This window comes from Geodermatophilus sp. DSM 45219 (assembly GCF_900104025.1).
Lineage (GTDB): Bacteria > Actinomycetota > Actinomycetes > Mycobacteriales > Geodermatophilaceae > Geodermatophilus.
Window position 1 is genome coordinate 56,499 of record NZ_FNIQ01000009.1, and the last position, 57,072, is coordinate 113,570.

At 75.7% G+C, this 57,072-nt stretch carries 51 protein-coding genes and 1 pseudogene (2 of these 52 running past the window's edge); 28 read left to right on the plus strand and 24 right to left on the minus strand.

The features are described from left to right. Together BLR12_RS22810 and BLR12_RS22815 are read right to left on the minus strand one after the other, a co-directional pair. Positions 1–1,424, minus strand: the 5' portion of a protein-coding gene (locus BLR12_RS22810) for a methyl-accepting chemotaxis protein (RefSeq protein ID WP_255363718.1). The gene continues 607 nt to the left of window position 1, outside the view; only the first 1,424 of its 2,031 coding nucleotides appear in the window; its start codon is at positions 1,422–1,424; its stop codon lies off the left edge, out of view. 215 nt (positions 1,425–1,639) lie between these two features. Continuing rightward, positions 1,640–2,527, minus strand: coding sequence for an NAD(P)H-binding protein (locus BLR12_RS22815; RefSeq protein ID WP_091382795.1), 888 nt, complete (start codon positions 2,525–2,527; stop codon positions 1,640–1,642). Between the two features lie 79 nt (positions 2,528–2,606). Here BLR12_RS22815 and BLR12_RS22820 point away from each other — a divergent pair, with 79 nt between their 5' ends. The 4 genes from BLR12_RS22820 (at position 2,607) to BLR12_RS22835 (ending at position 7,193) form a co-directional block, all read left to right on the plus strand. Further along, the gene (locus BLR12_RS22820; RefSeq protein WP_091382797.1) at positions 2,607–3,629 is read left to right on the plus strand and encodes a 6-phosphofructokinase; all 1,023 of its coding nucleotides are present in this window, start codon (positions 2,607–2,609) and stop codon (positions 3,627–3,629) included. Positions 3,630–3,732: 103 nt separating this feature from the next. Further along, positions 3,733–5,070 (plus strand): class II 3-deoxy-7-phosphoheptulonate synthase, encoded by a 1,338-nt coding sequence (locus BLR12_RS22825; protein ID WP_091382799.1) that lies wholly within the window; start codon positions 3,733–3,735, stop codon positions 5,068–5,070. 4 nt (positions 5,071–5,074) lie between these two features. Then, complete coding sequence (locus BLR12_RS22830; protein WP_091382801.1) at positions 5,075–6,121, plus strand: threonine aldolase family protein; 1,047 nt, start codon at positions 5,075–5,077, stop codon at positions 6,119–6,121. A 151-nt stretch (positions 6,122–6,272) separates the two neighbouring features. Beyond that, the gene (locus BLR12_RS22835) at positions 6,273–7,193 is read left to right on the plus strand and encodes a DUF559 domain-containing protein (RefSeq protein ID WP_091382803.1); all 921 of its coding nucleotides are present in this window, start codon (positions 6,273–6,275) and stop codon (positions 7,191–7,193) included. A 54-nt stretch (positions 7,194–7,247) separates the two neighbouring features. Here BLR12_RS22835 and BLR12_RS22840 read toward each other — a convergent pair whose 3' ends face one another. The 4 genes from BLR12_RS22840 to BLR12_RS22855 form a co-directional block, all read right to left on the minus strand. Continuing rightward, entirely contained in the window at positions 7,248–8,426 is a 1,179-nt protein-coding gene (locus BLR12_RS22840; RefSeq protein WP_218120792.1) for a S8 family peptidase, read from the minus strand. A 120-nt stretch (positions 8,427–8,546) separates the two neighbouring features. Beyond that, on the minus strand, positions 8,547–9,422 hold the full coding sequence (locus BLR12_RS22845) for a deoxyribonuclease IV (protein WP_091382807.1): 876 nt from the start codon (positions 9,420–9,422) through the stop codon (positions 8,547–8,549). A 25-nt stretch (positions 9,423–9,447) separates the two neighbouring features. Continuing rightward, positions 9,448–11,448, minus strand: coding sequence for a Stk1 family PASTA domain-containing Ser/Thr kinase (gene pknB, locus BLR12_RS22850; RefSeq protein WP_176832651.1), 2,001 nt, complete (start codon positions 11,446–11,448; stop codon positions 9,448–9,450). Positions 11,449–11,631: 183 nt separating this feature from the next. Further along, positions 11,632–13,089, minus strand: a complete 1,458-nt coding sequence (locus tag BLR12_RS22855) for a glycine hydroxymethyltransferase (protein ID WP_091382809.1) — start codon at positions 13,087–13,089, stop codon at positions 11,632–11,634. Between the two features lie 162 nt (positions 13,090–13,251). Between BLR12_RS22855 and BLR12_RS22860 the strand changes: the two genes are divergently transcribed. The 3 genes and pseudogenes from BLR12_RS22860 to BLR12_RS25430 form a co-directional block, all read left to right on the plus strand. Next, positions 13,252–13,575 carry an Rv2175c family DNA-binding protein gene (locus tag BLR12_RS22860; protein ID WP_091382811.1) on the plus strand — a complete coding sequence of 108 codons (324 nt, stop codon included), beginning with the start codon at positions 13,252–13,254 and terminating at the stop codon, positions 13,573–13,575. A gap of 7 nt (positions 13,576–13,582) precedes the next feature. Then, a complete protein-coding gene (locus tag BLR12_RS22865) occupies positions 13,583–13,927 on the plus strand; it encodes a lycopene cyclase domain-containing protein (RefSeq protein WP_091382813.1) in 345 nt (114 codons plus the stop codon). Between the two features lie 26 nt (positions 13,928–13,953). Then, positions 13,954–14,133: pseudogene (locus BLR12_RS25430) on the plus strand (lycopene cyclase domain-containing protein); the annotation flags it as partial. Here the strand turns inward: BLR12_RS25430 and BLR12_RS22875 are convergent. The 3 genes from BLR12_RS22875 to BLR12_RS22885 are packed head-to-tail and all read right to left on the minus strand — an operon-like array spanning position 14,130 to position 17,691. Beyond that, positions 14,130–15,083 (minus strand): phytoene/squalene synthase family protein, encoded by a 954-nt coding sequence (locus BLR12_RS22875; RefSeq protein ID WP_218120793.1) that lies wholly within the window; start codon positions 15,081–15,083, stop codon positions 14,130–14,132. The pseudogene BLR12_RS25430 and the gene BLR12_RS22875 overlap by 4 nt on opposite strands. Then, positions 15,080–16,564, minus strand: coding sequence for a phytoene desaturase family protein (gene crtI, locus BLR12_RS22880; RefSeq protein ID WP_091382818.1), 1,485 nt, complete (start codon positions 16,562–16,564; stop codon positions 15,080–15,082). Before crtI ends, BLR12_RS22875 begins: the two co-directional genes overlap by 4 nt. Further along, positions 16,564–17,691: a polyprenyl synthetase family protein gene (locus BLR12_RS22885; RefSeq protein WP_091382820.1), complete on the minus strand. Its 1,128-nt coding sequence runs from the start codon at positions 17,689–17,691 to the stop codon at positions 16,564–16,566. Before BLR12_RS22885 ends, crtI begins: the two co-directional genes overlap by 1 nt. A gap of 170 nt (positions 17,692–17,861) precedes the next feature. Here BLR12_RS22885 and metF point away from each other — a divergent pair, with 170 nt between their 5' ends. Then, positions 17,862–18,764, plus strand: coding sequence for a methylenetetrahydrofolate reductase [NAD(P)H] (metF, locus tag BLR12_RS22890; RefSeq protein ID WP_091382822.1), 903 nt, complete (start codon positions 17,862–17,864; stop codon positions 18,762–18,764). On the opposite strand, the gene BLR12_RS22895 is transcribed toward metF, so the two are convergent. After that, entirely contained in the window at positions 18,758–19,417 is a 660-nt protein-coding gene (locus BLR12_RS22895) for a hypothetical protein (protein ID WP_091382824.1), read from the minus strand. The genes metF and BLR12_RS22895 overlap by 7 nt on opposite strands. A gap of 102 nt (positions 19,418–19,519) precedes the next feature. Next, the gene (locus tag BLR12_RS22900; protein WP_143018836.1) at positions 19,520–20,290 is read right to left on the minus strand and encodes a hypothetical protein; all 771 of its coding nucleotides are present in this window, start codon (positions 20,288–20,290) and stop codon (positions 19,520–19,522) included. Between the two features lie 185 nt (positions 20,291–20,475). Here BLR12_RS22900 and BLR12_RS22905 point away from each other — a divergent pair, with 185 nt between their 5' ends. The 5 genes from BLR12_RS22905 to BLR12_RS22925 are packed head-to-tail and all read left to right on the plus strand — an operon-like array spanning position 20,476 to position 26,407. After that, positions 20,476–21,525 (plus strand): DUF808 domain-containing protein, encoded by a 1,050-nt coding sequence (locus BLR12_RS22905; protein ID WP_091382826.1) that lies wholly within the window; start codon positions 20,476–20,478, stop codon positions 21,523–21,525. A 40-nt stretch (positions 21,526–21,565) separates the two neighbouring features. Further along, positions 21,566–22,678, plus strand: coding sequence for a LolA family protein (locus BLR12_RS22910; RefSeq protein ID WP_255363720.1), 1,113 nt, complete (start codon positions 21,566–21,568; stop codon positions 22,676–22,678). Beyond that, a complete protein-coding gene (locus BLR12_RS22915) occupies positions 22,675–23,595 on the plus strand; it encodes an ABC transporter ATP-binding protein (RefSeq protein ID WP_091382827.1) in 921 nt (306 codons plus the stop codon). The genes BLR12_RS22910 and BLR12_RS22915 overlap by 4 nt, the downstream gene beginning before the upstream one ends. Further along, on the plus strand, positions 23,592–24,401 hold the full coding sequence (locus BLR12_RS22920) for an ABC transporter permease (protein WP_091382829.1): 810 nt from the start codon (positions 23,592–23,594) through the stop codon (positions 24,399–24,401). The genes BLR12_RS22915 and BLR12_RS22920 overlap by 4 nt, the downstream gene beginning before the upstream one ends. 53 nt (positions 24,402–24,454) lie before the next feature. Continuing rightward, complete coding sequence (locus BLR12_RS22925) at positions 24,455–26,407, plus strand: alpha/beta hydrolase (RefSeq protein ID WP_176832652.1); 1,953 nt, start codon at positions 24,455–24,457, stop codon at positions 26,405–26,407. A 15-nt stretch (positions 26,408–26,422) separates the two neighbouring features. Here BLR12_RS22925 and BLR12_RS22930 read toward each other — a convergent pair whose 3' ends face one another. After that, on the minus strand, positions 26,423–27,232 hold the full coding sequence (locus tag BLR12_RS22930; protein ID WP_091382834.1) for a lipase family alpha/beta hydrolase: 810 nt from the start codon (positions 27,230–27,232) through the stop codon (positions 26,423–26,425). Between the two features lie 57 nt (positions 27,233–27,289). Here BLR12_RS22930 and BLR12_RS22935 point away from each other — a divergent pair, with 57 nt between their 5' ends. Both BLR12_RS22935 and BLR12_RS22940 read left to right on the plus strand, forming a co-directional pair. Beyond that, positions 27,290–27,946 (plus strand): CDP-alcohol phosphatidyltransferase family protein, encoded by a 657-nt coding sequence (locus tag BLR12_RS22935; protein ID WP_091382836.1) that lies wholly within the window; start codon positions 27,290–27,292, stop codon positions 27,944–27,946. A 100-nt stretch (positions 27,947–28,046) separates the two neighbouring features. Next, on the plus strand, positions 28,047–29,024 hold the full coding sequence (locus BLR12_RS22940) for a carbohydrate kinase family protein (RefSeq protein WP_091382838.1): 978 nt from the start codon (positions 28,047–28,049) through the stop codon (positions 29,022–29,024). Positions 29,025–29,102: 78 nt separating this feature from the next. Here BLR12_RS22940 and BLR12_RS22945 read toward each other — a convergent pair whose 3' ends face one another. From BLR12_RS22945 to BLR12_RS22970, 6 genes are read right to left on the minus strand one after another with little or no spacing between them, the layout of a single operon-like run. Further along, the gene (locus BLR12_RS22945; protein ID WP_218120794.1) at positions 29,103–29,753 is read right to left on the minus strand and encodes a flavin reductase family protein; all 651 of its coding nucleotides are present in this window, start codon (positions 29,751–29,753) and stop codon (positions 29,103–29,105) included. Continuing rightward, the gene (locus BLR12_RS22950; protein WP_091382840.1) at positions 29,750–30,889 is read right to left on the minus strand and encodes a glycosyltransferase family 2 protein; all 1,140 of its coding nucleotides are present in this window, start codon (positions 30,887–30,889) and stop codon (positions 29,750–29,752) included. The genes BLR12_RS22945 and BLR12_RS22950 overlap by 4 nt, the downstream gene beginning before the upstream one ends. Positions 30,890–30,945: 56 nt before the next feature. Continuing rightward, positions 30,946–31,755 carry a carotenoid biosynthesis protein gene (locus BLR12_RS22955; RefSeq protein ID WP_091382842.1) on the minus strand — a complete coding sequence of 270 codons (810 nt, stop codon included), beginning with the start codon at positions 31,753–31,755 and terminating at the stop codon, positions 30,946–30,948. Then, entirely contained in the window at positions 31,752–33,389 is a 1,638-nt protein-coding gene (locus BLR12_RS22960; RefSeq protein WP_091382844.1) for a phytoene desaturase family protein, read from the minus strand. Before BLR12_RS22960 ends, BLR12_RS22955 begins: the two co-directional genes overlap by 4 nt. Next, complete coding sequence (locus tag BLR12_RS22965) at positions 33,386–33,973, minus strand: GNAT family N-acetyltransferase (RefSeq protein WP_091382846.1); 588 nt, start codon at positions 33,971–33,973, stop codon at positions 33,386–33,388. The genes BLR12_RS22960 and BLR12_RS22965 overlap by 4 nt, the downstream gene beginning before the upstream one ends. Next, the gene (locus BLR12_RS22970; RefSeq protein WP_091382848.1) at positions 33,970–34,482 is read right to left on the minus strand and encodes a YbaK/EbsC family protein; all 513 of its coding nucleotides are present in this window, start codon (positions 34,480–34,482) and stop codon (positions 33,970–33,972) included. The genes BLR12_RS22965 and BLR12_RS22970 overlap by 4 nt, the downstream gene beginning before the upstream one ends. Before the next feature lie 197 nt (positions 34,483–34,679). Here BLR12_RS22970 and BLR12_RS22975 point away from each other — a divergent pair, with 197 nt between their 5' ends. The 5 genes from BLR12_RS22975 (at position 34,680) to BLR12_RS22995 (ending at position 43,752) form a co-directional block, all read left to right on the plus strand. After that, complete coding sequence (locus BLR12_RS22975; RefSeq protein WP_143018837.1) at positions 34,680–37,547, plus strand: helix-turn-helix transcriptional regulator; 2,868 nt, start codon at positions 34,680–34,682, stop codon at positions 37,545–37,547. A gap of 155 nt (positions 37,548–37,702) precedes the next feature. Further along, positions 37,703–38,869: a hypothetical protein gene (locus tag BLR12_RS22980; RefSeq protein WP_091382853.1), complete on the plus strand. Its 1,167-nt coding sequence runs from the start codon at positions 37,703–37,705 to the stop codon at positions 38,867–38,869. A 277-nt stretch (positions 38,870–39,146) separates the two neighbouring features. Further along, a complete protein-coding gene (locus BLR12_RS22985) occupies positions 39,147–39,473 on the plus strand; it encodes a DUF6504 family protein (protein ID WP_091382855.1) in 327 nt (108 codons plus the stop codon). Next, positions 39,473–39,958 carry an SAV_6107 family HEPN domain-containing protein gene (locus tag BLR12_RS22990; protein ID WP_091382857.1) on the plus strand — a complete coding sequence of 162 codons (486 nt, stop codon included), beginning with the start codon at positions 39,473–39,475 and terminating at the stop codon, positions 39,956–39,958. The genes BLR12_RS22985 and BLR12_RS22990 overlap by 1 nt, the downstream gene beginning before the upstream one ends. Next, positions 39,955–43,752 (plus strand): DNA polymerase III subunit alpha, encoded by a 3,798-nt coding sequence (locus BLR12_RS22995; RefSeq protein ID WP_091382859.1) that lies wholly within the window; start codon positions 39,955–39,957, stop codon positions 43,750–43,752. Before BLR12_RS22990 ends, BLR12_RS22995 begins: the two co-directional genes overlap by 4 nt. A gap of 23 nt (positions 43,753–43,775) precedes the next feature. Here BLR12_RS22995 and BLR12_RS23000 read toward each other — a convergent pair whose 3' ends face one another. Beyond that, the gene (locus tag BLR12_RS23000) at positions 43,776–44,909 is read right to left on the minus strand and encodes a TIR domain-containing protein (RefSeq protein WP_143018838.1); all 1,134 of its coding nucleotides are present in this window, start codon (positions 44,907–44,909) and stop codon (positions 43,776–43,778) included. Positions 44,910–45,273: 364 nt separating this feature from the next. Between BLR12_RS23000 and BLR12_RS23005 the strand changes: the two genes are divergently transcribed. The 5 genes from BLR12_RS23005 to BLR12_RS23020 all read left to right on the plus strand — a co-directional run bounded on the left by BLR12_RS23005 (position 45,274) and on the right by BLR12_RS23020 (position 49,198). Next, entirely contained in the window at positions 45,274–45,753 is a 480-nt protein-coding gene (locus BLR12_RS23005; protein WP_091382863.1) for a VOC family protein, read from the plus strand. Between the two features lie 136 nt (positions 45,754–45,889). After that, entirely contained in the window at positions 45,890–46,645 is a 756-nt protein-coding gene (locus tag BLR12_RS23010) for a class I SAM-dependent methyltransferase (protein ID WP_091382864.1), read from the plus strand. Then, positions 46,642–47,826 carry an alkaline phosphatase family protein gene (locus BLR12_RS23015; protein ID WP_091382866.1) on the plus strand — a complete coding sequence of 395 codons (1,185 nt, stop codon included), beginning with the start codon at positions 46,642–46,644 and terminating at the stop codon, positions 47,824–47,826. Before BLR12_RS23010 ends, BLR12_RS23015 begins: the two co-directional genes overlap by 4 nt. A gap of 101 nt (positions 47,827–47,927) precedes the next feature. Beyond that, positions 47,928–48,395: a serine hydrolase gene (locus BLR12_RS25435; protein ID WP_255363721.1), complete on the plus strand. Its 468-nt coding sequence runs from the start codon at positions 47,928–47,930 to the stop codon at positions 48,393–48,395. Next, positions 48,344–49,198 (plus strand): serine hydrolase domain-containing protein, encoded by an 855-nt coding sequence (locus tag BLR12_RS23020; protein ID WP_255363722.1) that lies wholly within the window; start codon positions 48,344–48,346, stop codon positions 49,196–49,198. Before BLR12_RS25435 ends, BLR12_RS23020 begins: the two co-directional genes overlap by 52 nt. Before the next feature lie 15 nt (positions 49,199–49,213). On the opposite strand, the gene BLR12_RS23025 is transcribed toward BLR12_RS23020, so the two are convergent. The 3 genes from BLR12_RS23025 to BLR12_RS23035 form a co-directional block, all read right to left on the minus strand. Continuing rightward, positions 49,214–50,212: a sucrase ferredoxin gene (locus BLR12_RS23025; protein ID WP_255363723.1), complete on the minus strand. Its 999-nt coding sequence runs from the start codon at positions 50,210–50,212 to the stop codon at positions 49,214–49,216. After that, on the minus strand, positions 50,175–51,200 hold the full coding sequence (locus tag BLR12_RS23030; protein WP_369803489.1) for a cupin domain-containing protein: 1,026 nt from the start codon (positions 51,198–51,200) through the stop codon (positions 50,175–50,177). The genes BLR12_RS23025 and BLR12_RS23030 overlap by 38 nt, the downstream gene beginning before the upstream one ends. Positions 51,201–51,484: 284 nt before the next feature. After that, the gene (locus tag BLR12_RS23035; protein WP_091382872.1) at positions 51,485–51,775 is read right to left on the minus strand and encodes a BatC protein; all 291 of its coding nucleotides are present in this window, start codon (positions 51,773–51,775) and stop codon (positions 51,485–51,487) included. Between the two features lie 214 nt (positions 51,776–51,989). Here BLR12_RS23035 and dinB point away from each other — a divergent pair, with 214 nt between their 5' ends. The 3 genes from dinB to BLR12_RS23050 all read left to right on the plus strand — a co-directional run bounded on the left by dinB (position 51,990) and on the right by BLR12_RS23050 (position 54,238). Then, complete coding sequence (gene dinB, locus BLR12_RS23040; protein ID WP_091382874.1) at positions 51,990–53,189, plus strand: DNA polymerase IV; 1,200 nt, start codon at positions 51,990–51,992, stop codon at positions 53,187–53,189. 217 nt (positions 53,190–53,406) lie between these two features. Beyond that, positions 53,407–53,817, plus strand: coding sequence for a DUF3040 domain-containing protein (locus BLR12_RS23045; RefSeq protein ID WP_091382959.1), 411 nt, complete (start codon positions 53,407–53,409; stop codon positions 53,815–53,817). Positions 53,818–53,899: 82 nt separating this feature from the next. Beyond that, a complete protein-coding gene (locus BLR12_RS23050) occupies positions 53,900–54,238 on the plus strand; it encodes a hypothetical protein (RefSeq protein WP_091382876.1) in 339 nt (112 codons plus the stop codon). Positions 54,239–54,422: 184 nt separating this feature from the next. On the opposite strand, the gene BLR12_RS23055 is transcribed toward BLR12_RS23050, so the two are convergent. Together BLR12_RS23055 and BLR12_RS23060 are read right to left on the minus strand one after the other, a co-directional pair. Beyond that, a complete protein-coding gene (locus BLR12_RS23055; RefSeq protein WP_091382960.1) occupies positions 54,423–56,774 on the minus strand; it encodes a transglutaminase-like domain-containing protein in 2,352 nt (783 codons plus the stop codon). Continuing rightward, positions 56,771–57,072, minus strand: the final stretch of a protein-coding gene (locus BLR12_RS23060; RefSeq protein ID WP_091382878.1) for a DUF58 domain-containing protein. The gene runs 1,054 nt beyond the window's last position; 302 of the gene's 1,356 nt are visible here — the last part of the coding sequence; the start codon falls outside the window, past its right edge; the stop codon is at positions 56,771–56,773. Before BLR12_RS23060 ends, BLR12_RS23055 begins: the two co-directional genes overlap by 4 nt.

Sequence of the window (57,072 nt, forward strand, 5' to 3'; positions counted from 1 at the left end):
ATGGAGGCGCCCATCTGCTCGGCGCCGGCCGCCGCGGAGGTGACCCCCGCGCTGATCTCGCCGGCGGCCTCCTGGGCGGAACGTGCCTGGTCGCGGCTGCGCGCCGCCCGGTCGCCGAGGCCGTCGGCCACCGTGGACACGGTGCGGGCCGAGCCGGCCAGCGTGCGGGCGCACTCGCCGATGTCCCGGACGGTGCCCGAGACCTTCTCGACGAACCGGTTGAACGCCCGGGACAGGTCGCCCACCTCGTCGCGGCCGGACTCGTCCATGCGCTGGGTCAGGTCGCCCTCGCCGTCGGCGATCTCGGCCATCCGCGCCCGCAGCCGCTCCAGCGGCGCGGTCAGCCGGCGGCCGACCAGCCAGGCCAGCAGGCCACCGGCGGCGGCGACCAGCAGGACGGCGACGACGACACCGCTGAGCATCGCCGAGCGGCCGGCGGCGAGGTGCTGCACCGGTCCGGCGAAGTCGCTGTCGCGGGCGATGGTCGCGATCACCCAGTTCCACGGCTGGTGGTAGGTGAGGCGCACGGTGTGCGGCCCGGTCTCGGCGTCGACGTAGCGGACGGTGGCCTGCTCGCCCGGCTGCAGCTCGACGGCGGCGTCGACGGCCTGCTCGACCCAGCGGGTGCCCTCGGCGTCGGTCGCATCGAGCACCGACTCCCCGTCGCGGACGCCGCCCTGGCTGACCAGCACCGTGCCGCGCAGGTCACCGGTACCGCCGAAGACCTCGACCCGGCCGTGCTCGCCGACGGTGGTCCCCTCGAGGCTCTCCCGCAGGGCCGGCAGGTTCTGCTGCTTCTGGCCGACGTAGACCATGCCGATCACCTGGCCGGCGCCGTCGAACAGCGGCGCGTAGGCCGAGACGTACCAGGAGTCGACGACCAGGGCGTTGCCGCGGTAGGTCTCGCCGGCGAGGACGGCGGCCAGCACCGGGTTGGGCGCGCCGTCGGGCTTGGTCGCCGGGATGTAGGTGCCGATCGCCCGCGAGCCCGTCGCCCCCACGACGTTGGTGGCCACGCGCAGCATGTCGCCGGCCGGGCCGGTGCGCTGGAAGACCGTCGCGGTGCCGCCGACCAGGGCCTGCACCTCGTCGACGAACGGCGTGGGCACGGCCGGGTCGGTGTTCTGCCCGAGCGGGGCCTCGCCGATCGACACGCGGGGCAGCTCCACCGGTGTCACCTCGCCGCTGAGCTGGTTCTTGGCCTCCCAGGTCACGGTGCCCCGGTCGACCTGGAAGCCGCCGGACCGGGCCAGCAGGTGCTGGGCGACCGCGAGGTCGGCGTCCACCTTGGCCGCGGTCGAGGCGCCCTGGGTCGCCACCACGTCGTACACGCCGGCGGCGGTCCGGGTGAGGTCGGCGGCGACGAGCTCCTCGACGTCGGTCCTGGCGTCGTCGGCGAACGCGCCGCTCTGCCAGGCGCTCATCCCGCCGACCGTGATGCCGGTGGCCGCGACGCATGCCGTCGCGAGCGCCACCACCTTGGTCCTGATGTCCCAGCGCAAGGCTCTGCTCCCGTTCCTCCTGGCGGCTCGGGGTCGACCGCCAGGTGGCACATCGGCAGGTTGCGGCCGGTTGTGAACCGGAACGTCGCAACGCGGGTTACGGACCCCACGGTTCACGTTCCCGCAGGTCACGTGCCTCAGGAGCGCAGGTGTGCCCAGTCCTCCGGGTGCGCGCGCAGGTGCTCGGCGACCGTCCGCGCGGGGTGCCCGGTCAGCCGGGGGACGACGTCGGTGACGCGGCCCAGCTGGCCTGCGGCGATCGCCCGGTAGCTGCTCACCCAGCCCTCGATCTCCCAGTCGGGGTGCCCGGACGGGCGCCGGGTGGCCCACGCCTCCTCGGTCGTCTGGCGCCGGTAGACCGCGGGCCGGCCGGTGACCTCGGCGAGCACGGCGGCGGCGTCGTCCAGGGTGAGCGCCTCCGGGCCGGTCACGTCCAGCGTGGCCCCGTCGAGCGCGGGGGAGCCGTCGAGCAGCACGGCGGCGGCCACGTCGGCGAGGTCGTCGCGGGAGACGAACGACGCCCGCCCGTCGCCGGCCGGCGCCGCGATCACCGACCGCCCGTCCTCGGGGTCGGCGAAGAACGGGACGAGGTCGGCGTACATCGCGTGCCGCAGCACCGTCGTCCGCAGGCCGGTGGCGGCCAGCGCCTCCTCGGTGGCGGCGTGCTGGCGGGCCAGGGTGAAGACCGCGTCCGGCGCGGCGCCCAGGAACGAGGTGTAGACGACCCGCCCGACGCCGGCGTCGGCGGCCGCGGCGACGGCGGTGAGGTGCTGCTGCAACCGGTCGGGGGCCTCCGCCGCGGACACCAGGTAGACGGTGTCCGCCCCGGCGAGGGCCGCGGTCAGGCCGGGACCGTCGGCGTAGCCGCCCGGGTTCTCCGTCACCTCGGCACCCGGCACCCGCGGCGCGCGGGCGGCGTCCCGGACCACCAGCCGCAGCCGGACGTCGTCCCGCCCGGCGAGCCGGTCCACGACACGACGGCCGAGCGCGCCGGTCGCCCCTGTGACGGCGATCACCCGCGGCATACGATTCCGGCCCTGACCTGCGTCACCATGACACCCGCCAACCACCGGCAGCGCCCACACCTTCCCGAGGACGAACACCATGCGCATCGGCATCCTGACCGGCGGCGGCGACTGCCCGGGCCTGAACGCGGTGATCCGCGCGATCGTCCGCAAGAGCGTCCGGTCCGGCGACGAGGTGGTCGGCTTCCGGGACGGCTGGCGCGGCGTGCTCGAGGCCGACACCGTGCTCATGGACCTGGCCGCCGTCCGCGGCATCCTGCCCCGCGGCGGCACGGTGCTCGGCACCTCGCGGACCAACCCCTACGCGCTCGAGGGCGGCGCCGACCGGGTGCTGGCCACCCTCGAGCGGCTCGGTGTGGACGCGCTGATCCCGATCGGGGGGGAGGACACCCTCGGGGTGGCCACGAAGCTCGCCGAGGCCGGTGTGCGGGTGGTCGGCGTCCCGAAGACCATCGACAACGACCTCGACGCCACCGACTACACCTTCGGCTTCGACACCGCCCTCGGCGTGGCCACCGAGGCGATCGACCGGCTGCACACCACAGGGGACAGCCACCACCGCACGCTCGTCGTCGAGGTGATGGGCCGGCACGCCGGGTGGATCGCGCTGCACGCCGGGATGGCCGGCGGCGCCACCGTCGTGCTCATCCCCGAGCAGCCCTTCGACGTCGACGCCGTCGTCGCGCACTGCCAGCGCCGGTTCGACTCCGGGTACTCGCCGATCGTGGTGGTGTCCGAGGGCGCCAAGCCCAGGGACGGCGACCTGGTGACGGCCACGGGGGAACTCGACGCGTTCGGCCACGTCCGGCTCGGCGGCATCGGCACCGCACTCGCCTCGCTGATCGAGCAGCGCACCGGCCGGGAAGCGCGGGCCGTCGTCCTCGGGCACATCCAGCGCGGCGGCACGCCCTCGCCGTTCGACCGGGTGCTGGCCACCCGCTTCGGGCTGGCCGCGCTCGACGCGGTGCACGAGGGCGACAGCGGCGTCATGGTGGCGCTGCGCGGCACCGACATCGTGCGGGTGCCGCTGGCCGAGGCCACCGCGCAGCTGAAGCTGGTGCCCGTCGAGCGCTACGCGGAGGTGGAGGTCTTCTTCGGTTGAACAAGGACCCCCCTGCCCCCCGCCCCTCGCACGCTCGCGGCGGGACCCTGCAGGGGGGCCGTTCCAGAGGGCGGCGACCGGGCCGCCGGTACCCTCTGGAGGCGTGACGCTCTCCGACCCCGCCGCGCTGGTCCCCGAGCTGGACCGGTGGCGGGAGCTGCCCGCCGCCCAGCAACCGGAGTGGCCCGACCGCGCCGCGCTGGACGCCGTCCTGTCCACCCTCTCCTCGGTGCCGCCGATCGTGGCGCCCACCGAGGTCGACGAGCTGCGCACGCGGCTGGCCGAGGTGGCCCAGGGCCGCGCGTTCCTGCTCCAGGGCGGCGACTGCGCGGAGACCTTCGATCTCAACACCGACGCGCACCTGCAGAGCACCACGCGCACGCTGCTGCAGATGGCCGTCGTCCTGACCTACGGCGCCAGCGTGCCGGTGGTGAAGGTGGGCCGGGTCGCCGGGCAGTACGCCAAGCCGCGCTCGTCGAACACCGACGCCCTGGGCCTGCCCTCCTACCGCGGCGACATGGTCAACGACCTGGAGCCGGTGCTCGAGAAGCGCATCCCCGACCCCCACCGGCTGGTGCGCGCGTACGCCAACTCCGCGGCCGCGATGAACATGATCCGGGCCTACGCCCGCGGGGGGCTCGCCGACCTGCACGCGGTGCACGACTGGAACAAGGACTTCGTCGCGAGCTCCCCGGCCGGCGTGCGCTACGAGGTGATCGCCCGGGAGATCGACCGGGCGCTGGCGTTCATGAAGGCCTGCGGCGTCGACGACACCGCGCTGCGCGGGGTCGAGCTGTACAACAGCCACGAGGCGCTGATCCTCGACTACGAGCGGGCGCTGACGCGGGTGCACGAGGGCCGGCCCTACGCCGCCTCGGCGCACTTCGTGTGGATCGGCGAGCGCACCCGCCAGCTCGACGGCGCGCACGTGGAGTTCATGTCGCGGATCGCCAACCCGATCGGCGTCAAGATCGGCCCGACGACGACGCCCGAGCAGGCCACCGAGCTGGTCGAGCGGCTCGACCCCGAGGGCGTGCCCGGACGGTTGACGCTGATCAGCCGGATGGGCAACGGGAAGATCCGCGACGTGCTGCCGGCGATCGTGGAGAAGGTCACCGCCAGCGGCCACCAGGTCGTGTGGCAGTGCGACCCGATGCACGGCAACACCCACGAGTCCTCCACCGGCTACAAGACCCGGCACTTCGACCGGGTCGTCGACGAGGTGCTCGGTTTCTTCGACGTCCACCGGGGCTTGGGCACCTGGCCCGGCGGCATCCACGTCGAGCTCACCGGTGAGGACGTCACCGAGTGCCTCGGCGGGGCGATGGAGATCAGCGACGAGGACCTCAACAGCCGCTACGAGACCGCCTGCGACCCGCGCCTGAACACCGGGCAGTCGCTGGAGCTGGCCTTCCTCGTCGCCGAGATGTTGCGGGGCTGAGCGGGTGTACGGCATCGACACCGACCGGCCCGCGGCCGCGCTCGACGGCGCGGTCGACCTGCGCTCGGACACCGTGACCCGGCCGACCGCGGGGATGCGCCGCGCCATGGCCGAGGCCGAGGTGGGCGACGACGTCTACCGCGAGGACCCGACGGTCCGGGCGCTCGAGGAGCGGGTCGCCGCGCTGCTGGGCCACGAGGACGCCTTGTTCGTGCCGACGGGGTCCATGGGCAACCAGATTGGCATGCGGCTGGTCTGCGAGCCGGGCGAGGAGGTGCTCGCGGACGCCGACGCGCACGTGTTCACCTACGAGCTGGGCGCGGCCGCGGCGCTGTTCGGGCTGTCCAGCCGGACGGTGGAGTCGCCGGGTGGGCGGCTGTCCGCCGACCGGTTCGTGGCGCAGGTGCGCCCCCGCGGCGATTGGCACGTCGTCCCGACGGCGGCGGTGGCGGTGGAGAACACCCACAACCGGGGCGGCGGGCTCGTCCAGCCGCTGGACGAGCTGCAGCGGCTGTGGGACTGGTCGCGCACGGCCGGCGTCGCGGTCCACCTCGACGGCGCCCGCATCTGGAACGCCGCGGTCGCCACCGGCAAGGACCTCGCCACCTACGGCCGGCTCGCCGACACCGCGTCGGTCTGCCTGTCCAAGGGCCTCGGCGCCCCGGTCGGCTCGGTGCTGGTGGCCTCGGCCGAGCGCATCGCCGCGGCCCGGCTGTGGCGCAAGCGGCTCGGCGGCGGGATGCGCCAGGTCGGCGTGCTCGCCGCGGCCGGGCTGTACGCCCTCGACCACCACTACGACCGGCTGGCCGAGGACCACGAGCACGCGCAGGCGCTGGCCGGCCGGCTGGGCCTGGACCCGGCGGCGGTGGAGACCAACATCGTGGTCGTCGACGGGGTGAACGCGCCGCTGGTCGCCGAGGCGGCGAAGGCGCAGGGCGTGCTGGTCGGTCAGGTCGGTGCCTCGCGGCTGCGGCTGGTCACCCACCTGGACGTCGACCGCGCCGGCATCGACCGCGCCGCCGCCGTCCTCGCCGGGCTGCTCGACCGCTGAGCCGCCGGCGGCGGGTCGGCCGGTGAGCCGACGGTGTGCGCTGACGCGCAGCTCCTGACCGCCGACGTGCGCATCCGCGCACAGCGTCGGCAGCTGTCCACAGTTCCCGCGGACCCCGGCCGCAGGGTCCGTCCCCGTCGCGACTGCGGGCGTGGCGCGGAACCCCCGACGACTCGTCGACGAGCGCGGGTGGATCCCCGCATCCGAGCTGCTCGAGGAGGTCAGCCGGAGCACCGTCCGCACCTGGGTGGCCACGGGCCGGCTGGTCCGTCTCGCGCCCGGCGTCCTCGCCCTGCCGGACGCCGCGGGCAACTGGCGGGTCCGGGTGGCGGCGGCGCTGCACGGGCGCGAGGCCGTCGCCAGTCACACGACCGCCCTGGCCCTGTGGGAGCTGGCCGACCCCGTGCCCGGGCCGGTCCACATCACCGCCGAGTCCGGCCGGAGCGGACGGGGCTCGCCCGGGGTGGTGGTGCACCGGGCGCCCGGAGCGTGGGCGGACCGGCGCCGGGTCGAGGGGCTGGCGGTGAGCGCCGTGGAGCGTGCGGTGGTCGACACCTGGGGGCGGCCGGCACTCCTCCCGCGGGCGCAGGTCAGGGCCGCGGCCATCACGGCTGTTCGTCGCCGGCTGTGCTCGCCCCGCCAGCTGCGCCACGAACTCGCGCGGAACACCCGGCTGCCCGGTCGGGCGGATCTGGGGGAGCTGGTCGATCTGCTGGCCGACGGCTGCCGGAGCGAGCTGGAGATCTGGGGGTGCCTGCACGTGCTGCGGGCCCCGGGCATGCCCGCGTTCGTCCAGCAGCGTCCGGTGACCGTCGGCGCGGAGACCTTCGTGCTGGATGCCGCGTGCGAGGAGTCGATGCTGGCCGTGGAGATGGACGGTGCCGCCTGGCACGGGTCGCGGGCCCAGCGGGAGTCCGACATCCGGCGTGACGCACTGGTCGCGACGGTCGGCTGGCAGACCCTGCGGTTCGGCTACAGCCGGATGACCGGCTCGCCCGAGGCCTGCCGGCGGGACATCCGAGCGGTGCACGCCGGACGTCTGCGGATGCTGCGCGGCGACGGTGTGCGCTGACGCGCAGCTCCTGGCGGGGAGACCGCGCATCCGCGCACACCGTCGCCTCGTCGATCAGTAGGCGCTGAACAGCAGCCGGTTGGGTGTGCCGGCCCGGGAGGCCGTGCGCGTGAGGGTCACGTGGTCGGCAGTGGCCGTGCTGTTCACCTGCGTGGCGACCGCGGCGGGCGTCGCGGCCCGGTCGACCGACAGGTACAGCGCGGCGGCACCCGCGACGTGCGGGGTGGCCATCGACGTGCCGCTGATCGTGCTCGTCGCCGTGGTCCCCGTGTGCCAGGCGCTGGTGATGCCCACCCCGGGGGCGAACAGGTCGACGCAGGAGCCGTGGTTGCTGAACGACGCCGCCCGGTCGGTCCGGTCGGTGGCCCCGACGGTGAGCGCGGCGGGCACCCGCGCGGGGGAGGAGGCGCAGGCGTCCTGGGCCACGCCTGCGGAGTTGCCGTTGCCCGCCGCCACCGCGTAGGTGACTCCGTCGGCGATGGAGTTGCGGACCGCGGTGTCGATCGCGGTGCTGGCCCCGCCGCCGAGGCTCATGTTGGCCACCGCGGGGGCGCCGGCCGCGTGGTCCGCCGTCACCCAGTCGATGCCGGCGACGACGCCCGAGGTGGTGCCGCTGCCGTCGCAGCCGAGCACGCGGACGCCGACCAGCCGCACGGACTTGGCCACGCCGTACGTCGTCCCGCCGACGGTGCCCGCGACGTGCGTGCCGTGGCCGTTGCAGTCGTCCGGGGCGCCGCCGTCCACCGCGTCGTAGCCGGTGCCCAGGCGTCCGGTGAACTCCGCGTGGCCGGCGGCGATGCCAGTGTCGACGACGTAGGCGGTGACCCCCTGGCCCGTCGCGGTGTAGCCGTAGGTGCTGTCCAGCGGCAGGTCGCGCTGGTCGGTGCGGTCCAGCCCCCAGGTCGCACCGGACTGGCTCGCGTCGATGCCGAACACCTGGTCGCGCTCGACGGCGACGACGCCGGGGATGGCCGACAGCCGGGTCGCGGCGGCCTCGGGCAGCGTCACGGCGAAGCCGGTCAGCGCCGCCGTGTAGACGTGGTCGACCCGCCCGCCGAGCCCGCGGGCCCGGTCGGCCGCCTGGGCGGGGAGCGTCGAGCGGTCGACGGTGACGACGTAGGTGGCGCGCGGACCGTCGGGCGGTGCGGCGGCCGCGGGTGCGGCGGTGGCGCCGAGGCCGGCGGTGGCCAGGGCGGCGACGACGCCGGCGGCCAGGGTGCGACGAGTGGGCAACGGACGGCTCCTCGGGATGGTCGGCCGCGGACGGGCGACCGCGGTGACCTGCAGCCAACGTGGTGGCGGAGATCACCGCAAGTGACCGCGCGGATGCTTGCGGTCAGGTCCGCGTGTCGCTCAGGCGGCGGAGGCGTCGATCCCGGCGGTGCCGTCGCGCAGCGAGCACAGCAGCGCGATGTCCCTCGCGTGCCCGTCGTCGGCGCTGGGCGTCTCCACGACGACCGGGACGCCGGCCATCGACCGGTGGGTGAGCAGCTCGGCGAACGGGGCGACCCCGATCGAGCCCTGCCCGATGGTGGTGTGCCGGTCGCGCTTGGAGCCGCACTCGTCGAGGGAGTCGTTGGCGTGCACCAGGCCCAGCCGGCCGGGGCCGACGGTGGCCTCGAGCGTGTCGAGGGTCGCGGCCGTCCCGCCGGGCACGGTCAGCGCGTGGCCGGCCGCCCAGGCGTGGCAGGTGTCGAAGCAGACGCCGAGCAGCGGGTGGTGCTCGAGCGCGGCGAAGTAGGGGCCGAGGTCCTCGACGGTGGCGGCCAGCGACCTCCCGCCGCCGGCGGTCGGTTCGACGAGCAGCCGCGGGCCGTCGTCCGGCGCGGCGTCGAGCACCGGCAGCAGCCGCTCGTGCAGCTGGCGCAGCGCGTCCTCGTACCTGTCCTCACCGACCGCCGAGCCGGCGTGCACGACGACGCCCCGGCAGCCGAGCTTGGCCCCGCGCCGCAGGTTGTGGGCGATCGAGGCGATCGACCGCTCGACCGTCGCCTCGGTGGGGGAGCCGACGTTGACCAGGAACGGGGTGTGGACGAACGACGGCACCCCGCGCTCGGCGCAGCCCTCGACGAACCGGGCGTCCTGCTCCGGGTCGCCGTCGGTGAGCCGCCAGCCGCGCGGGTTGCCCACGAACACCTGCACGGCCCGGGCACCGACGGCGTCGGTGTAGGCCAGCCCGCCGGTGGCCAGCCCACCCTTGACCTGGATGTGGGCGCCGATCGGCGGCACCCCTCGCGGAGTGTGCAGCGTGTCCTCAGTCCTGCCCGAACGTGACCAGGATGGTCACCGGTGTGCCGATCTCGACCGTCTCGCCCGCGGCCGGGCTCTGCCGGAAGACCTTGTCCCCGAAGAACTGGCTCACCTGCACCTGCAGGCCCGCCTGCTGGAGCACGGTGCTGGCCTCCGCCTGGCTGCGACCCACGACGTCGGGCACCTGCACCTGCGGCAGCCCGGCCGACACCTGCAGCGTCACCGTGCTGTCGTAGGGCGCCTGCTCGCCGGCCCCCGGGGTGACCGCCATGACCTCGCCGGGGTCGACGTCGGCGCTGCGGCCCTCGGTGCGCTCCACGGTGAAGCCCAGCGCCTCCAGGTTCGCCGTCGCCTCCTCGGGCGAGAGCCCGACCACGGCCGGGACGGCGACCGGCTCGTGCCCGCGGCTGACGTAGACGGTCAGCTCCTGCTCCCGCTTGAGCTCGGTGCCGGGGTCGGGGTCGAAGCCGGTGACGTGCCCGACCGGGACGTCGTTGTCGTAGTCCTGCACCTCGGTGAGGACCACCGGGACGTCGTCCAGCTCGGCGCGCACGGCGTCCAGAGGCTGGCCGACCAGCTCGGGCTCGACCTCGAACCGCTCGGGCCCCTTGGACACGACCAGCCGGACGTCGGTGCCGCGGATCACCTCGCCGCCCGCGGGGTCCGCCGCGATGACCACGCCCTCGGGCACGTCCTCGCTCCACTGCTCCTCGCAGCAGTCGGGGTCGAGCCCGGCCTCCTGCAGCAGGTCGATGGCCGCGGCCTGCTCCGAGCCGGCCAGCTGCGGCACCGCCGTCCACCGGCCCGAGCCCAGCCACCAGCCGACCGCGCCGATGGTGATCGCGGTGAGCAGCACGAGGGCGAGCGCCAGCCGGGCGCGGCGCCGGCGGATGTGCGGCGGGACGCCGGGCCGCAGCCGTGCGGGCACGGGCGCGGGGCGCCGTCCGCCGGTGTCGGGGGCCGGGCCGGGGCCGGTGCCGGGCAGCATCGAGGTGCGCGCCCCGCGGCCGGGGCGGGTGCCGCCCGGGCCGAGCACCTCGGTTCCCGGGTCGCCGGGCTCGCTGGGGTGGCGGGGCCGGCTGGGCCGGTTGGTCGGCCGCAGCGTGCCGGGGCCGGCGGTGCTGCGCCCGGTGGGCACCGGCACCCGCTCGATGCCCAGGTCGGTGCGGACGTCCTCGAGGTCGGCGAGGAAGGCGCCGGCGTCCAGCGGCCGGACGGTGGGGTCGCGCCGGGTGGTCCGGGCGACCAGGTCGTCGACCTCCCACGGCAGGCCCGGCACCTCGTCGGAGGGAACCGGCATGTCGTGGTGCACGTGCTGGTAGGCCACGGCCAGCGGGGTGTCGCCGCCGTACGGCGGGTGGCCGGTGAGCATCTCGTAGAGCACGACCCCGGCGGCGTAGACGTCGCTGCGGGCGTCGGCCCTCCCGCGCTCGAGCTGCTCGGGCGAGAGGTAGGCGACGGTGCCGATGAGGACCCCGCCGGTGTGGCTGGTCTGCCCGGTGCCGGTGAGCGCGCGGGCCAGCCCGAAGTCGGCGACCTTGACCACGCCGTCGGCGCCGATGAGCACGTTCTCGGGCTTGATGTCGCGGTGCACGATGCCGGCGCGGTGGGCCGCGGTCAGCCCGGCGAGCACCGGCTCCAGCACGGCGAAGGCCTCGCCGACGGTGAGCCGGCCGCGGGCCTGCAGCAGGTCGCGCAGCGTGCGGCCGCGGACCAGCTCCATGACCAGGAACACCAGGCCCTGGTCGCTGCCCTGGTCGCTCACCGACACGACGTTGGGGTGGCTGAGCATCGCCGCGGCGCGTGCCTCGCGGGTGAACCGGTCGACGAACGTCGGGTCGTGGGCGAGGTGCTCGGCCATGACCTTCACCGCGACCGTGCGGTGCAGCCGCAGGTCGGTGGCGGCGTAGACGGTGGACATCCCGCCGCGGGCCAGGCGCTCCTCGAGCAGGTATCGCCCCTCGAGGACGAGGCCGACCACGGGGTCGGTCACGGCGGTGTCCACGGGCCCGAGTCTAGGAAGAGATCCGCGATGCGCCGGGCGTACACGCGGAGCGCCGGCCGGTGTGACGAGTTCACCCGTCACACCGGCCCCCGGCGCTGCAGGCCCTCCGCGAGATCGGCGGTCTCGCGGCCGTCAGCGGCTGATCGCCACGAGACCGCCGATCTCGTCGGTGGAGGAGGCGGCTCAGGAGAGCTCGAGGCCCGGGTACAGCGGGTGGCGGTCCAGCAGCTCGGCGGCCGCGGCGCGGGTCCGGTCGGCCAGCCCCTCGGCCGTGACGTACTTCGCCTTGGACGGCGACCCGTCGCGGGTGGCGGTCGGCCGGGTGTCCGACAGGACGTCGACGATCAGCTCGGCGGTGCGGTCGAACTCGTCCGCCCCGAAGCCGCGGGTGGTCAGCGCCGGGGTGCCCAGCCGGATGCCGGAGGTGTACCAGGCGCCGTTCGGGTCGGCCGGGACGGCGTTGCGGTTGGTGACGACCCCGGCGTCCAGCAGCGCGGACTCCGCCTGCCGGCCGGTGAGGCCGAAACCGGAGACGTCGACGAGCACCAGGTGGTTGTCGGTGCCGCCGGTGACCAGCCGCGCGCCACGGCGGGTGAGGCCCTCGCCCAGCGCGACGGCGTTGTCGACGACCCGCTGGGCGTACCCGGCGAAGGCCGGCTGGCGGGCCTCGGCCAGGGCCACGGCCTTGGCGGCCATGACGTGCGGCAGCGGACCGCCCAGCACCATCGGGCAGCCGCGGTCGACGGCCTCGGCGTACTCCGGCTGGGCCAGCACCATGCCGCCGCGCGGGCCGCGCAGCGACTTGTGCGTGGTGGTGGTGACGACGTGCGCGTGCGGCACCGGGTCGAAGTCGCCGGTGAGCACCTTGCCGGCCACCAGGCCGGCGAAGTGCGCCATGTCGACGACCAGGGTGGCGCCCACCTCGTCGGCGATCTCGCGCATCCGGGCGAAGTCGACGCGGCGCGGGTAGGCGGAGTAGCCGGCCATGAGGATGAGCGGCCGGAACTCCCGGGCCCGGGCGCGGACGGCGTCGTAGTCCAGCAGCCCCGTCGCGGGGTCCGTGCCGTAGGAGGACTGCTCGAACATCTTGCCGCTGATGTTCGGGCGGAAGCCGTGGGTGAGGTGGCCGCCGGCGTCCAGGGACATGCCGAGCATCCGCTGGTCGCCGAGCTGGCGGCGCAGCGCCGACCAGTCGTCGGCGGTCAGCTCGTTGACGTGCCGCACGCCGGCCTTCTCCAGCGCGGGGGACTCCACCCGGGAGGCCAGCACCGCCCAGAAGGCGACCAGGTTGGCGTCGATGCCCGAGTGCGGCTGCACGTAGGCGTACGGGGCGCCGAACAGCTCGCGGGCGTGCTCGGCGGCCAGCGCCTCCACGGTGTCGACGTTCTGGCAGCCGGCGTAGAAGCGGTGCCCGACGGTGCCCTCGGCGTACTTGTCGGAGAACCAGTTGCCCATGGTCAGCAGCACCGCGGGGCTGGCGTAGTTCTCGCTGGCGATCAGCTTCAGCGAGGCCCGCTGGTCGGCGAGCTCGGCGCCGATGGCGTCGGCGACGCGGGGCTCGACGGCCCCGATGACCTGCAGGGCGCTGCGGTAGGCGGCCGACGCGGCGGCGGCGTCGAAGGCGGGGGTGACGTCGGTCATGGCGGGCTCCAGCGCGAGGGGACGACGGGTGGGTGCCCAGGCGCCCGGCGGGGTGGTGCGGGCCGCTCCCCGGTGGTGGTCCACCTCAGCAGCGCCAGTCACGGCCCCGCGCCATCGTATCCGGCGGCCGGGCGGGAGAACGGCGTCATAGGCTCGGACGTCATGGAGACGCTCACCCCCGCTGAGGTCGCCGGTGTACTGGGGGTCTCGCCGAACCGGGTCCGCCAGCTGCTGCGCGAGCACCGGCTCATGGCCGTCCCCGGCAGCGGCAACAGCAGGATCCCGGCCGACTTCCTCCAGGAGGGCGCCGTCCTCAAGCACCTGCCCGGGCTGATCACCGTGCTCAAGGACGGCGGGTACACCGACGAGGAGGTGTTCGACTGGCTGTTCCGCGCCGACGAGACGCTGCCCGGCACCCCCGTCGAGGCGCTCCGCGGCGACCGGCACACCGAGGTCACCCGCCGCGCCCAGGCGCTGGCGTTCTGATCCGCTCGTGGGCTCCCTGACGTACCTGGCGCTGCTGGTCGGCTGCCTGGTGGTCACCGCGCCGCTGGAGCTGCTGCTGCGGGTGCGGGTGTACGCCCGCTGGCGGCGGCTGCTGGCCGCGGTGGCGCCGGAGTTCACCGTCTTCGTCGTCTGGGTGCTGTACGCGATCGCGCAGGGCCACTGGGACTACTCCGACGAGCTCACCCTCGGCGTCCGGCTGCCCGGGGGGATCCCGGTGGAGGAGGTGCTGTTCTTCCTCGTCGTGCCGCTGTGCTCGGTGCTGGCGCTGGAGGCGGTGCGCAGGGTGACGGGGTGGGACGCCGGCTACCCGGCCGAGGAGGCCGACGCGTGAGCTACTCCACGATCGCGGTGCTCGCGGTGGTCGCCGTCCTCGTCGTCGACCTGGCCGTCTACCGCACCCGGATGGTGACGCGGCCGGTGTTCTGGGTGGCCTACGCGATCATCATCACGTTCCAGCTGCTGATGAACGGCGTGCTCACCGGACTGGAGGTCGTCACCTACGACCCGGACACGATCTGGGGCCCGCGGATCGCCTACGCGCCGGTCGAGGACCTGCTGTTCGGCTTCGCCATGGTGACCCTGACCCTGGCCAGCTGGGCGGCGGTCAACCGGCGGGCGAACACCGCCAGGCGCCGCGGCTTGGACACCCGCACGCGGCGGTCGAGCACCCGGTAGTCGGCGCGCTCGATCTCGGTGAGGATGCCGCCGTAGAGGTCGGTGGCCGCGCGCACGCAGTCGCGGGACTCCGGCGCGAGCATCGGCGTCCCGGGGGCGGCGTCGTCGTAGCGGCGGCGCACGATCGCGACCATCTCCCGCATCAGCGCCGCGAACCGGGCGTCGTGGCGCTTCTCGGCGAGCTGCTCGCGGGTGACGCCGTGCGCGGCCATGACGTCGGCGGGCAGGTAGACCCGGCCGCGGTCGACGTCCTCGGCGACGTCGCGCAGGAAGTTGGTCAGCTGGAACGCCTCGCCCAGCGCGATCGCGTGCGGTGCGGCCTCCTCCCGGGCCACGCCGGGGGCGGTGCCCAGCACCGGGAGCACCTGCAGCCCGATGACCGCCGCCGAGCCCCACGTGTAGCGGTCGAGGGCGTCCATGTCCGCGTAGCCGGTGACGTCGAGGTCGCTGGTCATCGCGGCGAGGAAGTCGACCAGGTGCTCGACGGGGATGGCGTACCGGCGGTAGGTGTGCACGGTCGCCAGCCGCACCGGGTCGTCCGACCAGCCGGCCTCCAGCTCGGTCAGCAACGCGCGCGACCAGTCGGCGAGGTCGCCGGCCGGGTCGGCGCCGGGGTGGTCGACCAGGTCGTCGGCGGTGCGGGCGGCGGCGTACAGCGCGTGCACCGCCGGGCGCCTGTCCGGGGTGAGCAGCCGGGTCGCCAGGTGGTAGCTCTTGCCGTGCTCGGCGTTGATCGCGGCACAGTGCCGATAGGCGGCGTCGAGCAGCGCCTGCCGCTCGGCCTGCGTCCGCGGGGGGTCGACGAGCGTCATCCGGTGATCCTCTCGGCGGCCAACCGGCCGCTGATCACGACCATCGGCACCCCGACGCCGGGCTGCACCGACGAGCCGGCGAGGACGACGTTCTCCGGGCCGCGCCGGGGCAGCGTCGGCGTCCGGAAGGGGCCGGTCTGGCCGAAGGTGTGCGCGAGCGCGAACGGCGTCCCGGCGGCCATGCCCTGCGCCGCCCAGGTCTGCGGGGTGTCGAGGTGCTCGACCTCGATGGCGCCGGTGAGGCCGGTCCAGCCGCGGGCCTCCATCACGGCGAGCACCTCGTCGCGGTAGCGGGGGCCCAGCGTCGTCCAGTCCAGGTCGGGGTTGCCGCCGCTGTGCCGGTCGAGGTTGGGGGTCGGGGCGACGATGCTGAGCACCTGGCCGCCCTCGGGGGCGAGGCTGCGGTCGGTGCGCGAGGGCATGCTGACCAGCAGGCTCGGGTCGGTCATGGGCCGCCCGTCGCGGGTCAGCTCGGCGAACACCTCCCGCCACGCCTCGCCGAAGCTGATGGTGTGGTGCGCCTGGCCGGGCAGCTCGCTGCGCACGCCGACGTGCACGGCCACGCAGGACGGCGAGTAGACCGGCCGGCGCAGCCGCCGGAACCCGGGCACCAGCGTCTCCGGCCGGTCGACGGTGACGACGACGGCGTCGGCGGGCAGCCGATCGCCGTCGTCGAGCAGGACGCCGGTGACCCGGGACCCGCTGAGCTCCAGCTCCCGCACCCCGGCGTCGTAGCGCAGGGTCACCCCGGCGTCGGCGGCCGCGGCGGCCATCGCGCGGGGGACGGCGGCGATCCCGCCGACCGGGTGCCAGACGCCGGCGCCGATGTCGAGCTGGGCGATGACCGCGTAGGCGGCGATGGCGCGGTACGGGCTGACCCCGGCGTAGAGCGCCTGGAAGCTGAACAGCCGGCGCAGCCGCTCGTCGGTGAAGTGCCGCTCGACGTGCCGCGACAGCCGGCCGAAGCCGCCGCGGCGGGCCAGCTGCACCAGCTGGGGGCCGAGCAGGTCCAGCGGGGTGTCGAGGTTGCGGTCGATGAAGGTGGACAGCTGCAGCCGGTACAGCTCGGCCAGGTCTGCGAGGTAGCCGCGCAGCGCCGTGGCCTCGCCCGGCCCGCACAGCGCCTCGACCTCGGCGGCGAACGCGTCGGGGTCGGCGTGCACGTCCAGGTGCGAGCCGTCGGCGAACTGGGCGCGGTAGGTCGTCTCCAGCGGGACCATCGGGACCCGGTCCTCGAGCTTCTCGCCGACCGCGGCGAGGGTGTCGGCGACCAGCTCCGGGGCGGTGAACACCGACGGGCCGGTGTCGAGGGCGTAGCCGCGCTCCTCGATCCGGCCGGCGCGCCCGCCCGGACCGGAGCCGCGCTCGACGACGGTGACCTCGCGGCCGGCGCCCCGCAGCCGCAGCGCGGCCGACAGACCGGCGAGGCCGGCGCCGACGACGACGACGCGGTCGGTGCGTCCGGGGACGGTGCGGACCATCAGGCGGTACGGGTGGTCGCGGCGACGGCCAGCGCGTCCAGCGCCGCCCGGGCGTCGGCGGCCAGCGGCGCCTCGGCGATGGCGGTGCGGGCCAGCGCGGTGCGCTCGGCGATCCGCTGCTCGACCTGTGCCCGGGCGCCGGTGGACTCCAGCAGGGCCCGCAGCGCGTCGAACTCGGCCGGCCCGGCGGTGGGGTCGCCCAGGGTCTCGGCGAGCAGCCGGCGCCCGTCGGCGTCCGCGGCCTCCTCGGCGAGGGCGACCAGCAGCGTCTGCTTGCCCTCGCGCAGGTCGTCGTCGGCGGACTTGCCGGTGACCGAGGGGTCGCCGAACACCCCGAGGACGTCGTCGCGCAGCTGGAACGCCTCGCCCAGCGGCAGGCCGATCGCGGTGTAGACCTCCGCGGCCCGCTCGCCGGCGCCGGCGATGGCCGCCCCCAGCTGCAGCGGGCGCTGCACGGTGTAGCCGGCGCTCTTGTAGCGGGCCACGGTGAGCGCGCCCTGGGCGCCCGGCAGGCCACCGGCGGCGCGCAGCAGGTCCAGGTACTGCCCGGCGGTGACCTCGGTGCGCATGGTGTCCCAGACCGCGCGGGCCCGGGTCAGCGCGGCGGTCGAGATGCCCGAGCAGCGCAGCAGCTCGTCGGACCAGACCAGCGCGAGGTCGCCGACGAGGATCGCCGCACCCACGCCGAACGCGTCGCCGTCCCCGGCCAGGGCGCCGTCCCCGTGCCGGGACGCGAAGCCGACGTGGGTGGCCGGGCGGCCGCGGCGGGTCAGCGCGCCGTCCATGACGTCGTCGTGCACGAGGGCGCTGGCGTGCACGAACTCCAGCGCGGCGACCGCCCGCAGCACGGCGGCGTCGGACTCGCCCGGGCCCTCGCCCCGCACGCCGCGCCAGCCCCAGTAGGCGAACAGCGGGCGCAGCCGCTTGCCGCCGTCGGCCAGTGCGCAGACCTCGTCGACCACCGGCGTCAGCGACTCGTCCATCGCGGCCAGGGTCCGCCGCTGGACCTCGAGGAACTCGGAGAGGGCGTCGGAGACCGCCGCGCGGACGCGGTCGAGCTCGGCCACGGCCGGCGGGGGAGCCGGGGTGCGGTCGGTGGTCTGGCGCTGCTGCGCCCCGGCGATCACGTCCCGAGTATCGCGCGCCACCGGATGTGGCGCGGCCGGGCTGCGGCGGGAGTCGGTCAGGGCCAAGGACTCAGCCTCCTGGGGTGCGTGGGTGCAACGGTGCGGGGGTTCCTTCGCCGGCGGCCCGCCGCCCGGATGCAGTGCCGCCCCGATCCGTATCCTCGCTGTCCATGACACGGACCGTGCGTGAGCTGCTCGCCGGGGGCCGGCCGACGTGGTCCTTCGAGTTCTTCCCGCCGAAGAGCCCCGAGGGCGCCGCCCAGCTCTGGACCGCGCTGCGCGAGCTGGAGCGGCTGCAGCCCTCGTTCGTGTCGGTGACCTACGGCGCCGGCGGGTCGACGCGCGAGGGCACGGTGTCGGTCACCGAGCGCATCGCGACCGAGACGACGATGACCCCGCTGGCGCACCTGACCGCCGTGGACCACAGCGTCGCCGAGCTCCGGAACGTGGTGAGCCGGCTGGCCGCCGCGGGGGTGCGCAACCTGCTGGCGCTGCGCGGTGACCCCCCCGGTGCCGACCCGCAGGCCGAGTGGGTGGCCCACCCCGAGGGGCTGCGGTACGCGGGGGAGCTGGTCGAGCTGATCCGCTCGATGGGCGACTTCTCCGTGGGCGTGGCGGCGTTCCCCGAGCGGCACCCGCGCTCGCCGGACTTCGACACCGACGTCGAGATGTTCGTGCGCAAGTGCCGCGCCGGGGCGGACTTCGCGATCACCCAGATGTTCTTCCGCGCGGAGGACTACCTGCGGATGCGCGACCGGGTGGCCGGCACCGGCTGCGACGTGCCGATCATCGCCGGCGTCATGCCGGTGACCAACGCCCGGCAGATCACCCGGATCGTGCAGCTGTCCGGCCAGGCCTTCCCCGAGCAGCTGGCCGCCCGGTTCGCCGAGCTGGACGGCGACGGCCCCGAGGAGAAGGCGGCGGTGCGGGCCTACGGCGTCGAGGTGGCCACCGAGCTGTGCCGGACGCTCCTCGCCGAGGGCGTCCCCGGCATCCACTTCATCACCATGAACCGGTCGACGGCGACCCGCGAGGTCTACGCCAACCTGGCGGCGGTGGGCGCGCCTCACTGAGCCGGGTCGGCCGGCCGCCCGCCGGCCCGGGCCGACCGGGTGTCGGCGGCGAGCAGGGCCGCGGTCTCCGCCGCCGCCCGGCGCAGGCCCTCGCGCTCGGCGGCGTAGCCGCCGATCGTGCCGACGACCGGCAGGTTCGACAGCGCGCGGTGGTAGAGCCTGCCCTTGGGCCGGGCGTCGAGCGTGTCGTCGATGCGGCCGAGCAGCCGGGCGACCCGCCACACGGTGCGGGCGACGCCCCGGTCGTCCCTGTCGCCGAGCACCTCGTCGGCGTAGGCGCCGGGGGCCCGCGCCAGCAGCGGCCGCACCCGCTCGGGGGGCAGCTCGCGGTCCAGCAGCACCTGCGCGAGCAGCGCCACCCGCTCGGCCTCGTCCTCGACGCCGTACTCCGACGCCACCCCGCCGACCACGAGCGCCTGCACCGCGGAGCCGACGGTGTTCTGCAGCGGCAGCAGGTCGGCGAGCTTCCCGGCGAGGCGGGGGACGGCGCTGACGCCGGCGGCCACGCCGGTGACCCGGTCGGCCCACCAGCGGTCGCGCTCGGCCTGCGGCAGCTCCGGTGGGCGGCCCAGCCGGCGGACCAGCGGTGCCGTCAGCCGGTCGACCCGGCGGAGGACGTCGACGACGACCGCGTCACTGATGGGAGGCGCCATGGACCCGCCCTACCCGGTGGAGCGGTTCCACCATGCCTCGGCTTCCCGGCTGATGTGCGGCTGCGGTGCACACCCGCCCGCGCCGTGCGCCAGGAGTGCACGTCACCCGCGCTGCTCGCGGGGCGGCTCCGGCGGCTCGGCCAGCGGCGCACGGGTGCGGGTCATCAGGTCGACCAGCTCGGTGACCGCCGTCCGCACGGCCGCGATCTCCTCGGCCACGGCGGCGGGGCCGCCGTCCGCCGGGGCCGGCGCGTAGGCCGTCTCGACGGTGATGCCGTCGATCTCCGCGGCGCTGCGCTCCAGCCGCTCCAGGTCGGCCAGCTGGCGCAGCTCGGCGGACAGCAGCGCGGCCTGGTCGCGGTGCCGGATCAGCGCGTCGGCCCGCTCGCCCAGCCGCAGCGCCGCGGCCTCCAGCGCCGCGGACTGGCGGTCCCAGTACTCCGCGGCGGGCCCGGCCGGGCGCAGGCCGAGGGCGGCGCGGGCGTCCCGGATGCGCATCGCCAGGTCGACGATGCGGTCGACCTCGGCCTGCCCGTCGAAGGCCGCCCGGTTCGCCGCGAGGAACGGCGAGTGCCAGGCCGGCTCGCGCAGCGTCTCCGCCCAGGCGCGGGACGCCGCCGCGGCGACCCGGGCCTCGGTGGTGTCCCACGCGGCGAGCGCCGCCTCGGGCGGCAGCGCCGGCGGCTCCGCCTCGGTGGGCGGCGGGCGCCGTCGCAGCCGGGCGCGGGCGGCCCGGTCCAGGCGCAGGACGGCCTCCCGGAGCCGGGACCACCGCGGCACGGGCGCGCGCCGGGGCGACCGGACGACGACCAGCCGGCCGTCGGTGAGGTACCGGGACGGCCAGAGCGCCGCGCCGTCGTCCGCCGTCCCCATGGTCCTGCCCTCCTGCTGCGCTCGGTGACCGGCTGGTCGCCCCAGGGTGCCGGTCGCGGCCGCCGGAGCGCGCACCCGAGCCGGGGACCAGGGGCACGTGGGACGGGTGCCCGCGCGGGGTAGGCCCGGACGGACCACCATGACCCAGACAGCACACCGGTGCTGACCGACCGGAAGGACGTCCCGTGGCGGGTGGACTCGTAGCCCTGTTCGACGATGTGGCGGTGCTGGCGCGCGCCGCCGCCGCCTCGGTGGACGACATCGGGGCCGCTGCCGGACGGGCCAGCATGAAGGCTGCCGGCGTCGTGGTCGACGACACCGCCGTCACCCCGCAGTACGTGCACGGCCTGGCCGCCGAGCGCGAGATCCCGATCATCCGGCGCATCGCCCTGGGCTCGCTGCGCAACAAGTTCGTGTTCATCCTGCCCGCGATCCTGCTGCTCAGCCAGTTCCTGCCCTGGCTGCTCACCCCGATCCTCATGATCGGCGGTGCCTACCTGTGCTACGAGGGCGCGGAGAAGGTGTGGCACAAGATCAGCGGCCACCACGAGTCCCACACATCCGTGGAGGAGGCGCTCCCGGACGAGAAGACCATCGTGTCCGGGGCCGTGCGCACCGACTTCATCCTGTCGGCCGAGATCATGGTGATCTCGCTCAACGAGGTGGCGAGCGAGGGCTTCTGGTCCCGGGCGATCATCCTCGCGGTCGTCGCGCTGGGCATCACCGTGCTGGTGTACGGCGTCGTCGGCGTCATCGTGAAGATGGACGACATCGGGCTGTCCCTGTCCCAGCGCCCCGGGAAGGGTGTGGCCCGGTTGGGTCGAGGCCTGGTGAAGGGGATGCCGAAGCTGCTCACCGCCCTGACCGTGGTCGGGACCGCCGCGATGCTCTGGGTCGGCGGCCACATCCTGCTGGTGGGCACCGACGAGCTGGGTTTCCACGTCCTGTACGACGCCCTGCACCACGTGGAGGAGGCGGTGGCAGCGGCCACCGGCGCCCTCGGCGGGGTCCTGGCCTGGCTCGTCGACACGCTGGCCAGCGCGCTCGTCGGGCTCCTCGTCGGCGGGCTGATCGTGCTGGTGCTGAGCCTCACGCTCCACCGCCGCAAGGCCCACGCCTCGGGTGGCACCGGCTCGCACGGGCCGGACCGGCACGTCGGCGGAACCGGGTCGCAGCAGCCGGACCGGTACGCCGGCGGGAGCGGGGCGCACCGGTCGGACCAGCACCCCGGCTGAGCCCCGGGCCGGGGTGCTGGCCGCACGTACCGTGGACCGCATGGCGGCGCGCGGGCACGGGGCGCCCGCCCGCTGGGCCGCGGTGGGGCTGCTGGTGGCGGTGCTCGTCGCGCTGCCCTCGCTCGTCGCAGCGCTGCCGGCGGACGACGCCGACGTGCCCGCCGCGGAGCTGCGCGCCGCGGTGCTGGCCAGCGCGGACGTCGGCTTCTCCGGCTACGCGGTGTCGGCCGGCGGGCTGGCGCTGCCGGTCTCGGAGCGGCTGACCGACGTGGCCGACCTGTTCAGCGACCGGACGCTCGTGCGGGTGTGGTGGCGCGGTCCGGCCGAGCACCGGGTCGACGTGGTCACCGCCGCGGGGGAGACCGGCGTGCACCGCGACCCCGGTGGCACCTGGACGTGGGACTTCGAGTCCCGCACCGCCACCCGCGGCACCGCGGCCTCTCTCGCGCTGCCCACCCCGCCGGACCTGCTGCCCGCCGCGCTGGGCCGGCGGCTGCTGTCCGAGGCCGCCGACGGGGAGGTCACCCGCACCCGCACCGGCGCCCGGCGGGTGGCCGGCCGGGACGCGCTGGGCCTGCGGCTGGTGCCGGCCGAGCCCGCCGCGTCGGTGGGCCGGGTCGACGTGTGGGTCGACCCGGCCAGCGGCCTGCCGCTGCAGGTCGAGGTGTTCGCCGAGGGCGCGGACCGGCCCGCGCTGGACACCCGGTTCCTCGACCTCGACCTCGCCGTCCCCCCGGCCGAGGTGGTGGCCTTCGCCCCGCCACCGGACGCCACCCTGCTGACCGCGCCGGACACCGACGAGCTGATCGCCGACGCCGGGGAGCGGGCGCCGGACGTCGAGCTGCCGGGCGGGCTGGCCGGCCTGCCCCGGCGGACGTTCGGGGGCGTGCCCGACGCGGTCGGCGTCTACGGCCGCGGGGTGACGCTGCTGGCCGCCGCGCCGGTGCCGGGCCGGCTGGCCGGCGGGCTGCGCGAGGCGCTGACCGCGAGCCCGGACGCCGTCACCGACGAGCTGGGCACGCGGGTGGCCGCCGGCCCGCTCGGGCTGATGCTGGTCGAGCCCGCCGACGGCCCGGCCTACGTCCTCACCGGCACCGTCACCCTCGACGCGCTCGCCGATGCCGCCCGCCGGCTCTCCGGGGTGGTGGCGTGAGCGCGGTGATCCGCACCACCGGGCTGGTGAAGCGCTACGGCCGGTTGCGCGCCGTCGACGGCATCGACCTCGACGTCCGCGCCGGCGACGTCTACGGCTTCCTCGGCGCCAACGGGTCGGGCAAGACGACGACGGTGCGGATGCTGCTCGGCCTGGTGCTGCCGACCGCCGGCGAGGTGGAGCTGCTCGGCGAGCGGATGCCCCGCGCCGGGCGCCGCGTGCTGCCGCGGGTGGGCGCGCTGGTCGAGGGGCCGGCGCACCACGGGCACCTGTCCGGCCGGGCCAACCTGTCGCTGATCGACGCGGCCGGGCCGGGCGGTTCCGGGCGCACCCGCCGGGCGCGGATCGAGGAGGTGCTCGACCAGGTCGGCCTGGGCGGCATCGACCGGCGGCCCGTGCGCGCCTACTCCCTGGGCATGCGGCAGCGGCTGGGGCTGGCCGCCGCGCTGCTCCGCCGTCCCGAGCTGCTGGTGCTCGACGAGCCCACCAACGGCCTGGACCCGCAGGGCATCACCGAGATCCGCGAGCTGCTGCTCGAGCTCAACCGCCGCGGGACGACGGTCTTCCTCTCCAGCCACCTGCTGGCCGAGGTCGAGCAGCTGTGCACCCGCGTCGGCGTGCTCGACCGGGGCCGGCTGGTGCTGCAGGACGAGCTGGTCCGGCTCACCGCTCCGACCGGGGCCACCGTCGTCTCCACGCCCGAGGCCGGGCGGGTGCGCGCGGTGCTCGACGGCCGGGTCCTGGGCGTGGACGGCGACCGCGTCGTGGTGCGCGGCGCCGACCCGGCCGAGGTCAACGCGCGGCTGGTCGCCGCCGGCGTGCCGGTGAGCGCGCTGGCGCTGCAGCGGCCGACGCTGGAGGAGGTCGTGCTCGCCGCGGCCGGCACCAGCGCCGACCGGGTCGAGGCTCCCCGGTGATCGGCGTCGAGCTGCGCAAGCTGTTCCGCCGGCCGCGCACCTGGGCCACCATCGCCGTCCTCAACGCGCTCCCGGTGCTGGTCGCCGTCCTGCTGCAGCTGACCGACCTCGCGCCGCGGCCGGGGGAGGGCCCGCCGTTCCTGTCCGCCGTGCTGACCAACGGGGCGCTGTTCCCGCTGGCCGCGCTGGCGATCGTGCTGCCGCTGTTCCTGCCGATCGCGGTCGCCGTCGTGGCCGGGGACGCCGTCGCGGGCGAGGCCCAGGCCGGCACGCTGCGCTACCTGCTGGTCCGGCCGGCCGGCCGGACCCGGCTGCTGGTGGCCAAGCTGCTCGCCGTCGTGGCGTTCGTGCTGGTCACCGTGCTGGTCGTGGCCGCGGTCGGCTACGTCGTCGGCGCGACGCTCTTCGAGGCCCAGCCGACCGGCGGCACGTCGGTGTCGGGCACCTCGCTCAGCCAGGAGGAGCTGGCCGGCCGCAGCCTGCTGGCCATCGGCTACGTGACGGTGTCGATGCTCGGCGTCGCGGCCTTCGGGCTGTTCTTCTCCACGCTCACCGACTCACCCCTGGCCGCGGCGCTCGGTGCGCTGGCCGTCCTCGTCACGTCGTCCCTGCTGTTCACCCTGGACGCCGCCTCGCCGATCGCGCCCTACCTGCCGACCCGGTACTGGCTGGCGTTCGTCGACCTGTTCCGCGACCCCGTCCTGTGGCGTGACGTCGTCCGCGGGCTGGCGCTGCAGGGCGTGTACGTCGGCGTGCTGCTGGCCGCGGCCTGGGCCAACTTCACCACCAAGGACGTCACCAGTTGACGGACCCCCTGCAGAGTGCTGCCGGGCTCCCGTCCACGACCGGCGTCCGCCGGGTGCGTGCGCTCGCGGTCCTCCTGCTGCTCACCGGCGTGCTCCTGGGCTGCGCGCCGGTCGCCCCGACCGAGCCGCCCCGGCGCTCACCGATCGCGGCCTCGTCGCTGGAGCCCACTGCGTGCCCGGTGCCGGCGCCGGACGGCACGCGGGTCGAGTGCGGCCGGCTGACCGTGCCGGAGTCCCGACAGCGTCCCGACGGCCGGTCGCTCCGGCTGCTGGTCGCGGTGGCGCCCAGCCTGACGCCGCCGTCGCTGCCCCCGCTGCTGGTCACGGCCGGCGGCCCCGGCACGAGCAGCACGGGCCTGCTGGGGCTGGCCGGGTCGGGCTACGCGCAGGGTCGTGACGTCGTCGTCCTCGAACAGCGCGGCACCCGGGAGTCGGAGCCGTCCCTGGACTGCCCCGAGGTCGAGCAGGCCCTCCTCGCCAGCGTGACGACGGCCGACCCGGTGGCCGAGGAGACCGCGCGGGAGGTCACGGCCGCGCGGGCCTGCGCCGACCGGCTGCGGGCGGAGGGGGTCGACCTGGCCGCCTACACCACCACCGAGAACGCGGCCGACGTCGCCGACCTGCGGCGGGCACTCGGGTACGCGGAGTGGGACCTGTGGGGGCTCTCCTACAGCACGCGGCTCGTGCTGACCGTGCTCCGCGACCACCCCGAGGGCGTCCGCCGTGTCGTCCTGGACTCCGTGGTGCCGCCCGACGTCGCCCGGTACGACGGCCAGGTCTCCTCCCTCCGCGCGGCCTACGAGCGGCTGGTCGACGACTGCGCGGCCCGGCCGGCCTGTGCGCGCGGCTGGCCGGGCCTCGATACGGCCCTCGTCGACGCGGCGGCGCGGCTGGACGCCCGGCCGCTGGACGTCGACGCCGTCTCACCGGACACCGGGGAGCCGGTGCGGCTGCGGATGACCGGCGACGACCTGGTGTCGGTGGTGTTCGACGCGCTGTACGACCCGTCGACGATCCGGTACGTCCCGCTGCTGGTGGACCGGCTCGGTGCGGGCGACGCCGCGGCCGCCGCGCCCGTCGCCGACGCCGCGCTGGAGGAGCTGAGCCGCCGCTCGCTGGGGCTGTACTACTCGGTGCAGTGCGCCGAGGAGGCGCCGTTCACCACGCCGGGCGCCGCCGGAGAGGACGCCGGTGCGCTGCCCGGTCGCGCGGCGACCCACCTGCTGTGGCTGGGCTCGGACCTCGACGTCTGCCGGGGCTGGCCGGTGCCGCCGCGCCCGGAGGCGGCCGTCCCGGTGGTGACCGACGTCCCGGTCCTGGTGCTCGCCGGGCGCTACGACCCGGTGACCCCGCCGGCCTGGGGCCGGCAGCTGGCCGCCTCGCTGCCGACGGCGACCTTCGTCGAGGTCCCCGGCCAGGGGCACACGCCGTCCCTGCAGGGGGACTGCGCGCCCGGCATCGTCATCGACTTCCTCGCCGACCCCCGCGGGGAGCCCGACACCTCGTGCCTGGCCGGGCTGGCGCCACCCGACGTGGTCGTCCCCGACGACGTCCACCTCACCGGTGCGGTGTACCGGCTGGCCGGCGAGGCCGAGCGCGGGCCGGGGCCGGGCCTGGTCCTGCTGGGGACGGCGTCGGCCGGCCTGCTGCTCGGGACGGCAGGCCTGGCGTGGCAGCTGCTCCGCCGCCGCCCGGGCCGGCGGGCGGCGCCGGTGCTGGCCCTGGCCGCGGGCGTCGTGGACCTGGCTGCGGTCGGCGTCCTGGTCGCCCTCGTCCTCGACACCGCCGCGCGCGACGCGCTCCTGCTGGGCTTCGGTCTCCCGTCGGTGGCCGGAGGCGTGCTGCTCCTCCCGGTGCTCGCTGCCCTGCTGGCCGCGGGCGCACTCGTGCTGCTCGCGCGCCGGCCCACCGGGCAGCGCCGGGCGGAGCGGGTGCCCGCCGCCGTCGTGGCGATCTCGGCGCTGGGGCTGCTCGGGGTCCTCGCCGGTGTGGGCCTGCTGCCCTGACCCCGTGCCCTGCGATCAGCCGCTGAGCCGGGCGCAGTCGTCCCGGTCCAGGGGAGCCGGCGGCGCGGTGCCCAGCTGCTCGAGCACCATCGCCTGCACCAGCGGGTCGCGGGGCAGCTCGCCGTGGGAGACGCGGGCGTCGGCGCACACCGACTGCACCGGGAGCTCCAGCGCACCCGCCAGCCGGGCGGACTCCGGCGGGGTCACCGTCTCGTCCTGCGTCGTCCAGATCGACACCCAGGCCGGCCCCTCCGGCGTCTCGTCGCCGGCGTTGAGCTCGGCCAGCAGCGCGCTGCCGGTGGTCAGCTGACGGCAGGCGTCGGGGCACTGCCCGGGGGCGAGCGAGCCGGCCAGGTCGGCCAGCGTGGTGCCGTGGTGCGGCGAGCCGAGGGTGACGACCCGCCGGGCGACGTCCGCGCCGCGGTCCGCCGCCCACAGCCGGGCGACCACCCCGCCGGCGGAGTAGCCGACGACGTCCACGCTGCCGGCGCCGGTGCGCTCCAGCGCCGCACCGGCCGCCTCACCGAGCGCGTCGGCGGCGGCGCCGAGGTCGCCGGTGCCGTCGCCGGGGACGGCGACCACCGTGGCGTCCCGCCCCTCGGCGGCCAGCCGGTCGGCCAGCGGCCGCAGCGAGGCGACCGACCCGCCGTAGCCGGGCACCAGCAGCACCGGGCCGGGCTCCTCCTGGGACACCGGCTCGCGGACGGCCGCGTCCGACGTCCGCCCCAGCAGCAGCGCCGCGCCGGCCCCGAGGACGGCGACGACGGCGAGGACCAGGACGCCCACGACCAGGCGGCGGCGGGCGGGCGAGAGACCGGCGAGCACCCCTCCACTGTCCCCGTCGCGCGCAGCCTGGTGGACTGCCCCGGTGGAGCGGGTGCCGTGCTGAGCCGCGACGAGTACCTGGCCGCCTGGTCGACCTGGCACGGCGGGGCCGACCCCGCGCAGAGCCGGCTGGTGCACGGCTGGCTCTCCGGGGCCTACGCGCTGGCCCGCCGCCTGCACCGGGTCCCGCCCGTCGCGGTGACCGCCGCGGGCTTCCTCGTCGCCGCGGCCGCCGTCCCCCCGGCCGCGGCCGGCGGGGCCTGGCTGGGGCTGGCCGGGGTGCTGGTCGGGCTGTCCGCCGTCCTCGACGGCCTCGACGGCGCGCTGGCGATCGCCACCGGCCGGGCGTCGCGCCGCGGCTTCGTCCTCGACTCCGCCGCCGACCGGCTCAGCGAGGCCGCCTTCGCCGCCGCGTTGTGGGTGGCCGGCGCGCCGGGCTGGCTGGCCGCGGCCTACGGCGCGCTGTGCTGGCTGCCGGACTACCTGCGGGCCCGCGCCGGCCAGGCCGGGGTCACCGAGACCGGCGAGCTGTCGGTGTGGGAGCGCCCCACGCGGGTGGCGATGACCGGGTTCACCCTCGGCGGGGCCGGGGTGGTGGCGGGCCTGGGCTGGTCCGGTGCCGTCGTCACCTGCGGGACGGCGGTCGGCTGCCTGCTCGGCGTCGTGGGTGTCGCCCAGCTGGGGACGGCGTTGCGGCGGTCGCTCGCCCCCTGAGGCGCTGCGCGCGGGACCCCGGTGACTCCTAAGGTGTGGGTGCCCGTCGTCCGACGTCCACCGTGCGTCTCACCGAACGCCACCCCGAGGGAGCGCCCCCGTGCCCGTCGCCGTCACCGGCTCCATCGCCACCGACCACCTGATGACCTTCCCGGGCAAGTTCACCGAGCAGTTCGTCGAGGGCCAGATGGAGAACGTCTCGCTGTCGTTCCTGGTCGACGACCTCGTGCAGCACCGCGGCGGCGCCGGCGCCAACATGGCCTACGGGCTGGGCCTGCTCGGGCTCGCGCCGGTGCTGGTCGGCGCGGTGGGCAGCGACTTCGCCGACTACGACGCCTGGCTGTCCCGGCACGGCGTGGACACCGGCAGCGTGCACTGGTCCGAGCTCAAGCACACCGCCCGCTTCGTGTGCACGACCGACGCGGTGAACAACCAGATCGCGTCGTTCTACTCGGGCGCGATGAGCGAGGCGTCCGCCATCGAGCTGGCCCCGGTCGCCGCGCGCGTGGGCGGGCTGGACCTGGTCGTCATCGGCCCCAACGACCCGACGGCGATGGTGCGGCACACCGAGGAGTGCCGGACGCGGGGCTACGCCTTCGTCGCCGACCCCAGCCAGCAGATGGCCTGGGCCGACGGCGGGATGATCCGCGACCTGGTCGACGGCGCGGACCTGCTGTTCACCAACGAGTACGAGGCCGCGCTGCTGCTGCAGAAGACCGGGTGGAGCGACGCGGAGGTGCTCGACCGGGTCGGCACCTGGGTGACCACGCGGGCGGCCAACGGCGTGCTGGTGCGGCAGGCCGGCGCCGGGCCGATCGAGGTGATCGCGGTCCCGGAGACCAAGCCGGTGGAGCCGACCGGTGGCGGGGACGCGCTGCGCGCCGGGTTCATCGCCGGCCGGATGTGGGGCCTCGGCCTGGAGCGGGCCACCCAGCTGGGGTCCGCGGTCGCCACCGAGGCGGTCGAGGTCATCGGCACGCAGGAGTACACGCTGCAGCGCGAGCCCTTCCTCGCGCGCTTCGCCGACGCCTTCGGCAGCGACGCCGCCGACGAGATCGCCGTCCACCTGCCCGGCTGAGCTCGCGCGACTGCGGGGAACCCGGGCTCCGAACTGCCGACGGGAGCCCGACTTCCCCCGCGGTCGTCACCCGGCCGGTCAGGCGTCGCGCAGACGCTCGCCGATGGTGGGGTCGTCGGACCAGCGGCGGTAGGGGATCCGCCTGATCTCGCGGACCTCGCCGAGCGCCGTCCACTCGTTGCCGCCGAGCCGGGCCAGCGGCTGGAGGCGCTCGATGCGCGGCCGGCCGTCCTCGACCGCGCTCTCCCACACGCTGATCAGCTGCACCCGGCCGAACACCACCGTGCTGTCGCCCAGCCGGACCGTCGAGTGCAGGGTGCACTCCACCGCGACCGGCGACTCCGCGACCCGGGGGACGCCGACCCGCTCGCTCGGCTCCAGCGCGATGCCGACCTCCTCGGCCTCGCTGACGCCGTGCGGGAAGTCGGTGCCCGTGGCGTTGACCTGCTCGAACAGCCACTCCGGGGTGAGGCTCACGGTGAACTCACCGGTCGCCTCGACGTTGTCCAGGGTGTCCTTGCGGCCGACCGAGGTGAACTGCACGACCGGCGGGGACACGCACGCCACCGTGTAGAAGGAGTGCGGCGCCAGGTTCACCACGCCCTCGGCGGAGCGGCTGGCCACCCAGGCGATCGGGCGGGGCACCACGACCGAGTTGAGCACCCGGTAGAAGGCGCCGGCGTCCATGGCCGTGGGGTCGAAGTGCACGCGCGCGTTCGGGCTGGTCACCCGGCCATCGTCTCCCGGGCCGCCGGGACGCCGCCGACCGGGCGACCGCGCCAGGCCAGCGTGCCCCGCCGCCGCCCGGCCACCGACCCGGCCAGCAGGACGTCGAACAGCAGCATCGACACCGGGTGCGCCAGCGAGTCGGGCCAGACGCGGCTGCCGGTCGCCGCGGCCGACACCGCCCGCCCGGCCACCCCGGCGGCGTAGCCCAGCAGCCCCGCCCGCGAGCCGCGCAGTGCGGCCACGGCGGGCAGCACCCAGACGGCGGTCAGCCCGGCCGCCACCGCGACGCTCGCCCCCGGCGACCCGCCGACCGAGGCCCACAGCGACTTGGCGTAGCCGGCCCGCAGCGCCTGCCAGCCGTCGTACATCCGGCAGGCGGCCAGCCGGGACCCGTCGACCGGCACCGCCCGCCCACCGGCCCGCTTCACCGCCCGCGCCAGCGCGACGTCCTCGATGACCTCGCCGCGCACCGCGCGGTGCCCGCCGGCCCGCGCGTACGCCGAGCGGCGGACGAGGAGGAACTGCCCGTTCGCGGCGGTCAGCGACGGCCGCGCCGACCGCTCGGCCAGCCGCACCGGCAGCGTGGTGACCCACAGCCAGGGCCCGAGCGGCTGCACGAGGCGCTCGGCCGCGGTGGCGGTGACCGGCCGCGGCCAGGGGGAGACCAGGTCCAGGCCGTGCGCGTCGAGGACGGCGACCGCACCGGCCACCGCGTCGGGGAACAGCCGGACGTCGGCGTCGAGGAACACCAGCACGCCGTCGTCGCCGGGGTCGCCCGCGTCCGCCCCGGTCGCGCAGGCGTGCGGCTTGCCCAGCCAGCCCGGCGGCGGCTCGTCGGCGGCGACCAGCCGCACCCGCGGGTCGGGGACCGCGCGCACGACCGCGGCAGTGCCGTCGGTGGAGCCGTCGTCCACCACGACCACACGCAGGCCCGGCACGCCCTGCTGGGCCAGCACCGCGGCCAGGCAGCCGGCGACCTGCGCCTCCTCGTCGCGGACCGGCAGCACGACGGTGACCGGCCGGCGCACCTCCGGCGGCCGCGCGGGGGGACGGCGCAGCAGCGCCACGTTGACCGCCGCGTGCAGGGCCCCGGCGACCGCCGCGCCGGACAGCACCCGCAGCAGCCGGCCGCTCACGGGTCCTCCCCGCGGTACCCGTCGGCCGCTGCTGCTTCCAGAGCTCGCCAGCGCGCTCACCTCCGGCGGGCCTGCACCGCCAGCGCCACCAGCACCGGGACGGCCAGCAGCACCCCCCACGCCGCCGATCCGGGCAGCCCCAGCCAGCCGGCGTGCGCCAGCGCACCGCCGAGGGTCATCCACGCCAGCACCAGCAGCGGTGCGCCGTCGCCGGTGCGCGGCGGCTCCACGGCGGTGCGCTCGACCAGCACGTCGAGGAGGGTCATGAGGACGAGCCCGGCCAGCAGCCAGCCGGCCAGGTTGGTCAGCGGGACCGTGTCGATGCCCGGCAGCGACGGTTGCGGGTGCGCCCAGGTCCAGTAGCCGGCCTGCACCAGCTGCGGGTCCAGCACCACGTCCCAGGCGGCGAACACCGCGGCCGCCACGGCCACCCGGGCGACCCGCTGCCGGCCGGGCCGCACCCCGCCGGTGAGCCGGCGGGCCAGCAGCCAGCTCGGCCAGGCCATCATCAGCCAGGCCAGCGGCACCAGGAACGGGACGCCGAGCAGCGTGGGGCCGAGGTCGTCGCTGTAGGTGTACTCGCCGTAGGGGAAGCCGGTGGCCAGGCCGACCGACTCGAACACCACCGCGGTCGCCGCGGTGACCAGCAGGACACCGGCGCCGGTGCGCGCGCCCCGGCTCACGGCCGCGTGCGCCACCGACACCGTCGAGCCGAGCAGCACGATCGTCCAGCTGATGACGTCGCGGACGGCGGCGCCGTCCTCGGTCAGCGGGTAGGCGATCGCGGTGAGCACCAGCAGCACCGCGGGTACCCAGGGGAGCGCGGCCGGCCGGCTGTCCGCACGGACCGCGACGGGTCCGCTCACCGGCGCACCCGGGCCAGCCCCCGCACGAGCGCCTCGCGGACGCGCGCGGTGACGCCGCGGTCGGCGAGGACGGTGCGGGCCGCCGTCCGCCCGGAGTTGCCCGAGACCCCGCCGCCGGGGTGGGTGGACGCACCGGCCAGGTAGAGGCCGGCCAGGCCGGGCACCCGGTAGCCCGACAGCGCCGGCGTCGGCCGGAAGCCGAACATGCTGGCCAGCCCCATCTCCACGTGCATGACGTTGCCACGCAGCAGCGACAGTTCCCGTTCGAGCAGCAGCGGGGTCTGCACGTACGTCCGCCGCACCGAGGCGGAGAAGCCGGGCGCGAAGCGGTCGACCGCGGCGATCAGCCGGTCGGCCTCGGCCTGCGCGAGGGCGTCCCAGTCGGCGCCGTCGGCGAGCGCGTAGGGGTACCACTGGCCCCACACGGTGACCACGTGCCGGCCGGGCGGGGCGAGGGTGTCGTCGGTGGCGGAGAAGCACATCGCCAGCGGCACCGGCTCGCGGGGCAGCCGGCCGGCCAGCCAGTCGCCGTGGGCGGCGGCCAGCTGCGCGCGGTCGGTGCACAGCAGCTGCAGCCCGCCCAGCGCGGCCGCGGGGTCGGCCCCCGGGTAGGACGGCGGGGCGTCGGTCAGCGCCCGGACGACCAGGCCGAAGCCGTTGCCCACCGGCGGGGCGGCGTCGGCCAGCGCCGGCGGGGCGTGCTCCCCGGCCAGGTCGCGGGTGGCCAGCACGTGGCACGCGGCGACCACGACCGGGGCCGAGACCCGCCGTCCCGACTCGGTCTGCACGCCGGTCACCCGGCCGTCCTCGGCCAGCAGCCGCGCGGCGCCGTCCCCCAGGGTGACGTGCCCGCCGTCGGCCTCCAGCCGGGCGCGCAACGCCTGGGTGAGCCCGCCCGAGCCGCCCACCGGGTGGCCGGGCGGGACGTCGTGCAGCAGCGTCGCCCAGGCGACCATCGCCGCGGTGCCGGGCTCGGACATCGGGGGGCCGGACTGCGCGCCGAACCAGGCCAGCGCGGCCTTGAGCCGCTCGCTGGTGAACCAGCGGTCCAGCAGCGCGTCGCCGGAGCCCAGGAAGTCGACGGCGATGTCGCCGCCGGGGGTCCGCGGCCGGCCCTCGGCCGGTGCGCCGATCGGCCAGAAGGAGCGGGCCAGCCCGCCCACCGTCGGCCGCCGCGCGAACGAGCCGACGACGGCGCGGCTGCGCGGGGCCCACACCGCCACGAACTCGCGGTAGGCGGCGGCGTCCTGCTCGCCGCAGGCGGCGGCGATCGAGGCGCAGGTGGCGTCCAGGTCGACGGAGAAGACCAGCGGCCGGCCGTCGGGCCCCGGGTCGCCGGGGGAGGGCGCCGGCGCGAAGCCCCACGGGTCGCAGTCGACGTAGCGCAGGCCGTGGGCGGCGAGGTCCAGCTCCTCGACGATGCCGCTCTGCCGGACGATGACGTGCGCGCTCGAGCCCCGGTCGACCCGCACGCCGGGCCAGCGCTCGACGGTGGAGACCGCGCCGCCGAGCACCTCGTCGCGCTCGACGACCTCCACCCGCAGCCCCGCGCGGGCCAGGTAGCAGGCGGCGACCAGCCCGTTGTGCCCGGCGCCGACGACGATCGCGTCGACCGAGGTGTGCCCCGCCGTCACGCGCGGTCGGACCGGGGCGCGGGGGAGGGCAGCGGCAGGCGGGCGCCGAGGATGGCGAACGGGCGGGAGTCGCCGGGGAAGCGGTGGTTGCGGGCCAGGTCGACGAAGCCGTCGGCGTGGTACAGCCGGAATGCCTTGGTGTCGTTGTCCGGGGTCGACAGCAGCGCCGCCGGGTAGGGCAGGCCGGCCACCAGGGCGTGCAGCAGCTGGCGGCCCAGCCCGCGGCTCTGGTGGTCGGGGTGCACGTGCAGCTCGCAGACCTCGAAGGCGTCGGGCAGCCAGCGCTTCGCCGTCCGCCGGTCGAGGGCGGCCCGCACCTGGTCGTGCCACCACTGGCCGGGAGCGATCAGGTAGCCGTAGCCGAACCCGACGAGCACCTCGCCGTCCCGGGTCTGCACGAAGGCGCCGACCGCCCGGAAGCCGGGGCGCTCGGTGTGCTGGACGGCGTAGCCGTACCGGCCGGCGACCACCGAGGGGCTGTAGCCCATCGCCTCGCCGTAGATGGCCAGGGCCTCGTGCATGTGGTCGCGCAGCCACCCGGTCGGCAGCTCGGCGATCCGCGCGGCGGGCGTCGTCCCGGTCACGGCCGGGCCGCCTCGGTCAGTGCCACGGGGCCGGCGCCGACCTCGGCCGGGGTCCCGCCGGTCAGCCGGAGCAGCTCCTCGTAGCTGGTGGGGAAGACCGCGTGCGGGTGCCCGGCGGCGGCCCACACCCGGTCGTGGCGGGCCAGCTCGACGTCGACGAGCGTGCCGATCGGCTCCGGGTGCCCGATCGGCGAGACGCCGCCGATCGGCTGGCCGGTGTGCCGCCGCACGAAGTCGGCGGACGCCGGCCGGACCTCCCGGACGCCGAGCAGCGCGGCCACCCGGTGGACGTCGACCCGGTGGGCGCCGCTGGTGAGGACCAGCAGCGGCGCGTCCTCGACGTCGAACACCAGGCTGTTGGCGATGGCCCCGACCGGGACGCCGAGCTCCGTCGCGGCCTCGGCGGCGGTGCGGGCGCTGCCGGTGAGCTCGAGCACCTGCCCGCTGGCGCCGGCGTCGGTCAGGAGGTGGGAGACGGCGGCCACCCGGGGGTGCTCGGGTCGGCTCATGGCCCGATCCTGCCATCGGGCTGGGCGGTCCGCTGCCGGCCCGGGCGTGAGGCAGCCGCCCCGCCCCGACACCGGTCCGGTCCCCGTCGTTGCTGGCTCTCCACCGACCGTGACGGACCAGATGCCTGTCGTCATGGGCGCAGATCACCGGGTTCTGCGACTGGCCGGTGCCGCAACGCCGTTCACACGATGCTGCCGTGACACTGGGTGGCCGGACGGGGACCGATCACCACATGGCCCGGGCCGGTGGTGACGACGTACGCCAGGGTCTCGTGGGGCGCGACGCCGAGCTGGGCGTCCTCGAGGGCGCTCTGACGGACGGCGCCGCCTCGGCAGGCCGGCTCGTCGTCCTCGAAGGCGAGGCGGGGGCGGGCAAGAGCCGATTGGTGGAAGCGGCTGCCGCTCGGGCGCGCGAGCTCGGGTTCCAGGTGTTCCGCGCCCGCGGCGCGATACTCGAGGAAGACCTGTCCTTCGGCATCGTGCGGCAGTTGTTCGAACGGCCTCTGGCAGAGCTCCCACCCGCCGCGCGCGAGGACCTCCTGGCCGGGGCGGCCCAGCTGGCCGGGCCACTCGTGGACGTCAGCCGGACGCCGGAAGTGCCCGGCCCGGACACGCATGGGCTCTTGCACGGGCTGTACTGGCTGACGGCCGGTCTCTGCCGAGCGGGCCCGCTGCTCCTCACGGTCGACGACGTGCAGTGGGCGGACGCCTCGTCGGGCCGGTGGTTGGACCACCTCACGCGACGGCTCGACGGGTTGCCCCTGGTCGTCGTCCTGGCGCGGCGTCCGGCGCGTACCCCTGCTCGCTGGCCGGGCGCCGCCGCGGAGGACCCCGGAGGCACCTGCCGCCTCGTCCTGGGCGGACTCGACGCGGCCTCTGTCGGGGTGCTGGTGCGCGCCGCGCTGGAGGACCGGGCGACGCCGTCGGTGGTCGCCGCGTGCGCCACGCAGACGGGGGGGAATCCGTTCCTGCTGCGCGAGTTGCTGGCCGCGCTGCCGTCGGGCGCGCTGGACGTCCCCATCGTCCGCGCCTGCGGTCCCGAGCGGCTCGCGCAGGCGGTCTCGGCGCGCATGGCAGCGGCGGGACCGGGCGCGTCCGCCCTGGCCGACGCGGTCGCCGTCCTCGGCGATGGCGTGGAACTGCGGCTGGCCGCCAGGCTGGCCGGCATCGGGGTGCGGCAGGGGGAGCTCGCGGCCGACACGCTGGCGGATGTCGGCGTCCTCGCTCCCGGCCGGCCACTCGCCTACGTGCACGCGATCGTCCGTCAGGCCCTCCACGGGCGCCGTCCGGCGGGTGAGCGCGCGCTGGCCCACGCAGCCGCGGCGCGGCTCCTGGCTCGAGAGGACGCGCCGGTCGAGCAGGTCGCAGCGCACCTGGTGCGGACCGACCCGGCGGGGAGCAGGTGGGCGGTCGACCAGCTGCGGGCGGCGGCTCGTCGTGCGCTCGACCAGGGCGCCCCGGACAGCGCCGTCAGCTACCTGCGCCGGGCCCTCAGGGAACCCCCGCACCAGCGTTACGACGTGCTCCTCGAGTTGGGACGGGCGGAGGCGCGGGTGCACCATCCCGACGCCGAGGACCACCTGGAGGCCGTCTTCGCCAGGGCACGGGCCCCGGAGCGCCGTGCGACCGCCGCCCTCGAGCTCGCCCGGCTGCTGCTGGCCGCCGGTCGGCCCGGCCGGGCGACCGACGTGCTCGACTGCGCAGTCATCGGTCTCGAGGGGGCTCGCCCCGAGTTCGCCTTGGTGTTGGAGTGCGAGCGGATGGCCGCGGCGATGGGCTCACTGTGCCGGGCCACGGGTTCCGTGGAGCGGTTCGAGGCCGTGGTCGCCAGGGCTGCGCCGGTCGACCCGTCCCAGGGCCGCCTGCTGATGGCCCTGCGCGCGGTGGGCTGGCTCGCCATGGGGGACGACCGAGCCGGGAGCCTGGCGTTGGCCCGCAGCGCCCTCGCCGGTGGGCGGCTGCTCGCGGAGCAGGGGTGCGAGTCGATGGCCTACTACTTCGCCTGCAACGCCGTGGCGGGGTGCGACGAGCTGGCCGAGGGCTGTGCTGCTCTGAGCGCCGCTGTGGAGGAGGCCCAGCAACGCGGGTCGCAGCACGGGTACGGGTTCGCCTCGGCTTGGCGGTCGTGGGCGCTGCTGCGTAGCGGCGACATCGGTGGTGCGGAGCTGGACGCCTCGGTGGTCGACCAGTGGGAGGGCGAGACCGGGCACGGGTTCAACCAGGCCGTGGCCGCCAGCGTCCTCGCCGAGGTCCAACTCGAGCGTGACGACGTCTCGGGTGCGCGGGCCACTGTGACCCGTGCATGGGCGCAGTGCCAGGACGACCAGGTCACCAACGTGTACCTGCGCTTCGTGGACGCGCGGCTGCAGCTCCTCAGTGGTGACCCGCGGAGCGCACTGGAACAGGCGTGGGCCGCCGGCCAGCAGGCCAGGACGACCGGCTATCCCTTCCCGAGTCTGCTGCCGTGGCGCAGTACCGCCGCCCTCGCCCACTGGGCGCTGGGCCACGAGGACGTGGCCTGGGACCTCGTCACGGAGGAGGTCGAACTGACGCGACGTTTCAGAGCCCCTCGGGCTCTCGGGATGGCTCTCCGTGCCCAGGCCCTGACCGGACCCCTGGCCGACCGCGTCGACGTGCTGTGGGAAGCGGTGGCGGTCCTGGAGGCGAGTCAGGCGCGCCTGGAGCACGCCCGGACGCTGCTGGAGCTCGGGGCGGCTCTGCGCCGCGCGGGGCATCGGGAGGACGCTCGCCGTCCGCTCCGGGAGGCGCTCGACCTGGCCAACCGCTGCGGGGCCGTCCGCGAGGCGCGGCGCGCGTCGGAGGAACTCGTGGTCACCGGCGCCCGACCTCGCCGTCCAGCGCTGTCCGGCCTGGACGCGCTGACCCCGGCCGAGATGCGTGTCGCCCGGTGTGCCGCCCAGGACCTGACGACACGGGAGATCGCACAGCGACTGTTCGTGACGATCAAGACGGTGGAGACCCACCTCACCCGCACCTACCGGAAGTTGGGCATCACCTCGCGACCCGAGCTCAAGGACGTCTTCGCTCGCTGTGCGGTCGCCTGAGGAGCGCGGCCCCTCGACGTCCGATGGCCACTGACGGACCAGGACGTTTCGTCGGGGTCGGGAAGCCCGAACGTCAGGGTCTCCGCCCTGACGACGGCCGCTGGTCTCGATGTGACGGTCGTGCTCCGACCCACCCAGGAGGAGGAGCTCAGCTCATGCCCGCCATCGCAGTAGCCGGTCGCCCCCGGGATCCCGACTTCGCCAACGTGACGCAGGCCGTGGTGCACGCGGTCCTTGCTTCGGCCACGCGTGCCAGCGTTGCCGGACGCGGCGTTCCCAACGTGCAGATGCCTCAGGATCCCCAGTCGCTGGAGCACACCTTCATGGCGATGTTCTCGGACTCGAACACCAGAGCCCGCCAATTGCGTCGGGCCTTCGCACGTCAGAGCGGGAGGTTGTCGGGGAGCCTGACCGGCGTGGACTTCCGGGACAGCCGGCCGGTGATCGAACAGGTGCTGGGCAAGCGGGCGGCGAACTCGCCCATCATGAGCCGGAGCGCCCTCGAGGTCTTCAGGCGCAGCCCGAGGACGCAGTGGTCGGACCTGGTCCTCAAGAACATGGGTTTCCCACGCTTGGCGGCCGTACCGGATGACGAGCCGGAGCCGCAGTCACCGCCCCGCGAGGCCAAGCAGCTCGTCCTCCGGGTGAAGCGAGTGCACTGCGTACAGCGCGTCGGATGGGAGGCCACTGACTGGGACGGGAAGGACGTGATCCTGTGCGGCGGTCTGGGTTTCGACTCGACGCTGCAGTCCCCGCCGCCGGCCGGGAGCCCGAGCAGTGCTCACTACAGGAAGGTTCCCCAGTTCACGGTCGGGACGTTCCCCGTCGACGGCGGGAAGAAGGAGTACGACCCGGACAAGACCTTCTGCACGTGGGACCTCACCGCCTCCGGTGACTGGCCCCGGGCCTTCTTCGCGGTGATCGCCGTGGCCGAGCAGGACAGTGGTGAGGAGTTCGCACAATTGATGGAGGAGATCTGGCAAATCCTCTCCCCGGTGGTGCTTCAGGCAGTTTCGATCGCAGCGGTGGCTCTGACGGGCTTCGCGATCGGGTCCCTGGTCGGCACGGAGATCGCCCCGCTGATCGGGACGGCAGTTGGCGGCGCTGTCGGCGCCGCCATCGGTGCCGTGGTGGGAGTGGTGATCGACTCCCTCCGCGATGATGTCCTGGAGACGGCGGACACGCCGGTCTCGCTCTTGCTGCCGAGTCGCTCCCAAACCTTCCCTGGGGGGAGCGCGAGCGACGTCTACACCTCGGAGTACGTGCGCCCACGCGCATCGGGGAACTACAACCTCAGCTATCAGTGGAAGTTGACCTACTGAGTCGGCCGGGGGCGAGTTGGGTCGACAGGGGCGGTCCACCGTGAGGGGACCACTCCTGTCGGCTCCCTCCCACATGATGACGGGGCGGTGCAGGAGTCCTCGGGTCCAGACGAGGTTGGTGCGCTCTCGCTTGACGTCGTCAGTGGAGTGAGGTCTACTCGACGTCGTTCGAACACCCGTTCGAACGACGTCGGCCTCCCGCCGCACCCGGGTCCTTCCCCACCCGGTGCGGCGGGTCGGGGCTGGTGGGGCGGCGCAGAGCGGTGGGGAGTCTGTCATGAGCCGGGTGCTGGGCGGGGTCGGCGAGCGGGTCGGCGAGGAGGTGCAGGTCGAGCGCGGGCCGCTCGGGCCGGCGCAGTTCTGGCGCGGGCAGTCCCGCTACGTCGTGGGCGAGCTGCTCGACTCGTGGGTGGAGACCGCCCCGTGGTGGCAGCGCGGTGCCGTGGGAGCCGGTGGCGCCTCCGCCGAGCTGGTTGCCACCCGCCAGGTGTGGCGGGTCGAGGCGGTCCGGGCCGGCCGGTCGCGGATGAGCTTCGCCGGCGTCTTCGACCTCAGCTGGGAGTCCGCGGACAACCGCTGGTCGCTCGTGCGGGTGCACGACTGATGGGAGCCGTCCGCGTCATGGCCGACCAGCTGCCCCTGCCCCCGGCGCTGCCGCCGGCCGCCCGCCAGCTGCTCGACCAGGCCTCCCGGGCGCTGGCCGAGGCGGCGGCGAGCACCGACGCCCGGCAGCGCTACGCCACCGCCCACCTGGGCGCGCTGCGCGCGGCCGCCGCGGTGCTGGCCGCCCGCACCCGGCCGGAGTCCGGCCGCCGCCGCCCGCGCAGCGCCTGGGTGCTCCTCGGCCAGATCTCACCCGAGCTGGGGGAGTGGGCCACCTTCTTCGCCGCCGGGGCGGCCAAGCGGGCCGCCGCCGAGGCGGGGCTGTCCCACGCGGTCACCGACCGCGAGGCCGACGACCTGGTCCGCGACGTCCGCGCCTTCCTCGACGTCGTGGAGCACGCGCTGGGCAGCACGCCGCCGCCGGAGTCGCCCCGGCACGGGCGTCCCCGGGTGGTCGGCGGGTCCGAGCACCGGAACGGGAGGTGAGGGCCGACCCCTTCGTCCACCTGCACGTCGCCTCGGGCTACTCCATGCAGTACGGGGCCAACCACCCGGTCGACCTGGTCGAGCGGGCGGCCGAGCACGGCATGCGGTCCCTGGCGCTCACCGACCGCGACGGGCTGTACGGCGCGGTGAAGTTCGCGCTGGCCTGCCGGGCGGCCGACGTGCGCCCGCTGTTCGGGGTGGACCTGGCGGTGACGCCCTCGGTGGACTCGACCGTCCCGCCGGCCCTCGCCCCGGTGGTCGGCGGCGCGCACTCGGCGCAGCGGGCACGGTCCCGCCGGCCCGGCGCGCCGGACGACGAGCCGGGCCGGACCGGGCGCCGCTCACCGGCCCGTGGCGGGGCCGGTGTCGACCCGCGGCTGCCGCGGGTCACCTTCCTCGCCCGGGACGGCGCCGGCTGGCGGTCGCTGTGCCGGCTGACCAGCGCCACCCACCTGCGCGGCACGCGCGGGGAGCCGGTGAGCTCGCTGGCGCTGGCCGCCGAGCACGCCCCCGGGCTGGTCGCCCTGCTCGGCCCCGACTCCCCGGTCGGCCGGGCGCTGGCCGCCGGCCGGGCCGACGTGGCCTCCGCCCGGCTGTCGGCCTGGCGCGCGGTGTTCGGCCCCGGCTCGCTGGTGCTGGAGGTCGTGCACCACCGCGGCCGCGGCGACCGCTCGCGGGCGCAGGCGCTGCTGCGCTTCGCCGAGGCCGAGGGCGTGCCGGTGGTGCTGACCAACGCCGTCCGCTACGTCGACGCGCTGGACGCGCCGACCGCCGACGTCCTGGACGCGGCGCGCCGGCTGGTCCCGCTGGACGCCCGGCACGTCGACCGGCGCACCGCCGAGGGGTACCTGAAGTCGGGCAAGGAGATGGCCGAGGTCGCCGAGGACCTCGCCGGCCCCGACCGTGACGCGGCGGTGCGGCTGCTCGAGCGCACCGCCCGCCTGGCCGAGCAGTGCGCCGTCGACGTCCGGGCCGACCTGGGCATCGGCACCGTGCGCTACCCGGAGCTGGACGTGGTGACCACCCCGGCCGAGCAGGGGATGGGTCCCTCGGCGGTGCTGCGCGTCCGCTGCGAGGCGGGGCTGGGCCGGCGGGGGATGGCCCGCACGCAGGAGGTGGTGCGCCGGCTGGACGACGAGCTGGCGGTCATCGACGCGCTCGGCTACCCGTCCTACTTCCTCACCGTCGCCGACGTGGTGGACCTCATCAAGAGCCTGAGGGTCCGGGCCGCGGCGCGGGGATCGGGCGCGGGCAGCCTGGTCACCTACCTGCTGGGCATCTCCGACGTCGACCCGATCCGCTACGGCCTGCTGATGGAGCGCTTCCTCTCCCCGCTGCGCCACCAGCTGCCCGACGTCGACATCGACGTGGAGTCCGCGCGGCGGATGGAGGTCTACGACGCGGTCATCGACCGCTTCGGCGCCCACCGGGTCAGCTGCATCTCGATGATGGACACCTACCGGGTGCGGCACGCCATCCGCGACGTCGGTGCCGCGCTCGGGCTGCCGCCGGCCGAGGTCGACGCGGTCGCCAAGGCCTTCCCGCACATCCGGGCCAACCAGGTGCACGCCGCGCTCAAGGACCTCCCGGAGCTGCGCGCCAGCCGGCTGGGCTCGCGGCGCGGTGGCGGCACCGGCGACCTGGACCTGCTGTTCGACCTCGTCGCCCGGCTCGACGGGCTGCCACGGCACATCGCCCTGCACCCGTGCGGGGTGCTGCTCTCCGACGCCACGCTGCTCGACCGCACCCCGGTGGAGAACAGCTACCTGGGTTACCCGATGAGCCAGTTCGACAAGGACGACGTCGAGGAGCTCGGGCTGCTCAAGCTCGACCTGCTGGGCATCCGGATGCAGTCGGCGATCGCGCACGCCCTCGACGAGGTGGCCCGGGTCGACGGCGAGACCGTCGACATCGACGCCGTCCCGCGCGACGACCCGACGACGTTCGAGCTGATCCGCAGCACCCGCACGCTCGGCATGTTCCAGATCGAGTCGCCGGGGCAGCGGGAGCTGGTCGGCAAGTTCGGGCCGCGGACGTTCGAGGACGTCGTCATCGACATCTCGCTGTTCCGGCCCGGACCGGTGAAGAGCGACATGGTCACCCCGTTCCTGCTGGCCCGGAACGGCTGGCGCGACCCGGTCTACCCGCACCCCGACCTCGCGCCGTACCTGGCCGAGACCGCCGGGGTGGTCGTCTTCCACGAGCAGGTGCTGCAGATCGTGGCGCAGATGACCGGCTGCGACCTGGCCCAGGCCGACGAGGCGCGCCGCGCGCTGGGCAGCCGGGAGCTGCATGCCGAGGTGCGGGCGTGGTTCATGCCGGAGGCGGTGCAGCGCTACCCGGTCGAGGTGGTCGAGCAGGTGTGGGAGGTGCTGGTCGCCTTCGGCTCCTTCGGCTTCTGCAAGGCCCACGCCGCGGCGTTCGCGCTGCCCACCTACCAGTCGGCCTGGCTCAAGACCCACCACCCGGCGGCGTTCCTCGCCGGGGTGCTCACCCACGACCCGGGCATGTACCCGAAGCGGTTGATCCTCGACGACGCCCGGAACTTCGGCGTGCGGGTGCTGGGCCTGGACGTCAACGCCTCGACCGGCGCCTACCGGGTCGAGCGGCTCGGGTCCGGCGTCGACCCCGAGGGTGAGCCTGAGGTCGAGACCCATGGGTGGGTGCGGCCGGAGTGGATGCCGGTGGCGATGGCCGACCCGTCCCGCTACGGCATCCGGCTGTCCCTGACCGACGTCAAGGGCATCTCCGCCGACGAGGTCGAGCGGGTCGTGGCCGGGCAGCCCTACCGCTCGCTCACCGACTTCTGGCACCGGGCGTCGGTGTCCCGGCCGGTGGTGGAGCGGCTGGTGCTGGCCGGCGGCTTCGACTCCCTCTACGGCTTCGGCGTCCGCGACCGCGAGGCCGGCCGGCCCACCCGCGGCCGCCGGCAGGTCACCCGCCGCGACCTGCTGCTGCAGATCGGCGAGCTCGACCGGTGGAGCCGCAGCGGCGCCCGGGCCGCCACCACCGGGCAGCTCAGCCTCGACCTCATGGGGCTGGAGCTGCCCGGTGAGGAGGAGGCACAGGACCCCGGGCTGGACTGGGCCGAGGGCAGCGGGCTGCCGGAGTTCACCGACGCCGAGCTGGTGCGCGCCGAGCTGGAGGTGCTCGGCCTGGACGCCAGCCGGCACGTCGTCGACTTCTACCGGCCGTTCCTGGCCGCCATCGGCGCGGTACCCGCCGGTGAGCTGCTCGGCAGCCGCAGCGGCGCGGAGGTGCTGGTCGCCGGGGTCAAGGTGGCCACCCAGACGCCGCCGATCCGCTCCGGCCGGCGGGTGGTCTTCGTGACCCTCGACGACGGCACCGGCTGCACCGACTCCACCTTCTTCGAGGACGCGCAGGGTCCCTACGCCGCGACGGTCTTCCACTCGTGGTTGCTGGTGATCCGCGGGGTGCTGCGGCGCACCGGCCCGCGCGGGATGTCGATCCGCGCCACCGGGGCGTGGGAGCTGCCGGCGCTGTACGAGGCGTGGGAGGCCGGCGGGCTGGACGCCGTGGCCGAGCAGATGGCCGCGGAGGGGGAGTACACGGAGGAGTCGATCGCCGGGGCGGCGGCCTCGCGCGGGTCGCGGCCGGTGGTGGTCAAGCCGGTGCTGGTGCACCCCACCGGGTTCCGGATGTCGCCCTACGCCGACATCAAGCCCGCCGGTGAGGACGCGATGACCGTGGCCCGGCGCGACGCCACCCGCCGGGGGACGACGTCGGCGCCGCGCAAGCTCTGGCACTCCAGCCCGGGCAGCTCCGGCCAGTAAGGCGCTCGCTGACCGCCCGCAGTTTATTGCTTCTGGCGAAACCCGTTGAAGATTCGCAGCAACTTCATTGTGGCTTCGTAATCCAGTTTTCCTCCGGCAAATCGAGCCTGATAAAGGCCCTGGAGATTGCTGGGAAGTTCAGCTCCTTCCTCCACCAAGAGGATCAGTCGGCCGCGATAAAGTGCGAGAGCGGCGCCGATCTCAATCAAGACATTCGGGTTTAACGTCCTATGTTCGTTGCCGTCTCGGTCAAGAAGGGCAAGTTCGTGCCCTACATGGACAATTCCTGCGGAGCAGGAGCGCATATCGTCCATGACCTTGTCTGGCACGGGCTTCGCGGCCGTCTCTATCTCCACAGAAACCACGGGCTCGAAGCCGCCGAAAGCTAGCACTTCCTTGAGCTGTGCCACGATCTCGCGGTTCTTGCCATGACTAACAAAAACTCGATTGTTTGTAGACGTGTCCAGTGGCGCTGCCACCAGCGCACCCTCACGGTTTGAGCGCTCGGTCGGAGGGTCGGTTGTAGAGGCGCCGACCTCATTTTCAGCGGACGGGGCGCCCGCCCTGTGCTCCTCGGGGTCCGGCTCCCTTACTCGGGTGTCAGCTCCTTCAAGAGTGACATACTGACTGCCTTTTACTGTTTCGAGAAAACCGTAATCCCTGGCGTTTTCGAGGATAGTCTCGAGAGCTCGGGCGGTCGCGTCCACCGACACCCCTAGTTCCTCGAGAACATTGAGTGCGATCTTCTCGTTTGGGACTCTATTTTTATCGTAGCGCGCGAGAAACTCGCGCGGGATACGCGGCGAAAGGGCAGCCTCGCGCTGGGCCGCCAGGTCGTCGCCCTCTTCCGTCGGAGCAACCGCTCGCCGGCCGCGCTCAGTGAGACCAATTCGATCGGCGTATCCACCCGCATCCGTCAGCCCATACGCGGTCGCTGCCCCAGTGAGCATCCGGAAAGTGCTTGACCGGGGGCTCAGGTTGAGCGCCTTCGCCAGCATGAGCGCGGATGCAGGCTGCTTCCCGAACTGATCCCGGAGTGCCTCCGCGACTGTGAGCGCCTGCTTCAAGGTGTACGCGGGGATGTCCGACTGGAGGACTCGTGCACGCTTCTTCGGGGAGTCTTCGCTGGGTGATGGTGCTGCTGCTAGACGTGCCACAGGGCCCTCCTTCGTGGGACTCCCTCGACGCTACGCCGACTTGTGGTGGACGTCACACGGTTCGGAGACCGGGTTTGAAGTCGCACAAACCCATGCGTCAGTCCGCGTTGACCAGCGCATTCGTGTCATGACTCACCAAAGTGGATTTGCCTGCCACCGTCATCCCCCTGCCGAGTCGCGCGCAGTCGCGTAGTCGTCGATCACGCAGCGGGTCGGTGCGTTGACCGGTTGCCCAACTGAGGTCCACTTCGCAATGCCGCGAGCGCGGATGTATGGGCCGCCCCGGGCCGATGACTCCGCGGGCCGACGGCGGTCTACTCCTCGACACCACGGCTCCCGCTCCGCCCCCAGAGAGGACACCCCGATGCCCAAGCAGATCCCGTGTCTGTGGTTCGACGGCGCCGCCGAGGAGGCCGCGGCCCACTACACCTCGATCTTTCCGAACTCCTCGATCGGCGAGGTCACCCGCTACGGACCGGGCATGCCGATGCCCGAGGGCACCGCCATGACCGTCGGCTTCACCCTCGACGGCCAGGAGTACACCGCCCTCAACGGCGGCCCGCAGTTCCCGTTCACCGAGGCCGTCTCCTTCCAGATCATGTGCCGCGACCAGGAGGAGGCCGACCACTACTGGACCCGGCTGACCGACGGCGGGGAGGAGAGCATGTGCGGCTGGCTCAAGGACCGCTTCGGCGTCTCGTGGCAGGTCGTGCCCACCGAGCTGACCAGCCTGCTCAGCGATCCCGACCCCGGCCGCGCCCGGCGGGCCACCGAGGCCATGCTGCAGATGCGCCGCATCGACATCGAGGAGATCAAGCGGGCGGCCGACGGCGTCAGCGCCTGAGCGCACGCCGCGGCGGGAGGTGGTGTGCGCGGACGGCGCGTCCTGGGCCCGCGAACGCGCCACGAGCGCACACCACCGACGGCCCGGTCGGTGAGCGGACCGGTGGCCCGCGCCGGCCGCCACTAGGCTCCGACGGGTGCCGCCGTCTGCTCCCGCCTCACCCGCCGCGGACCAGGTGCCCGCCCGCGCGGCCGCCGTCTGGGCCGCCCTCGACCCGCTCGTCGCGGCCGGCCGCCCGTTGCGGGTCCTCGACGTCGGCGGCGGCAGCGGCACCCTCGCCGTCCCGCTGGCCCGGCTCGGTCACGACGTCACCGTGGTCGATCCCAGTGCCGACGCCCTCGCCACCCTGACCCGGCGGGCCCAGACCGCCGGCGTCGGGGAGCGGGTGCACGGCGTGCAGGGCGACGGCGACCAGCTGCACGAGGTCGTGCCCGCCGGCGAGGACGGCGGCAGCTGGGACCTGGCGCTGTGCCACTCGGTGCTCGAGGTGGTCGACGACCCCGCCGCGACGCTGCGCGAGCTCGCCCGGGCCCTGCGCCCCGGCGGCACCGCCAGCGTCGCCTCGGCCAACCGGGCCGGCGCGGTGCTCGCCCGGGCCGCCGCCGGGCACCCCGTCGAGGCCCTCGCCCTGCTGGAGGACCGCGACCCCGCCCCGCGGCGCGCCGCCCGCCCGGCCCGCCGCCGGTTCAGCCCGGAGGACCTGCTCGCGCTGGTCGAGGGCGCGGGGCTGCAGCCGGGCAGCTGGCGCGGGGTCTCCGTCGTCGCCGACCTGCTCGACGCCACGTCCGGCGCCGCTCCCGATGCGGTCCGCCGGCTGGAGCTGGCGCTGGCCGAGAGCTCGCCCTACCGCGACGTCGCGGCCGGGCTGCACCTGCTCGCGACCCGCCCGTGACCGCTCCGGCCGCGGTGCTCCCGCCCGACCTCGCCCGCCCCGACTACGGCCGGTCCACCCTCGCCGACGTGCTGCCCGGCGCCGCCACCGCGCTCGGCGTCCCGGTCGAGCGCGGGGACCTGCCGGCCGACCCGCTCGACCTCACGGCCGCGCTCGGTGGCGCCCGCCGGGTCGCCGTCCTGCTGGTCGACGGGCTGGGCGCGGACCTCGTCCGCGCGCACGCCGGCATCGCCCCCACCCTCGCCGCGCTGGCAACACCGGCCGGTGACCTCTCCGCTCCCTGCCCGAGCACCACCCCGGTCAGCCTCACCACCCTCGGCACCGGCCTGCCGCCGGGCAGCCACGGCGTGCTCGGGTTCGTGACGGCGGTGCCGGGGGAGGAGCGCACCCTCAACCACGTCCAGTGGGCCGACGACCCCGACCCCGCCGTCTGGATGTCGCGGCGCAGTGTCTTCGAGCAGGCCGCCGACGCCGGCGTCGAGGTCACCGCCGTCGCGCCGTACGCGTTCCGCGGGTCGGGCCTGTCGAACGCCGCCTACCGCGGCGCCCGCTACGCCGGCACCGTGGGCGCCGGGGACCTGGCCGCGGTCCTGGTGGAGTCGCTGGCCGCCGCGCCGCGCACCCTCGTCTACGGCTACACCGCCGAGCTCGACCTCACCGGCCACGTGCGCGGGCTCGACTCGGCCAGCTGGCGCGCCCAGCTCGCGCTGGTCGACCGGCTCGTCGAGCAGGTGGTCGACGGCCTGCCCGAGGACGCCGCCCTGCTGGTCACCGCCGACCACGGGATGCTCGACGTCCCGGCGGACACCCGGCTCGACCTCGACGCCCACCCCGAGCTCACCGCGGACGTGCGGCTGCTCGCCGGGGAGCCGCGGGCCCGTTACCTGCACGCCGTCCCCGGCGCCGAGGCCGACCTGCTCGCGCGCTGGCGGGAGGTGCTCGGCGAGCGGGCCTGGGTGGCCAGCCGCGACGAGGCGATCGCCAGCGGTGTCTTCGGGCCGGTGGACGACGACCTGGCCGGCCGCATCGGCGACGTCGTGGCGCTGGCCCGGGGCACCTGGGCGCTGACGGCCACCGAGCAGGAGCCCGGTCCGAGCCGGCTGGTCGGCTACCACGGCTCACTCACCGCGACCGAGCTGGCCATCCCGCTGCTCGCCGCGCGGGGGCGCGCGCTGGCCTGACCCGACGCGGCTGCCGCGGGCGTTGACGGCCCGGAGGCGGCGGGACGACAGTGCCCCACGACCGGAGCCCCAGGTCCTGACCCCGTCAGGTCGGAGTCCCGATGACCGCCAGCCCAGCACGCCGCCTCTCCACCGTCGTCGCGGCGTCGGTCCTGACGACCGTCCTGCTCGCCCCCGGTGCCGCGGCGGCCCCGGCCCAGCCGTCGCCGACCGCCCCGGTGGCAGCGAGCGCGGCCGCCGACCCCGCGCTGCTGGCCGACCTGCGGGGGGACCTCGAGGAGTACCTGCAGGCGCGCGGTGCGGCCGAGCACGTCTCCGCCGCCGCGCTGAGCGTCAGCCTCCTGGGTCAGGAGGCGACCATCGACGTCACCGCCGGGACGACGGAGTTCGGCGGGTCGGTGCCCGTGCAGCCCGATGCCCTCTGGCAGATCGGCAGCAACACCAAGGCGTTCACCTCGGTGCTGCTGCTGCAGCTCGAGGCGGAGGGCCGCCTCTCGATCGACGATCCCCTCGGCCGGTGGCTGCCGCAGTACCGCAGTGGGGCGAGGTCACCATCCGGCGGCTGCTGAACATGACCAGCGGCATCCCGACCTACGACGGCCAGCCGGCCTTCCGCACCGACTACGCCGCCGACCCGCTCAGGCAGTTCACCGCCGAGGAGCTGGTCGACTACGTGGTCGGGGCCCCGGCCACCTCCGGGTTCAGCTACTCGAACACCAACTACGTGCTCGCCGAGATGATCGTCGAGCGGGTGACCGGGACCGGGTACGCGGCCCAGCTGTCCGCCCGGCTCCTGGGGCCGCTGGGCCTCCGGGACACCCACTACCGCTCGCACCGCCATCCCGCGGGGATCGCCGACCGCCAGCCGGCCGGCTACTACAGCGGGACCATCGCGCCGGAGTTCGTACCGCTGGAGGGCCGGGACGTCAGCCAGGCCAGCTTGTCCTGGGCGCGCGGCGCGGGCGGCATCCTGAGCACGACGGCCGATGTCACGTCGTGGGCGCGCCTGCTGTACGCGGGGTGGCTGCTGCCGCCGCAGCAGCAGGCCGAGCTGCTCAGCCTGGTGTCGACGGCCACGGGGGAGCCCATCGAGGCCACGTCCCCCGAGGACCCGTCGGGGTTCGGCCTGGGGGTCGCCCAGGTGACCGACGCCATGGGCACCTTCTGGGCCTACGAGGGCCAGACCCTCGGTTTCCGGTTCCTGCACGCGTACTTCCCGGAGTCCGGGCTCATCGTCGCCATCGGCCTGAACAGCTCACCCGACGAGGACCAGATCGTCGCCCTGGTGACGTCGGTGTACGACACGCTGGTGGCGCGCGGTCTGGTCGAGGCCGTGCTGGTCGAGGCCGTGCCGGCCGGTGCCGGGGCCTGACGTCCCGACGGGGCCTCAGACGCCGGACAGCAGCCGCACGTGCCACGTGCGGCCGTGCGCGGCGTGCACCGCCCGGCAGGTCAGCGGCGCCGGCTCCTCCGACGGGCGGCTCTCCACCTCGGTGACCACGTCGCCGTCCGGACCGGCGAGGGTGACCACCCACCGCTCGACCTCCGCCCCCGCCGGGGTCAGCCGGCGCACCTCGCGGGGCGGCAGGTCGTCGACGCCGAGCAGCGCCAGCTCCTCGCGGGCGGTGTGCTGAGCCGCCTGCGCGGGCGCGGGCATCCCGGAGCGGCCGCGCAACCAGGGCAGCGCGACCCGGCCGCCGGCGTGCGCGGCGACCAGCTCGGCGCCGTCCCCGGGGACCTGCCCGTAGTAGAAGCCGTGCGGCAGCACGAGCACGTTGCTGGCGAAGCGGCAGCCGCCCAGGTGGCTGCACTCCCACACGTCGGGAGCGGGCATCGTCCGGGCCAGCGGCCGCCCGCGCAGTGCGCAGCAGGCGTCGTGGGCGCCGTGCGCGCAGACCAGGTACAGCGGTGCGTCGCTGCGCTCGCCGACCGACCCGTCCCACGGCGCGTCGACCAGCTCGGCGTCGGTGTCGCGGACCGACCACCACACGCCCTCGGCGCCGGGGCGGCCGTCGACGTAGGCCCAGCGCCGCTGCGAGTCGGCCAGTCTGTCGCCCGGACGGCGGATCAGCAGCACCCGCACCTCCTCGGCCCGCGCCCGGTGCGCCAGCCGCGGCGCCACGGCGGGGTCGAACCGGGACTGGGTGAGCGCGTCGGCACCCCACGGGCCGGGCTGCTCCACCAGCAGCCAGCGCTGGGCCGGCGAGGCGGTGGCGACGCCGGAGTCACCGCGGACCAGGGCCTGCACCGAGCAGCGGTCCGCGGCGAGCCGGCCCGCTGGGAGGCCGGGGGCCGCGGGGACCCGGCAGAAGTCGGCCGGGGCCGTCACGCCCGCGGGTCCGGCCGGGTCACGGTCCGTTCCCGGGCGTGCGCTCACGCCCCCCATGGTGCTCCGCGCTCGCCCCGGGCACGGTCGCGATCGACTCGGTCACCAGCCGCCGCGCCAGGGTGAGCTGGTCGGCGGCCTCGAGCCCGGGCAGGTCGGCGACCTTGAGCTCGCCGGCGGCCAGCAGCCCGGCCACGGCTTCCCGGGTCTCGGCGGGCAGCTCGAGGGAGCGCCGGCCGGCGACCAGGGTGACCCGGCCGGCGGCGGCCTCGCGCAGCTGGCAGCGCAGCCGGGCGCGCAGCCGGAGCACGGTGTCGGGGGAGAGGGCCGCGGCGGCGGTCGCCTGGGCCAGCGGGGCCACCGGTTCGGGGCGGACCTGCGACCAGGTGCGGGCGCGCAGCCGGTCGGCGACCTCGGCCGGGTCGACGCGGTCCAGCCAGCCCCGGAGCGCGGTGACGACCGTAGCGACGTCGTCGGCCACCGAGGCCGGGTCGGCGAGGTCGACGCCCAGCGGCAGCGAGCGGCGCAGCTCGGGGTCCTCGGCGGCGAGCACGCGCACGAGGTCGAGCGCGGACTCCGCCGCCGACCAGCGGGTCACCGAGTGGATCCCGACGGTCAGGTGCGCGCTGATCTCGCCCAGCGCCGTCGCCGAGTGCAGGTAGCCGCGCGGCAGGTAGAGCGCGTCCCCGGGGCGCAGCACCGCGTCGATCACCGGCTCGCGCTCGGCGGCGGCGGCCACGGCGGCGGCCCGGTCGTCCCACGGCTGGGTGCGCAGCGGGTCGGTCAGCACCGGCTCGTGGATGCGCCAGTGCTTCTCACCGGCGACCTGCAGCACGAACACGTCGTGGACGTCGTAGTGCGGGGAGAACCCGCGCGAGGACGGCGGGGTGACGTAGGCGTTGACCTGCGTGGGGTGGCCGAGGTCGGCGGCGAGCTGGTCGGCGAACTCGATCAGCGGTGGCCACAGCCGGTGCAGCCCCTGCAGGACGACGGTGCTCCCGTCGGCGAACAGCCGGAGCACCGCGTCGGAGGAGACCTGGTCGGCCACCTCCGCGCCGGCGCCGCCCGAGGTGGTGAAGCGCTTGGGGTCGACGACCGCGCCGTCCTTGGCGATCCGCAGGAACGGGGTGCGCAGCCCGCGGCGGGACAGCAGCTCGTCGACCGCGGGCAGGTCGAGCAGGTCGGCGAAGGAGTTGCCGGTGTCCTCCGCGCGCGACAGCAGCGGCCGGCGGGCCCAGTACTCCTCGGCGAAGACCCGCGGGTCGATGGGGGCGGTGCACCGACGCAGGGCCGGCCGGTCGCCCGGCCGGCCCTGCGCGGTGGGGTCCTCGGTCAGGCGGAACCGTCCGCGCCGCCGTCGGCGCCACCGTCCGCACCGCCGTCCGCACCGCCGTCGGCGCCACCATCCGCGCCACCGTCCGCACCGCCGTCGGCGCCACCGTCGGCGCCACCGTCGGCACCGCCGTCCGAACCGCCGCCGGCAGCCCCGCCGTCGGCCGGGCCGTGGCCGGCGCCGCTGTCGGCCCCGCCGTCGGCACCGCCGTCCGAACCGCCGCCGGCAGCCCCGCCGTCGGCCGGGCCGTGGCCCTCGGTGCTGGTCATGTCGTCGTCGTCGAGAGCCATGGGGTCTCCATCACGTCGGGTTCCGGACCGCCGGCCGGCGGCCCTCCGAAGGGTGCTGTACCTCCCGCATCCTGCTCTCACACACCGGCCGTGACCAGCGCGGACGGCGGGTGGGCGACGTCTCGGTCACGACGGCCGCGTCGACGTGCCGGAGCGGTGCCGCAGGCGTTAGCGTCCTCCGGTCAGGTCGAACACGCGTTCGAGAGGAGGTGGGATGGCGTCGTCCCGTGCCGCCGGGTGCACCGTGCTGCACGTCGACATGGACGCGTTCTTCGCCAGCGTCGAGGTGCGCCGCCGCCCGGAGCTGGCCGGCACGCCGGTGGTCGTGGGCGGGGCCGGCAACCGCGGGGTGGTCACCTCAGCCACCTACGAGGCGCGCCGCTACGGGGTGCACGCGGCGATGCCGACGTCCCGCGCGCTGCGGCTGTGCCCGACGGCGACGGTGCTGCCGGGGGACATGGCGCTCTACGCCGAGGTGTCTCGCTCGGTCATGGCGCTGTTCCGCTCGATCACGCCGCTGGTGGAGCCGCTGAGCCTGGACGAGGCCTTCCTCGACGTCGGCGGCAGCGGACGGCGGCTGGGCGACGCCGCGGAGATCGGCGAGTACCTGCGCGCCCGCGTCTTCGACGAGCAGGGGATCACCTGCTCGGTGGGCGTGGCCGGCACCAAGTTCGTGGCCAAGCTCGCCTCCACCGCGGCCAAGCCCGACGGGCTGCTCGTCGTCCGGCCGGCCGAGGTCATGGCGTTCCTCCACCCGCTGCCGGTCGGCGCGCTGTGGGGGGTGGGCGCCAAGACCGAGGAGGTGCTGCTGCGGCTGGGGCTGCGCACCGTCGGTGACCTCGCGCACGTCCCGGTGCGCACGCTGCAGCGGGCGGTGGGTCCGGCGGCCGGCGCGCACCTGCACGAGCTGTCCTGGGGCCGCGACCCGCGCCGGGTGGTGCCCGACGAGCCGGAGAAGTCCACCGGGCACGAGGAGACCTTCGGCACGGACGTCGACGACCCGGCGGTGATCCACCGCGAGCTGCTGCGGCTGTCGGAGCGGACGGCGGGCCGGCTGCGCTCGGGCGGCTGGCTGGCCCGCACGGTGACGATCAAGGTGCGCTTCGCCGACTTCGCCACGATCACCCGCAGCCGCACCCTCGACGTCCCCAGCGACGTCGGGCAGGAGCTCTACGACACCGCCCGCGCGCTGTTCGACGCCCTGGGTCTGGACCGGGCCCGCATCCGGCTGGTCGGCGTGCGGGCCGAGCGGCTGGTGCAGGCCGGGTCGACACCCCGGCAGCTGGAGCTGGGCGCCCGGGAGCACGGCCGCCGCGAGGCCGAGCTCGCCGCCGACCGGGCCGCCCGCCGGTTCGGCGCCGGCGCGGTCCGCCCCGCGACGCTGCTGCCCCGCGACGGGTGGCGCGCCCGGTGAGCCGGGCGCCCACCCGCCGGTCGCCTCCGACCGGATCGCGGGAACTCCGGCGGGGTCCCGTTCGTCTCCCCGCCGAGGCCGCGAGCCACCCTCGGGGGTGATCACGGCGAGCCGGGCACGGGTCGCCTTTCGAACCCCGCGCAGGGCTCGTATCCTCGGTGTCACCGACGGCGGGCACCGCCGTCGGGTACTGGCTTTGGCCCACGTGGAGGTCGACGTGCCGCTCTCCGAGCACGAGCAGCGACTGCTGGAGCAGATCGAGCGCGCCCTCGTCGATGACGATCCCAAGTTCGCCTCGTCGGTGCGCACCGGCGACCGCCGCGGCAAGGCGCGCCGCATGCTGCAGGTGGGCGTGCTGCTGTTCTTCGTCGGCATGGCCGCGCTCATCGGTGGCGCGGTGGTCCCCTCCGTGCCGCTGGGGGTCCTCGGCTTCCTGGTGGCCTTCGGCGGCCTGGTCCTCGCCGTCCTGAACTACCGCTCGGCCACCAACGCGGTCGAGGCCGGTCCCGCCGGCCCGGCCGGCGGCGCGCCCGGCCGCGGCGGACGCGGCGCGCGCGGCGGCAAGGTCCGCCGGCAGCCGCTGAAGAACCGCCTCGAGGAGCGCTTCCGCCGCCGCTACGACCAGTAGCCCCCGGGTCCTCCCCGACAGCCGTCGTCCCGCCCGGACGGCGGCTGTCGTCGTCCCCGGGCCCTTCGACGCAGGAGGCACAGTGACCGACCCGGACCCGTCCGGCGTGTGGGCCGACCTCGCCGCCGCCGACGGCCTGTGGGCCTGGGGCGACGAGGACGGCGTCGCACCCTGGACCGACGGCGGAGGGCACGAGGTCGTCCCGCTGTGGACGACCCAGGAGCAGGCCGAGGCGGAGTCGCTGGCCGACGCCGAGCCCGGTGAGGGGCCGGTGTTCCTCGACGTCGACGCGCTGCTCGACGCCATCCCCGAGTGGGTGGCCGCCGGGGTCGGCGAGGCCGGGCTGCAGTCCGAGGGCGGGCGGTTCACGCTCACCGTCCCGCTGATCGAGCTCACCGAGCGGCTGCTGCGCCTGCAGTAGAAGGACCCCCTTGCCCCCGCCACTCGCAGGCTGGCCTCGCCCGGAGGCTCAGCCCGAGCGTGCGAGGGTTGAGAGGGGCGAGGTCCTTCTACCTGCAAGGGGGCCGTCAGGGCTCGGGGCGGTGCCCTGGACGGGGCCGCCCGGCACGGGTCACGTCAGGCGGGCCGGTCGACCCAGTCCTCCTTCAGCCGCGCAGCGCCGTCCGCCCCCACCGGGGCCGGGGCAGGCGCTCGACCAGCCCGGTCACCAGCGAGGGGGGCAGGAGCAGCGCGCGCAGCCGGACCGCCCGCGGCGCCGCGGCGAGCAGGCCGCGGCGCGCGGTGGCCAGGTCGGCCCGCAGCTCCGGGCCGACGGCGGGAGCGCTGCCGGGCCGGGCGTAGCTGGCGGCCTCCTCGGCGCGGGCCAGCCGCGCCACCGCCTCGGCCAGGCCCGGCACCCCGGCCGGCCGGCCCGGCCGGTGCGCACCTCCCGGGCCGGCGGCGGTGGCCACCAGCTGCTCGGCGGCCTGCCGGGGCGTCTGCGCCGGGTCGGCGGTGCGACCCAGGTCCAGCGCGGTGGCGGCCAGCTCGTCCCACAGCGCCGCGGGGCTGCCGGTGGACAGCCGGCGGCGACGCTGCAGCACCCTCAGCCCGGCGGGGACGGCGGCCAGTGCCAGCCCACCGAGCACCAGGCCGGCCGTCTGCAGCACCGGGATGAGCCGGTCGGCGGCCTGCGGCGCGGTCTGCGGCAACGGGGCGTCCTGCGGCAGTGGCTGCTGCGGCTGCGGCGCCTGGGGGGTCGGCGCGGGGGCCGGTGCGGTCGTGGGGTCCGTGCGCGGGTCCAGCTCCTGGTCGGGCGCGCGCGGCGCCCACGGCAGCTCCACCGCGCGGTCGGTGTCGATCGGCGTCGGGTCGTAGGGCACCCAGCCCAGGTCGTCGAAGTAGACCTCGACCCAGGCGTGCGCGTCGTCGCTGGTGACCAGCCGGCTGCCGTCGGGCTGCGCCGTCCCCGGGGTGTAGCCGAGCACCACCCGCGCCGGGACGCCGGCCGCCCGCACCAGCGCCGCCATCGCCCCGGCGTACTGCTCGCAGTAGCCCTGCCGCAGCCGGAGGAAGTCGGCCAGGTCGTCCCCGCCGGTGCCCGGGGCCGTGGACAGCGAGTACTCGTAGTCGTTGGCCGGGTCGGTGAAGTGCCCGTACACCGCCTGCACCCGCTCGTACGGCGTCTGCGCGTCGGCGGTCAGCGTCGCGACCAGCTCGTCCACGGCGGGGTCGAGGTCGGGCAGCGCGGTGTACCGCTGCGCCAGGGGCAGGTCGGCGGGCAGTTCCCCGGCGGCGGCCAGGTCCTCGGCCGTCGGCCGCGGCTCCACCGCCGCCACCGACCAGGTCATCCCGGCGGTGGACGCGTCGCGGCCGAACACGGTGCCGGTGCCCGGGTCGTAGCGCCACTGCTGGGCGTCGGCCACGTTCACCGACTGGGGCGCGTAGAGCAGCGGCAGGAAGCGGTCCTCGTGGCCCAGGGCGGTGAGCAGTGCGTCGACCGGCCGGCCACCGCGCCGCCCGGGCAGCGCGCTGAGCTCGCCGGGGTCACCCACGGTCGACTCGCCGTCGAGGTTGCCGATCGTCCAGCCCTCGTCGGCGTCGTAGACCTCCAGCGCGACGACCCGCAGGTGCCCGGGGTCGGGCACCGAGGCGTTGACCCGCAGCAGGTCGACCGGCTCGTCGAGGGTGAGCTGGCCCTGCAGCGCCGCGGCCGGGTCCAGCGCCGTCCCGGTCGAGCCGCCGCCCCCGCCGCGGCCGAAGCCGCCGGAGAAGGCGCCCTCGGTCAGCGTGGGGACGACGGCCCCGACGACCAGCCCGAGCACCACGGCCACCGCGCCGGTGCGGACGGCGGTGAGCGTGCCGGCCCCCAGCAGCGGACGCGTCCCCTCCCGCGGGCCCCCGCCCAGCCGGCGGTGCTGGTCGGCGAAGAGCAGCAGCGCCAGCCCGGCGGCGGGGGCGGCCACCGGCAGCACGCCGATCGAGCCGGTCACCGTGCTCACCGGCACGCAGAAGAGCACCAGCAGGCCGAGCCCCGCCAGCGCCGGCTGCCGCACGCCGACCGCCACCGCGTCCACCGCGACGGCGACCAGGCCGACCAGCAGCGTGGTCAAGGCCAGCAACCCGGTCAGCGGCAGCGCCGGCGTCGTCTGCTCCTGCAGCTCGACCGTGCCGTCGGCCAGCACCGTGCCGAGCTCGTCGAGGCTGGCGCCGGTCGGCAGCCAGCCGCCCCAGGCCTCCCCAGGGGCGAACAGCAGGGTCAGCACGCAGACCAGCACGAGCAGCTGCCCGAGGGGGACGGCGACCCGGACGAGCGCGGCCCACCAGGCCGGCGCCGTACGCCCGCCGGCCGCCGCCGCGCCGGCCACCCGCAGCAGCAGCCCGCCCGCGGCGACGGCGGCGATCACCGCCAGCACCGGGAACAGCCAGTCGGCGGCGGTGAAGACCGGCACCAGGGCCAGGGCGCCCAGGGCGGTGGCCGCGGCGGCGGCCAGCGTCGTCCCGGCGTCGCGCGTCACCGGACACCCGCCGGCAGCACCCCGGGCCGCACGACGCGGGCCCACACGTCGGCGACCCCGTCCCCGGCGCCGGCGACGGCGACCTGCCAGCCGCCGGCCCGCAGCAGGTCCGCGGCCGCCTCCTGCTGCCGGGTCAGCTCGGCCCGCGCCGCCGCGCCGACCGGCCGCCGGCGGCGGGCGCCGTCGGCCTCCGCCCAGCCGCCGACGTCGACCAGGACGGCGAGGTCGGTCGCCGGCCCGGAGCGGACCCGGGCCAGCTCGGCGGCCTCCTCGGGACCGATCGCCCCCAGCAGCGCCA

Bases quoted from the DNA above. Each gene is read 5' to 3' on its own strand.
- BLR12_RS22875 (WP_218120793.1), bottom strand. From the start codon at position 15,083: ATGACGCTCGTCGACCCCCCGCGGACGCAGGCCGAGCGGCAGGCGCTG.
- BLR12_RS22900 (WP_143018836.1), bottom strand. From the start codon at position 20,290: ATGGGGACGGCGGACGACGGCGCGGCGCTCTGGCCGTCCCGGTACCTC.
- BLR12_RS22860 (WP_091382811.1), top strand. From the start codon at position 13,252: ATGGAGACGCTCACCCCCGCTGAGGTCGCCGGTGTACTGGGGGTCTCG.
- dinB (WP_091382874.1), top strand. From the start codon at position 51,990: ATGGCGTCGTCCCGTGCCGCCGGGTGCACCGTGCTGCACGTCGACATG.
- BLR12_RS22990 (WP_091382857.1), top strand. From the start codon at position 39,473: ATGGGAGCCGTCCGCGTCATGGCCGACCAGCTGCCCCTGCCCCCGGCG.
- BLR12_RS22980 (WP_091382853.1), top strand. From the start codon at position 37,703: ATGCCCGCCATCGCAGTAGCCGGTCGCCCCCGGGATCCCGACTTCGCC.
- crtI (WP_091382818.1), bottom strand. From the start codon at position 16,564: ATGGTCCGCACCGTCCCCGGACGCACCGACCGCGTCGTCGTCGTCGGC.
- BLR12_RS22985 (WP_091382855.1), top strand. From the start codon at position 39,147: ATGAGCCGGGTGCTGGGCGGGGTCGGCGAGCGGGTCGGCGAGGAGGTG.
- BLR12_RS23005 (WP_091382863.1), top strand. From the start codon at position 45,274: ATGCCCAAGCAGATCCCGTGTCTGTGGTTCGACGGCGCCGCCGAGGAG.
- BLR12_RS22820 (WP_091382797.1), top strand. From the start codon at position 2,607: ATGCGCATCGGCATCCTGACCGGCGGCGGCGACTGCCCGGGCCTGAAC.
- BLR12_RS25435 (WP_255363721.1), top strand. From the start codon at position 47,928: ATGACCGCCAGCCCAGCACGCCGCCTCTCCACCGTCGTCGCGGCGTCG.
- BLR12_RS23035 (WP_091382872.1), bottom strand. From the start codon at position 51,775: ATGGCTCTCGACGACGACGACATGACCAGCACCGAGGGCCACGGCCCG.
- metF (WP_091382822.1), top strand. From the start codon at position 17,862: ATGACACGGACCGTGCGTGAGCTGCTCGCCGGGGGCCGGCCGACGTGG.
- BLR12_RS23025 (WP_255363723.1), bottom strand. From the start codon at position 50,212: ATGGGGGGCGTGAGCGCACGCCCGGGAACGGACCGTGACCCGGCCGGA.
- BLR12_RS22895 (WP_091382824.1), bottom strand. From the start codon at position 19,417: ATGGCGCCTCCCATCAGTGACGCGGTCGTCGTCGACGTCCTCCGCCGG.
- BLR12_RS22855 (WP_091382809.1), bottom strand. From the start codon at position 13,089: ATGACCGACGTCACCCCCGCCTTCGACGCCGCCGCCGCGTCGGCCGCC.
- BLR12_RS22910 (WP_255363720.1), top strand. From the start codon at position 21,566: ATGGCGGCGCGCGGGCACGGGGCGCCCGCCCGCTGGGCCGCGGTGGGG.
- BLR12_RS22815 (WP_091382795.1), bottom strand. From the start codon at position 2,527: ATGCCGCGGGTGATCGCCGTCACAGGGGCGACCGGCGCGCTCGGCCGT.
- BLR12_RS22970 (WP_091382848.1), bottom strand. From the start codon at position 34,482: ATGAGCCGACCCGAGCACCCCCGGGTGGCCGCCGTCTCCCACCTCCTG.